Source organism: Planomonospora alba (assembly GCF_039534085.1).
In the GTDB taxonomy this organism is placed as follows: domain Bacteria; phylum Actinomycetota; class Actinomycetes; order Streptosporangiales; family Streptosporangiaceae; genus Planomonospora_B; species Planomonospora_B alba.
In genome coordinates, this window is record NZ_BAAAUT010000011.1 from 109,286 (window position 1) to 153,780 (window position 44,495).

At 73.9% G+C, this 44,495-nt stretch carries 47 protein-coding genes and 1 pseudogene (1 of these 48 cut by a window edge); 22 read left to right on the forward strand and 26 right to left on the reverse strand.

Annotated features, from left to right (window positions below):
• Window positions 1–441, reverse strand: partial view of a hypothetical protein gene (locus ABD823_RS08940; RefSeq protein WP_344857730.1) — the 5' portion only. 336 nt of this gene lie to the left of the window's left edge; 441 of the gene's 777 nt are visible here — the first part of the coding sequence; its start codon is at window positions 439–441; the stop codon falls past the left edge of the window.
• A gap of 75 nt (window positions 442–516) precedes the next feature.
• On the reverse strand, window positions 517–1,701 hold the full coding sequence (locus ABD823_RS08945) for an MFS transporter (RefSeq protein ID WP_344857732.1): 1,185 nt from the start codon (window positions 1,699–1,701) through the stop codon (window positions 517–519).
• 105 nt (window positions 1,702–1,806) lie between these two features.
• Between ABD823_RS08945 and ABD823_RS08950 the strand changes: the two genes are divergently transcribed.
• Window positions 1,807–2,397 (forward strand): TetR/AcrR family transcriptional regulator, encoded by a 591-nt coding sequence (locus tag ABD823_RS08950; RefSeq protein WP_344857734.1) that lies wholly within the window; start codon window positions 1,807–1,809, stop codon window positions 2,395–2,397.
• A 123-nt stretch (window positions 2,398–2,520) separates the two neighbouring features.
• Here the strand turns inward: ABD823_RS08950 and ABD823_RS08955 are convergent, their stop codons facing one another.
• Window positions 2,521–5,373, reverse strand: a complete 2,853-nt coding sequence (locus tag ABD823_RS08955) for an AfsR/SARP family transcriptional regulator (RefSeq protein ID WP_344857736.1) — start codon at window positions 5,371–5,373, stop codon at window positions 2,521–2,523.
• Between the two features lie 448 nt (window positions 5,374–5,821).
• Between ABD823_RS08955 and ABD823_RS08960 the strand changes: the two genes are divergently transcribed.
• Window positions 5,822–6,055 carry a hypothetical protein gene (locus ABD823_RS08960; protein WP_344857738.1) on the forward strand — a complete coding sequence of 78 codons (234 nt, stop codon included), beginning with the start codon at window positions 5,822–5,824 and terminating at the stop codon, window positions 6,053–6,055.
• Between the two features lie 194 nt (window positions 6,056–6,249).
• Here ABD823_RS08960 and ABD823_RS08965 read toward each other — a convergent pair whose 3' ends face one another.
• Window positions 6,250–6,381 (reverse strand): hypothetical protein, encoded by a 132-nt coding sequence (locus ABD823_RS08965; protein WP_344857740.1) that lies wholly within the window; start codon window positions 6,379–6,381, stop codon window positions 6,250–6,252.
• Between the two features lie 145 nt (window positions 6,382–6,526).
• Between ABD823_RS08965 and ABD823_RS08970 the strand changes: the two genes are divergently transcribed.
• Window positions 6,527–7,105: a helix-turn-helix domain-containing protein gene (locus ABD823_RS08970; protein ID WP_344857742.1), complete on the forward strand. Its 579-nt coding sequence runs from the start codon at window positions 6,527–6,529 to the stop codon at window positions 7,103–7,105.
• Window positions 7,106–7,119: 14 nt separating this feature from the next.
• Here ABD823_RS08970 and ABD823_RS08975 read toward each other — a convergent pair whose 3' ends face one another.
• Window positions 7,120–7,893: an alpha/beta fold hydrolase gene (locus ABD823_RS08975; protein ID WP_344857744.1), complete on the reverse strand. Its 774-nt coding sequence runs from the start codon at window positions 7,891–7,893 to the stop codon at window positions 7,120–7,122.
• Between the two features lie 71 nt (window positions 7,894–7,964).
• Between ABD823_RS08975 and ABD823_RS08980 the strand changes: the two genes are divergently transcribed.
• Window positions 7,965–8,483: a PadR family transcriptional regulator gene (locus tag ABD823_RS08980; protein ID WP_344857746.1), complete on the forward strand. Its 519-nt coding sequence runs from the start codon at window positions 7,965–7,967 to the stop codon at window positions 8,481–8,483.
• 58 nt (window positions 8,484–8,541) lie between these two features.
• Here the strand turns inward: ABD823_RS08980 and ABD823_RS08985 are convergent, their stop codons facing one another.
• Window positions 8,542–9,039, reverse strand: coding sequence for an FBP domain-containing protein (locus tag ABD823_RS08985; RefSeq protein ID WP_344857748.1), 498 nt, complete (start codon window positions 9,037–9,039; stop codon window positions 8,542–8,544).
• 75 nt (window positions 9,040–9,114) lie between these two features.
• On the opposite strand from ABD823_RS08985, the gene ABD823_RS08990 reads away from it, so the two are divergent.
• Window positions 9,115–9,684 (forward strand): TetR/AcrR family transcriptional regulator, encoded by a 570-nt coding sequence (locus ABD823_RS08990; RefSeq protein WP_344857750.1) that lies wholly within the window; start codon window positions 9,115–9,117, stop codon window positions 9,682–9,684.
• A 25-nt stretch (window positions 9,685–9,709) separates the two neighbouring features.
• On the opposite strand, the gene ABD823_RS08995 is transcribed toward ABD823_RS08990, so the two are convergent.
• Genes ABD823_RS08995 through ABD823_RS09010 form a run of 4 tightly spaced genes read right to left on the reverse strand, consistent with a single transcriptional unit; the run spans window position 9,710 to window position 13,232 of the window.
• Complete coding sequence (locus tag ABD823_RS08995) at window positions 9,710–10,978, reverse strand: cytochrome P450 (RefSeq protein ID WP_344857752.1); 1,269 nt, start codon at window positions 10,976–10,978, stop codon at window positions 9,710–9,712.
• Window position 10,979: 1 nt separating this feature from the next.
• The gene (locus ABD823_RS09000; RefSeq protein ID WP_344857754.1) at window positions 10,980–11,180 is read right to left on the reverse strand and encodes a ferredoxin; all 201 of its coding nucleotides are present in this window, start codon (window positions 11,178–11,180) and stop codon (window positions 10,980–10,982) included.
• Complete coding sequence (locus ABD823_RS09005; protein ID WP_344857756.1) at window positions 11,177–11,797, reverse strand: TetR/AcrR family transcriptional regulator; 621 nt, start codon at window positions 11,795–11,797, stop codon at window positions 11,177–11,179. The genes ABD823_RS09000 and ABD823_RS09005 overlap by 4 nt, the downstream gene beginning before the upstream one ends.
• Window positions 11,798–11,828: 31 nt before the next feature.
• Window positions 11,829–13,232: an MFS transporter gene (locus ABD823_RS09010; RefSeq protein WP_344857758.1), complete on the reverse strand. Its 1,404-nt coding sequence runs from the start codon at window positions 13,230–13,232 to the stop codon at window positions 11,829–11,831.
• Window positions 13,233–13,302: 70 nt separating this feature from the next.
• Between ABD823_RS09010 and ABD823_RS09015 the strand changes: the two genes are divergently transcribed.
• Window positions 13,303–13,689, forward strand: a complete 387-nt coding sequence (locus ABD823_RS09015) for a MerR family transcriptional regulator (RefSeq protein WP_344857760.1) — start codon at window positions 13,303–13,305, stop codon at window positions 13,687–13,689.
• Here ABD823_RS09015 and ABD823_RS09020 read toward each other — a convergent pair.
• Both ABD823_RS09020 and ABD823_RS09025 read right to left on the reverse strand, forming a co-directional pair.
• Complete coding sequence (locus ABD823_RS09020; RefSeq protein ID WP_344857762.1) at window positions 13,676–14,269, reverse strand: dihydrofolate reductase family protein; 594 nt, start codon at window positions 14,267–14,269, stop codon at window positions 13,676–13,678. The two genes, ABD823_RS09015 and ABD823_RS09020, sit on opposite strands and share 14 nt — an antisense overlap.
• A gap of 122 nt (window positions 14,270–14,391) precedes the next feature.
• Window positions 14,392–15,573, reverse strand: coding sequence for an FAD-dependent oxidoreductase (locus ABD823_RS09025; RefSeq protein WP_344857764.1), 1,182 nt, complete (start codon window positions 15,571–15,573; stop codon window positions 14,392–14,394).
• A 52-nt stretch (window positions 15,574–15,625) separates the two neighbouring features.
• Here ABD823_RS09025 and ABD823_RS09030 point away from each other — a divergent pair, with 52 nt between their 5' ends.
• The 7 genes from ABD823_RS09030 (at window position 15,626) to ABD823_RS09060 (ending at window position 21,452) form a co-directional block, all read left to right on the forward strand.
• Window positions 15,626–16,198, forward strand: coding sequence for a PadR family transcriptional regulator (locus ABD823_RS09030; RefSeq protein ID WP_344857766.1), 573 nt, complete (start codon window positions 15,626–15,628; stop codon window positions 16,196–16,198).
• Between the two features lie 106 nt (window positions 16,199–16,304).
• Window positions 16,305–16,883, forward strand: a complete 579-nt coding sequence (locus ABD823_RS09035) for a PadR family transcriptional regulator (protein WP_344857768.1) — start codon at window positions 16,305–16,307, stop codon at window positions 16,881–16,883.
• On the forward strand, window positions 16,880–17,656 hold the full coding sequence (locus tag ABD823_RS09040) for an SGNH/GDSL hydrolase family protein (RefSeq protein WP_344857770.1): 777 nt from the start codon (window positions 16,880–16,882) through the stop codon (window positions 17,654–17,656). The genes ABD823_RS09035 and ABD823_RS09040 overlap by 4 nt, the downstream gene beginning before the upstream one ends.
• 599 nt (window positions 17,657–18,255) lie before the next feature.
• Window positions 18,256–18,999 (forward strand): glycoside hydrolase family 16 protein, encoded by a 744-nt coding sequence (locus tag ABD823_RS09045; RefSeq protein WP_344857772.1) that lies wholly within the window; start codon window positions 18,256–18,258, stop codon window positions 18,997–18,999.
• A gap of 147 nt (window positions 19,000–19,146) precedes the next feature.
• Complete coding sequence (locus tag ABD823_RS09050) at window positions 19,147–20,007, forward strand: CPBP family intramembrane glutamic endopeptidase (RefSeq protein ID WP_344857774.1); 861 nt, start codon at window positions 19,147–19,149, stop codon at window positions 20,005–20,007.
• A gap of 81 nt (window positions 20,008–20,088) precedes the next feature.
• Window positions 20,089–20,661: a putative glycolipid-binding domain-containing protein gene (locus tag ABD823_RS09055; protein WP_344857776.1), complete on the forward strand. Its 573-nt coding sequence runs from the start codon at window positions 20,089–20,091 to the stop codon at window positions 20,659–20,661.
• Window positions 20,662–20,777: 116 nt separating this feature from the next.
• Window positions 20,778–21,452 (forward strand): NUDIX domain-containing protein, encoded by a 675-nt coding sequence (locus ABD823_RS09060; protein WP_344857778.1) that lies wholly within the window; start codon window positions 20,778–20,780, stop codon window positions 21,450–21,452.
• Here ABD823_RS09060 and ABD823_RS09065 read toward each other — a convergent pair.
• A complete protein-coding gene (locus tag ABD823_RS09065) occupies window positions 21,397–22,029 on the reverse strand; it encodes a GNAT family N-acetyltransferase (RefSeq protein ID WP_344857779.1) in 633 nt (210 codons plus the stop codon). The two genes, ABD823_RS09060 and ABD823_RS09065, sit on opposite strands and share 56 nt — an antisense overlap.
• 222 nt (window positions 22,030–22,251) lie before the next feature.
• Here ABD823_RS09065 and ABD823_RS09070 point away from each other — a divergent pair, with 222 nt between their 5' ends.
• A complete protein-coding gene (locus ABD823_RS09070) occupies window positions 22,252–22,743 on the forward strand; it encodes a GNAT family N-acetyltransferase (RefSeq protein ID WP_344857780.1) in 492 nt (163 codons plus the stop codon).
• A 61-nt stretch (window positions 22,744–22,804) separates the two neighbouring features.
• Here the strand turns inward: ABD823_RS09070 and ABD823_RS09075 are convergent, their stop codons facing one another.
• Both ABD823_RS09075 and ABD823_RS09080 read right to left on the reverse strand, forming a co-directional pair.
• Window positions 22,805–23,155: a DUF742 domain-containing protein gene (locus ABD823_RS09075; protein WP_344857782.1), complete on the reverse strand. Its 351-nt coding sequence runs from the start codon at window positions 23,153–23,155 to the stop codon at window positions 22,805–22,807.
• The gene (locus ABD823_RS09080; RefSeq protein ID WP_344857783.1) at window positions 23,152–25,335 is read right to left on the reverse strand and encodes a sensor histidine kinase; all 2,184 of its coding nucleotides are present in this window, start codon (window positions 25,333–25,335) and stop codon (window positions 23,152–23,154) included. Before ABD823_RS09080 ends, ABD823_RS09075 begins: the two co-directional genes overlap by 4 nt.
• A 176-nt stretch (window positions 25,336–25,511) precedes the next feature.
• Between ABD823_RS09080 and ABD823_RS09085 the strand changes: the two genes are divergently transcribed.
• Complete coding sequence (locus tag ABD823_RS09085) at window positions 25,512–25,856, forward strand: hypothetical protein (protein WP_344857784.1); 345 nt, start codon at window positions 25,512–25,514, stop codon at window positions 25,854–25,856.
• Here ABD823_RS09085 and ABD823_RS09090 read toward each other — a convergent pair.
• Window positions 25,766–26,125, reverse strand: coding sequence for a barstar family protein (locus ABD823_RS09090; protein WP_344857786.1), 360 nt, complete (start codon window positions 26,123–26,125; stop codon window positions 25,766–25,768). The two genes, ABD823_RS09085 and ABD823_RS09090, sit on opposite strands and share 91 nt — an antisense overlap.
• A gap of 130 nt (window positions 26,126–26,255) precedes the next feature.
• On the opposite strand from ABD823_RS09090, the gene ABD823_RS09095 reads away from it, so the two are divergent.
• The 4 genes from ABD823_RS09095 to ABD823_RS09110 all read left to right on the forward strand — a co-directional run bounded on the left by ABD823_RS09095 (window position 26,256) and on the right by ABD823_RS09110 (window position 30,255).
• Window positions 26,256–27,227 carry a DMT family transporter gene (locus ABD823_RS09095; protein ID WP_344857787.1) on the forward strand — a complete coding sequence of 324 codons (972 nt, stop codon included), beginning with the start codon at window positions 26,256–26,258 and terminating at the stop codon, window positions 27,225–27,227.
• Between the two features lie 9 nt (window positions 27,228–27,236).
• Window positions 27,237–27,860, forward strand: a complete 624-nt coding sequence (locus ABD823_RS09100) for a GntR family transcriptional regulator (RefSeq protein WP_344857789.1) — start codon at window positions 27,237–27,239, stop codon at window positions 27,858–27,860.
• A gap of 161 nt (window positions 27,861–28,021) precedes the next feature.
• A complete protein-coding gene (locus tag ABD823_RS09105; RefSeq protein ID WP_344857790.1) occupies window positions 28,022–28,372 on the forward strand; it encodes a hypothetical protein in 351 nt (116 codons plus the stop codon).
• A 431-nt stretch (window positions 28,373–28,803) separates the two neighbouring features.
• On the forward strand, window positions 28,804–30,255 hold the full coding sequence (locus ABD823_RS09110; RefSeq protein ID WP_344857791.1) for a sugar transferase: 1,452 nt from the start codon (window positions 28,804–28,806) through the stop codon (window positions 30,253–30,255).
• Between the two features lie 46 nt (window positions 30,256–30,301).
• Here ABD823_RS09110 and ABD823_RS09115 read toward each other — a convergent pair whose 3' ends face one another.
• From ABD823_RS09115 to ABD823_RS09135, 5 genes are read right to left on the reverse strand one after another with little or no spacing between them, the layout of a single operon-like run.
• On the reverse strand, window positions 30,302–31,528 hold the full coding sequence (locus tag ABD823_RS09115) for a glycosyl hydrolase (RefSeq protein WP_344857793.1): 1,227 nt from the start codon (window positions 31,526–31,528) through the stop codon (window positions 30,302–30,304).
• Window positions 31,529–31,541: 13 nt separating this feature from the next.
• Window positions 31,542–32,849, reverse strand: coding sequence for an RCC1-like domain-containing protein (locus ABD823_RS09120; RefSeq protein ID WP_344857794.1), 1,308 nt, complete (start codon window positions 32,847–32,849; stop codon window positions 31,542–31,544).
• On the reverse strand, window positions 32,846–34,159 hold the full coding sequence (locus ABD823_RS09125; RefSeq protein WP_344857796.1) for a ParB N-terminal domain-containing protein: 1,314 nt from the start codon (window positions 34,157–34,159) through the stop codon (window positions 32,846–32,848). Before ABD823_RS09125 ends, ABD823_RS09120 begins: the two co-directional genes overlap by 4 nt.
• Window positions 34,159–35,697 carry a lipopolysaccharide biosynthesis protein gene (locus ABD823_RS09130; protein WP_344857797.1) on the reverse strand — a complete coding sequence of 513 codons (1,539 nt, stop codon included), beginning with the start codon at window positions 35,695–35,697 and terminating at the stop codon, window positions 34,159–34,161. The genes ABD823_RS09125 and ABD823_RS09130 overlap by 1 nt, the downstream gene beginning before the upstream one ends.
• Window positions 35,694–37,475: a Wzz/FepE/Etk N-terminal domain-containing protein gene (locus ABD823_RS09135; protein ID WP_344857799.1), complete on the reverse strand. Its 1,782-nt coding sequence runs from the start codon at window positions 37,473–37,475 to the stop codon at window positions 35,694–35,696. The genes ABD823_RS09130 and ABD823_RS09135 overlap by 4 nt, the downstream gene beginning before the upstream one ends.
• Before the next feature lie 167 nt (window positions 37,476–37,642).
• Here ABD823_RS09135 and pssD point away from each other — a divergent pair, with 167 nt between their 5' ends.
• Together pssD and ABD823_RS09145 are read left to right on the forward strand one after the other, a co-directional pair.
• Complete coding sequence (pssD, locus tag ABD823_RS09140) at window positions 37,643–38,104, forward strand: PssD/Cps14F family polysaccharide biosynthesis glycosyltransferase (protein ID WP_344857828.1); 462 nt, start codon at window positions 37,643–37,645, stop codon at window positions 38,102–38,104.
• Window positions 38,101–38,655, forward strand: a complete 555-nt coding sequence (locus tag ABD823_RS09145; protein WP_344857800.1) for a glycosyltransferase — start codon at window positions 38,101–38,103, stop codon at window positions 38,653–38,655. The genes pssD and ABD823_RS09145 overlap by 4 nt, the downstream gene beginning before the upstream one ends.
• A gap of 14 nt (window positions 38,656–38,669) precedes the next feature.
• Here ABD823_RS09145 and ABD823_RS09150 read toward each other — a convergent pair whose 3' ends face one another.
• The 5 genes from ABD823_RS09150 to ABD823_RS09170 are packed head-to-tail and all read right to left on the reverse strand — an operon-like array spanning window position 38,670 to window position 43,909.
• Window positions 38,670–39,599, reverse strand: coding sequence for a glycosyltransferase family 2 protein (locus ABD823_RS09150; RefSeq protein ID WP_344857802.1), 930 nt, complete (start codon window positions 39,597–39,599; stop codon window positions 38,670–38,672).
• Window positions 39,596–40,450 (reverse strand): Wzz/FepE/Etk N-terminal domain-containing protein, encoded by an 855-nt coding sequence (locus tag ABD823_RS09155; protein WP_344857804.1) that lies wholly within the window; start codon window positions 40,448–40,450, stop codon window positions 39,596–39,598. The genes ABD823_RS09150 and ABD823_RS09155 overlap by 4 nt, the downstream gene beginning before the upstream one ends.
• The gene (locus ABD823_RS09160; protein ID WP_344857806.1) at window positions 40,447–41,310 is read right to left on the reverse strand and encodes a sulfotransferase domain-containing protein; all 864 of its coding nucleotides are present in this window, start codon (window positions 41,308–41,310) and stop codon (window positions 40,447–40,449) included. The genes ABD823_RS09155 and ABD823_RS09160 overlap by 4 nt, the downstream gene beginning before the upstream one ends.
• Before the next feature lie 11 nt (window positions 41,311–41,321).
• A complete protein-coding gene (locus ABD823_RS09165) occupies window positions 41,322–42,530 on the reverse strand; it encodes a phosphotransferase (protein ID WP_344857810.1) in 1,209 nt (402 codons plus the stop codon).
• On the reverse strand, window positions 42,527–43,909 hold the full coding sequence (locus ABD823_RS09170) for a hypothetical protein (RefSeq protein WP_344857812.1): 1,383 nt from the start codon (window positions 43,907–43,909) through the stop codon (window positions 42,527–42,529). The genes ABD823_RS09165 and ABD823_RS09170 overlap by 4 nt, the downstream gene beginning before the upstream one ends.
• 284 nt (window positions 43,910–44,193) lie before the next feature.
• Between ABD823_RS09170 and ABD823_RS09175 the strand changes: the two are divergent.
• Window positions 44,194–44,495 (forward strand): annotated as a pseudogene (locus ABD823_RS09175) (PKD domain-containing protein); the annotation flags it as partial.

The following is a 44,495-nucleotide window of genomic DNA, read 5'->3' on the forward strand; positions in this document are numbered from 1 at the left end:
CTCGGCGCTCCGGCGGTCGGGGAGCGGCCCGTCGTCGCCGTGCCAGAGGCGGGTGAATCCGAGGATCGTGCCGTCGGTGTCGAGGACGAGGCTGGCATGGGGCCCGCCGAGGCGGTAGCCGTCGGGCTGGTGGCGGATCACGGTGACCCGGCGGTCGTCGTGCCGCTCCTCGCGTACGCCGACGATCTCCCAGGCCGGGGGGATGTGCAGGCCGGTGCCGCTCAGCGCGTCGGCCGTGAGGCGCCGGGCGTCCTCCACGCCGGCCGTCGCGGGTCCGGGGGAGTGCGGCGTGGCGCCGGCCCCGGCCTTCGTGAGGCCGGCGTCGGTCCGGCCGGATGCGGGAGGGGTCTCGTCACCGACGGTCACCGCGGAGGCCGTTCCGGCGGTGGCGAGGACTGCGATGGCGATTCCGGACAGGGTGGCGGGGTTCAGGCGGGGCATGGGTTCGCTCCTCACACGGTGGTCTGGACGACGGGGAAGGCGGGTGGGCGTTGCGGAGAGGCGGGGTGCGGACGGTCAGCGGCGCCGCCCGCCGCTGTGCGCCGCGAAGACGATGACGCCCGCGCCCAGGTAGAGGCCGGCTACGACGCCGAGCGCACCCGCGAAGCCGTACGGCAGTGCGGTGGCGTAGGCGCCCAGCCCCGCGCCGAGGAAGAGGACGAATCCGTTGACGGCCATCCCCGTGCCCCGGGCGGGATGCGCGGTCTCACCCCAGATGGTGATCATCGTGGGGACCACGATGGCCACCCCGGCGACGAAGACGGAGCAGGCGATGGTGAGGCCGATGAGGGAGCCGTCCGACAGGGCCTCGGCGACCAGGCCCGCCGCTGCGAGGGCGAAGCCGGCGAGCGCCGTACGCGGCACGCCGAGGCGTGCGGCCAGCGGCCCGGCGAGCAACGAGCAGAACATCGCCGGCAGGGCGGCGGCGCGTACGAGCATGACTTCGGCGGGGGTGAAGCCGGCGAGGGCCAGATGGGGGCCCAGCAGGCTGTACATCCCGACGAAGCCGCCCAGTACGACCAGGTGCCCCAGGGAGAGGAGCAGGGAGCGGGGCCGGACGGCGAACCGGATCAGTCCGGCGTATCGGGCCGCAAGAGGCTGGCGGGGCCTGCTCACGTCGGGTTCCCGGATGATGGTGGAGGCCGCGCCGGTGAGCGCGGCCAGCAGGACGCCGCCGCTCAGGAAGGTCCAGCGCCATCCGCCCGCGGCGGTGACGGCGGCGGCGGCCAGTTGCCCGATGATCCCGGCGCTGAGGAAGGCGACCGAGATCGCTCCGATCGCGGTGGCGCGCGGTCGCGGGGGCAGGGCCTCACCGAGGAACGCCAGGGCCGTCGGTGCGAATGCGGCGGCCGCGGCGCCCTGTACGGCCCGCAGCCCGGCCAGGGCGCCCGTCGAAGGCGCGAAGCCCACCGCCAGCGTCGCGACCGTGAGCGCCGCGAGCCCGATGACCAGGACCCGGCGACGGCCGAAGTGATCCGACAGCGGTCCGTAGACCAGGAATCCCACCGCGTAGGACAACGAGTACCCCGAGGCCAGCGCGGCCGTCACTCCGGTGGGCCCGAGGTCGTCGGCCACCGGCTGCCGCAGGGGGATCGATACGTACATCTGCATGAGGACGAGCAGTGCGGTGGTGACGAGCAGGGGGACGACGGCCGCCCCGGTGGTGGACCGGACGGGCGCCGGCGTGCGTGAAGCGTTCACAAGCGCGGGCATGGACTCACTTTCCAACTCCAACGATGGCGTTGTAATTGACGCTAGTGCATCGCCCGGCAAACTTCAACGCTGGCGTTGGATATGCTGGCCGACATGGCCTGGAACACCGACGAGACCAGACGCAGACTCAAGGAGGCCGCAGTCGCCGAGTTCGCCGCCCGCGGCCTCGACGGCACCACGATGGAGCGCATCGCCCGCCGGGCGGGGATCAACAAGGAGCGGCTGTACACCTACTTCGGCGACAAGTCGCAGCTGTTCGCCACGGTGCTCGCGGACGAACTGAACAAGGTCGCCGCGGCCGTTCCGCTGGACGATCTGGACGGACCCGAGGCCGTCGCCGCCTACGCCGCCGCGGTGTACGACTACCATTCCGAGCACCCCGAGCTGACCCGGCTGCTGTTGTGGGAGGGCCTGCACGACCTTCCCGAGGTGCCCGACGAGGAGTCCCGCACCGACTACTACCGCACGAAGGTCGCCGCCTTCGCCCGGGCGCAGCGGGCCGGCCTGATCGGCGACGAGATCCCGGCGGCCGACCTCGCCTTCCTCGTCCTCGCCCTCGCGGGCTGGTGGTACGCGGTTCCGCAGATGGCCCGCATGATGCACGCCGACGATCGGGCGGCTCCGGACACGGCCAGGGCGGCCCTCATGCGAGCCGCCGCGAAACTGAGCGCCAAGCAGGCGTAGGCCCGAGCCCGTGCGGCGGGCCGGATCGCCGGCACCGGACCGGCACGAGGGCGCCGACACGGCCTGCGCGGCCACCGCTCGCTCTCCGGCCGGCCAGGTGATCCTGCCTGGCCGCCGGCGGGGTCATCCGCGGACCGCTGAGCCCTCCAGCCTCTGCCCCACCCGCTCGATCTCGGCCCGGCGATGCTGGGAGCCGTACAGGGCGAGCGCGTCCCGCCAGGCGGCCCTCGCCTCCGCGGTGTTTCCGAGGGCCTGGTGCGCGTCACCCAGGGCCACCAGCGTGTCAGCGGCCTGGAAGGCGTTGCCGGTGCCCTCGCGCAGTTCGAGGCAGCGCCCGTAGTACTCCAGCGCGCGCTCGTAGTCGCCCTGGCGGAAGGCGAGCATGCCGAGGCTGTCGAGCGTGGCGGCCTCGCTGCCGCGGTCGTGGTGGCGGCGGAAGAGCGCGAGGGCCTGCTCGCAGGCGGCGCGCGCCTCCTCGTGCTCGCCGAGCTGCAGGCGGATCCAGCCCACGGCGCTGAGGGCGTTGGCCTCCCAGATGGGGTCGCCCACCTCGCGCTGGAGCCGTAGCGCGGCCTGCGCGTGGCCGAGCCCGCGCCGCGGCCGTCCGTGGACGCTCCACATCCACCCCATCGTGTGGTGCACCTGGGCCAGCCTGGACCGGTCCCGCATCTTCTCGAACAGCTCCAGCGCCCGGTCGAGGTGGTGGACCGCCTCGTCGATCCGGGCGGCCGCCGCGTAGGCGTAGCCCGTGTGCCAGTGGACGACCGCGGTGGTGTGCGGGTCGTCCAGCCGGTCCGCGGCCGCCAGCGCGATCTTCCATGAGCCGAGCCGTTCTCTGGTGTAGGAGCGGCGCAGCAGGAAGGTGTTCATGCCCCAGGCGAGCTGCCAGCCCTCCACGTCCATGCCCAGGGCGGGGGTCAGGAGCTGCGCTGCCAGCAGGCACGGCAGCTCGGTCTCGAACCAGGCCAGTGCGGCGGCCGCGTCCTCGAAGACCGGGGCGCCCTCCTGCGGGGGCGCGCCCGCGACGGCGGGGCGGTGCGGGAAGAGCGCGCGGTCCGCGGCGCAGGCCATGGCCGTGTAGGCCGTGAGCAGACGCGCCAGGGCCTGCTTCCGCGTTTCCGCCGGCAGGTCGGTCCCGGCCCGTTCGGCGGCGTAGAGCCGGACGAGGTCGTGCATCCGGTAGCGGCCCGGGGAGGGCTGCCTGACCAGGTTGGCGGTCTCGAGCATGGAGATCAGGGCACGGGTCTCGGCGGCTGGGAGGCCGATCAGGACGGCCGCCGCGGGCAGGCCGATGTCAGGGCCGGGAGCCGTCCCCAGCAGGAGGAAGAGCCGGGCGGCCCGTGCGTCCAACGCCGCGTACGAGGAGGCGAACACGGCGCGCAGGCCGGCGCCCCGATCACCGGTCTCCAGCGCGTCGAGCCTGGTGGCCGGGTCGCGCAGCTCCTGCGCGAGAACGGCCAGGGGGAAGCCGGGGTGCGCGGTGGCGCGGGCGGCCAGCACTCCCAGCGCCAGGGGCAGGCCGCCGCTGTGCTCCAGCAGGACGGCGACGGAGGCGGGGTCCGCGGCCATCGTCTCCGGGCCGAAGTGGCGGGAGAGCATCCGGCGGGCCTCCTCGTCGGAGAAGGGGCCGACCTCCAGCAGCCGGGCGGAGTGGGTGGCGTTCAGGCTCACCAGCCGGTTGCGGCTGGTGACCAGCACGGCGCAGCCCGGCCTTCCGGGGATGAGCGGGGTCACCTGGGCGCTGTCCGCGGCGTTGTCCAGGACGACGAGCACCCGGCGGCCGGCCAGGACGGACCGGTACAGCGCGGCCTGCGCCTCCTGTTCCAGGGGGATCGCCGCAGGCGGCACGCCCAGGGCTTCCAGGAAACGGCGCAGCACGGTGCTCGGCGGCACCGGCTCCCCGGCGTCGTCGAAACCGCGGAGGTTCGCATACAGCTGTCCGTCCGGATAGCCGTCGCGGTGGGCGTGCGCCCAGTGGAGCGCCAGCCAGGTCTTGCCGATGCCGCCGGGCCCGCTGATCACGGCGACGCCGACGTTGTCCGAGCCGGAGGCCGCCAACCGGTCGAGTTCCCGCAGTTCGCGGCTTCTGGCCGTGAACGACGCGGGCGGAGCGGGAAGCTGGCCGGGCACGGGCAGGCACGCCCCGGCCGCCGGCGCGGGCGGCCCGTCCCGCCGCGGCGCCGACGCGCGGCTCGCGTCCGGCCGCCGCGGGGGCGCGTCGGATCGGAGGATCCGCTGCTGCAGGCGCCGGAGCTCGTCCGTGGGCTCCAGCCCCAGTTCCTCGACCATCCGGTCGCGGAACCGGCGGTACACCTCCAGCGCCTCGCTGCGCCGCCCGCTCCTGTACAGCGCCTGCATGAGCTGCCCGTGGAGGCGCTCCCTGAGCGGGGCCTCGCCGGCCGGTGCGCGCGCCTCCGTGACGACATCGGTGTCCCTGCCCAGTGCCAGCAGCACGGACAGCCGCTCCTCCAGCGCGTCGAGCCGCAGCCCGTCCAGCCACTCGGCCTGCGCCTCGGCGAACGAGCCGTTGATCCCGCCGAGCGGGGCGCCCCGCCACCAGCTCAGCGCCTCGTCGTAGTGCCCGAGCGCCGCCTCGGACCGGCCCGCGGCCGCGGCTTCACGGGCCAGTGCCACCTGGGACTGGAAGCAGGCGAGGTCGAGCCTGCCGGAGGCCAGCCGCAGCACGTAGCCCGGCCGCTGGGTGACGATGGCGTCGGCGCCCACCGCGGCGCAGGTACGGCGCAGCTCGGAGATCAGTGTCCTGACCCTGGAGGCCGAGCCGCCGGGCGACGGCCGTTCCCAGACCGCCTCCGCCAGCCGCTGCGTCGAGACCACCCGGTCGGCGTTCAGCAGCAGCGCCGCGAGGAGGGCCCCCTGCCTGCCGGAGAAGACGATCCGCTCGCCCCCCGCCTCCAGCTGGACGGGCCCGAGGAGACGGAAGATCATCGCCGGCGCGCCGCCGTCCCCACGTTCCATCAGCGGCCCCCCGACCACTCCCGTCCTCCGGTACCACCCGGGCGCATCGGCGGACGGTCACTCCGCCGGCCCCGTCCGGCGGCGGCACCGTGCCGGTCGTCGCCCGCCCGGTGCAGCCCGATGAGGACACCGTACGTGATGTGATCAACCGTTTGGCGGAGATCGATCCGGTCTGCCCGTCCTCGGGTGGAGATCGTCGGATCTCCACCGTCCGCCCGGGTCCGGCGGGCGTGTGGACGGTCATCCCGTCGTCCGGGAGGACCTGCGGAGGAGCGGCGGGTCCGCGGGCCGGGACCGGGGGCCGGTGCGGAAACCGGGCGGAAACCGGGCACCTGGTCCATAGGCTCGGACCGCGATCGCGTGGACGGAGTCGTCGGAGCGAGCGCGGCGACGCCTGCCGCCGCCCCTCGATTCCGGACGAGACCCCATACCTCGAAAGGACTGGCGTATGAAGACTGCAATGAGGCGTGCCTCCCTGGGGATGTCGGCCGTCGTCGCCGCCGCGGCCATGGCCGTCACCTTCGCTCCGGCGGCCTCTGCGGAGGTGATCGTCAGGTGGTTCCCGTACACCACCGCGGGCGCGAAGGCGTGCAACAGCGCCGCCAACGCCGCGGGCCCGGAGTACTACTGCACCACGATCAAGGTCGGCTCCACGAAGATGTACGCCCTCGCCCGGCCGTAGGGGGCGTCCTGGCGGTTCCGGCGGCCTTCCCGGACCGGGACCGGGATCCGGTCCGGGGGTGCCGGGGCGCCGGACGGCTCCGGCCGGGCCTGAGGCGCGGGCCGTGGACCGGGAGCCGGTCCCGGCCGGGAGTGTGTCCGCGTTCCCCGCCGGGATCCGCGCCGGCGCCGACGGTGTCGACGGTGCCGGAGCGCCTAGCAGACGCCCGGCAGCTTGCCGACCTTGGCGGTGAGTCTGCCGCTGATCCTGTAGCCGTGCTCGGGCGCCTCGTGAGGGTCCGACCGCCTGCGCGCGCTGAGCAGGAAGTCCTTCGGGATCTCGGTCACGGCCACCGGGGACAGGGCCGGCAGCGAGAGAGCGTCGTGCTGATCATGAGGGTTGGATGCCGGTGGGAGCGGCTCGGTTCCCGTTCCCCGGCGAGAGCGCCCGCGGCGGTCCCTCTCTGCAGGTTCGACAAGTAGCATTGCCGGTATGGCAAACGACGACGCGGCGGTTCTGACCTCGGTGGGCCCGCGGCTGCGCGCGCTGCGCAAGGAGCGCGGCAGCACCCTGAGCCAGCTCGCGAAGTCCACCGGCATATCGGTCAGCACCCTGTCCCGCCTCGAGTCCGGCGAGCGCAGACCGACCCTGGAGCTGCTGCTGCCGCTCGCCCGCGCCTACCAGGTGCCGCTCGACGAGCTCGTCGGCGCGCCGCCGGTCGGTGATCCGCGGGTACGGCTGAAGCCGATCAAGCGTGACTACGCGACGATCGTGCCGCTGACCCAGCACCCCGGCGGCCTGCAGGCGTTCAAGATGATCATCGGGGCCGACCGCTGCGATCCCGAGCCGCGCACGCACGAGGGCTACGAGTGGCTGTACGTGCTCAGCGGGAGGCTGCGGCTGGTGCTCGCCGACCACGACATCGTGCTCAAGGCCGGGGAGGCGGCGGAGTTCGACACCCGGCTGCCGCACTGGTTCGGCAGCACCGGCGAGGCGCCGGTGGAGGTCCTCAGCCTGTTCGGGACGCAGGGCGAACGCATGCACGTCCGGGCGAGACCGCGGGGCGCGTAGTCCCGTGGCGCCGCTCAGCGCGGCCCGTCGAGGAAGGCCGCGATGGCGCGGGCCGTCCGGTGGGGGTTGTCCAGCATGAGGTTGTGCCCGGCGTCGGGGATGGGCACGAGCCGTACGCCGCCGGCCGTCAGCGCCTCGCCGTCCCGGACGTCCCCGTCGCGTTCGGGATGGAGGAACGCGCGCGGGATCGCCAGGCGCAGCAGGTGCTCGCGCACGGTGGGGACGGTGCCCCGGGCGAGGTGGACCGCGCTGCGGTGCAGCGCGACCCGCCCGGCCAGCCGCATGGTGGACCACCAGTGCGGGCCGACCCGGTCGCGGACCTCGTGCCGGCCGTACTCCAGGAACTCGGCCTCGGTGTAGGCGCTCAGTCCGCTGCTGCCCGGTCGGTGGGGGTGGGGTTCGACGGGGTCGAGGTTGGCGTCCAGCAGGACGAGCGCGGCCACGAGCTCCGGATGGCGTACGGCGAGCACGACGGCCACCGCGCCGCCCATGCTGTGCGCGATCACTTCGGCCCTCCGCACGCCCGCCGCGGTGAGGGCGGTGGCCAGGACGTCCGCGTGGTCCTCCAGGGTGTAGCCGAAGTCCTCAGGGCGGTCGCTCAGCCCGAAGCCGAGCATGTCGATCATGAGTGAGCGGCGGCCGGCGAGGGCCGGGTGGGTGGCGATGCCGAGGTAGTAAGGGGCGGACATGGCGCCCAGGCCGTGGATGTAGACCCGGGCGGGGGAGGAGCCGGGCAGTTCGGTCCAGCGGATGCGGGAGCCGTCGGGAAGGACGATGGCGTCGTGCATGGCGTGACTGTACATCGAGCGCGAGGTACATCGCATCCGATATACGTCGATGGCGATATATGCTGGCGGGCATGCTGGAGCTGGCGATCCTGGGATTCCTCGCGGACAGGCCGCTGCACGGTTACGATCTGCGGCGCCGGGTCGCGGCGCTGATGGGCCACGTGCGGCCGGTCGCCGACGGGACGCTGTACCCGGCGATCAAGCGCATGGAGGCGGCGGGGCGGGTCGTCCGGCGGGAGGAGCCGGGGCTGGCCGCGGCGCCCCGGCGGGTGCTGCACCTCACCGAGGAGGGCAGGGGCGAGCTTCACCGGCGGCTACGCGAGCCCGACGAGCTGGACATCAGCGACGAGAACCGGTGGTTCGTGCTGCTGGCGTTCCTCCGGCACCTGGCGGAGCCGCGCGCCCAGGCCGAGGTGCTGCGCCGGCGGCTGGACTTCCTCCAGCGGCCCAGCAGCTTCTTCTACGAGGGCGACCGGCCGTTGGCCGCCGAGGAGTTCGACGACCCGTTCCGGCGCGGGCTGCTGACGATCGCGCGGGCGACGAGCGAGGCGGAACTGGCGTGGCTCCGCCGTACGCTCGACGCGCTCTGAGGCGCCGGACCCGCCGGCCGCCCGGGTCCGCGCCGCGCCCGCGGAATCCTCCGTGTGCTCATCCGAGCACCTTGTCCAGGAAGGAGTGCAGGTTGGCCCGGACGCGGGCGACCTTCTCCTCCAGGGTGAGGGTCTCGTCGACGACCCCCGCCCCCGGGGCCTCCTTCTTCCTGCGGGTGTAGAGGGAGCAGGCGAGGTCGGCGCAGAGGTACTGCCCGACCGAGTTGCCCTGGCGGCCGGCCTCGCCGGTCCGGCGCGCGGTCATCAGCGCCACGCCGCCGCTGGTGTGCGTGGTCAGGCACAGCGAGCACATGCTGCGCGAGGTGAAGCCGCGCGACCCGCCGGAGGTCACCCGGAGCGCGACCCCGACGAGAGGGCCGCCGCGTTCGGCGACCAGGTAGGCACGCTCGGGCGCACCGGGATCCCGCCAGCCGAGGAAGTCGAGGTCGTCCCAGGGCTGGTCGGCGAACCCCCTGGGCAGGTCGAGGCGGGTGGCCTCTCCCTTCGAGCAGTTGACGAAGGAGGTGCGGACGTCCCGTTCGGTGAGTGGTCTCATGGGCGGTGAGGCTAGTTTCCTTAAAGGTATTAAGCAAATGATTAAATGGTGTAACCGAGTGGGGAAGGGTGACGCATGGCACGTGCGGGGATGACCGCGGAGCGCCTGACGCGGGCGGCGGCGGACCTGGCCGACGAGATCGGCTTCGCGAACGTGACGGTCTCGGCGCTCGCGCGCCTGTTCGGCGTCAAGCCCGCCGCCCTGTACGCGCACGTCAAGGACCTGCGGGACCTGCGGGCCAGGGTGGCGTCGCTGGCGCTGACCGAGCTCGCCGACCGGGCCGCCTCGGCCCTGGCCGGACGGGCGGGCAAGGACGCGCTGGTGGCCTTCGCCAACGCCTACCGGGCCTACGCCAAGGAGCACCCCGGCCGGTACGCCGCCGCGCAACTGGAGCTCGACTCGGAGGCGATCGACGTCAGCGCGGGCGTCCGGCACGCGGAGATGACGCGGGCGATCCTGCGCGGGTACGACCTGGCGGAGCCGGACCAGACGGACGCGGTGCGGATGCTGCACAGCACGTTCCACGGGTACGTGAGCCTGGAGACGGCGGGCGGGTTCCGCCGCCACCCGCGCGAGGCGGACGCCTCCTGGTCCAGGACCCTGGACGCCCTCGACGCCGTCCTGCGGAACTGGCCGCCCGCCTGAGACCCGGCGCGGCGGGGCGCGGCCCTCAGGTGATGCGGATCGGGAGCGTGCGCGGCCCGCGGACCTGGCCCGTGGACCACGTGACCGCCGCGGGGTCGTCGAGGGTGAAGTCCGGGATCCGCTCCAGCCAGACCTCCAGGGCGACCCGCAGCTCCATGCGCGCCAGGTGGGAACCCAGGCAGCGGTGGATGCCGAGGCCGAACGCCGCGTGCCGGTTGACCTCGCGGTCGATGACGACCTCGCCGGCCCGGTCGAACTGCGCGGGGTCGCGGTTGGCCGCGGGGAACGAGAGCAGGACCCAGTCGTCGGCCTTCATGTCGACGCCGCGCCAGTGCATGTCCTCCTTCACCAGCCGCGCCATCGTGACCGGGGCGTAGGCGCGCAGGAACTCCTCCATGGCGGTCGTCAGCAGCGCCGGCTCGGCGACCAGGCGCTCGCGGTCGGCCGGGGTCTTGGCCAGGTGCCACAGCGACGCGCCGATCGCGCTCCAGGTGGTGTCGATGCCCGCGATGAGCAGCAGCGCCATCGTGCCGGCCACGTGGTCGGGCTGGAGCTTGCGCCCGTACAGCTCGGCGTCGATGAGGTAGGTCGTCAGGTCGTCGCGCGGGGCGTCGACGTGGGCGCGGATCTGCTCGAGCAGGTAGTCGAAGAGCTCCGACAGCCGGGCGACGCGCTCCTCGGGCGGCAGGTTGACGCCTTCGAGCGTGCTCTCGACGAAGGCGCGGAACCGCGGCCCGTCCTCGGGCGGGAAGCCGAGCATGTCGGCGATGACCCGCACCGGGATGTGCTGGGCGTAGTCGCGGGCGGCGTCGACGACCTCCCGTCCCTCCATCGCGTCGACGAGCGTGTGGCAGAACTCCCGCGTCGCCTGCTCGTATCTGGCGACCGCGGTCTTGGTGAACGCCGGCAGCAGCAGCTTGCGGGCGTCGTGGTGGAAGGGCGGGTCGGACGAGATCGGCGGGGCGTCGCCCACCGGCGCGATCTCGCGGGGCGGCCGGAAGTTCCGCACGACGATCGAGCGGGAGGAGAAGCGCTCGGTGTCGTAGGCGATGGCGGCGACGTCCTCGTAGCGCGTGGGCAGCCAGGCGCCGCCGAACCGCTCGGTGCGCGCGATCGGGCAGCGCCGCCGCAGGTCGTCCTGGATGGGGTAGGGGTCGGCGGCCCACTCGGGCTCGGTGTGGGAGAAGTCGGTCGCCCAGTCCGAGACCGGGCCGGTGACGATCTCGTTGAGCGTGCCGAGCGGCAGGTCGCGGTTCTCCCGGAAGTCCCGGGCGAAGCGGTCGTCGACGGTCATCTCAGACCTCCTGGAGGACGTCTATCGCCCGCTCGGGGCAGTTGGACACGGCCAGGCGGGCCGCGGGCTCCCGGTCCGCGGGCACGGCACCGTCGCCGATGACCTGCCCGTAGCCCTCGTCGTCGTCGGCGAACAGCTCGGGGGAGAGGTCGTAGCAGCGGCCGTGGCCCTGGCAGCGCTCGGGGTCGATCCGTATTCTCACTGGGGTGCTCCGCTCTGTGCGGTGGTGTCGTCGGCGGGGGCGAGGGCGGTCACGACGCGGGCGAGCAGGGCGCTCCACTCCTCGTCGCCGACCGCGTGCAGGTCGGGCGGGACGAGCGCGCTGCCGATCGCCAGCAGGAGGCAGAAGTGGGCGAGCGCGTTCGGTGAGAGCTCCGGGTCGAGCTCGCCGCCGGCCTGGGCGGTGCGCACCAGCCCGGCGATCAGGCCGGCGCGCTCGTCGACGTAGTCGTGCATCGGCCGGGCCACCTCCGCGTCGCGGCGGGCGGCGACCAGCGCCTCGACGACGAGGTGGCCGAGTACGTCGCGGCGGTGGGGGAGGCGGCGGCCGATGGCGAGGAGCACGTCGGCGGCGGGCCGGCCGGGATCGGCGGCGAGGAGGTCGGCGAGCAGCCGCGGGCCGTGCGCGCGCAGCGCGGCCACGAGCAGCTCGGCCTTCGAGCCGAAGTGCGTGTACAGCGCGCCGTTGCTCACCCCCGCGGCCGCGGCGATGTCGGCCACGCGGGTGCCGTCGTAGCCGTGCCGCGCGAAGGCGTGCGCGGCCGCGTGCAGCAGCCGCTCGCGTGTCTCGGCGGCCGTGACCCCCGCGATGCGACCCATGAAGGAAGTAAAAGAGTGTTCATTTGATTCGTCAATGCCCCGTTTCGGGCGGGCCGGTGGGGTCGTCGGGGGAGCCTGCCCGCCGCCGTGCCGCGGCGAGGAGGGCCCCGGCGGCCGCCGCGGCGGCGGTGACCAGGAAGGCGGCACGGAACTGGGCGTGGCCGGGCGCGGTGTCCAGGACCAGGGTGAGGACGGCGACGGTGAGCGCACCCGAGAGGTACTGGGAGGTGGTGAGCAGGGCGCCCGCCGTTCCCTGGTGCTCCGCCGGCACGTCCCGGGTACCGATGACGAACATCGCCGAGTAGATCACCCCGTGGCCGAAGCCGCTGAGGACGAGCCCCGGCAGCAGGTCGGCGGCGTAGGAGCCCCCGTGCAGGGTGAGCGCGAGCCAGGACAGGCCCGCCGCGGCGGCGGCGAACCCGGCGAGGAGCACGGTGGCCGGGCGGGCCCGCCGTACGGCGCGGCCCGCGGCCGCGTTGCCGGCGGTCACCATGAGGGCCAGCGGCAGGAAGGCCAGTCCCGCCTGGAGCGGGGAGTAGTCCTCGACCGTCTGCAGCAGGAGGGTGAGCAGGTAGAACTCCGAGCCCACGCTCGCCATGTAGAGCGCGGTCGCCCCCGCGCCGGTGCGCAGCGAGGCGATGCGCCGCAGGACGGGCTCGATCAGGACGCCGCGCGCGGCCCTCTCGTTGCGGACGAAGCACAGCAGCAGGACCGGGGCGAGGGCGAGGGGGACGAGGGCCGGCCCGGAGGTCCAGCCCCGGTCGGCGGCCAGGGTCAGCCCGAGGACCAGGGTGAGCACGGTGCCGGTGCCGAGGACCGAGGCGAGCACCGGGAGCCGGCCGGACGGGGCGCGGCCGCGGGCCGGGCGGGCGGTCCACAGGACGGCGCCCAGCGCGCACAGCAGGGTGAGGGGGACGTTGACGAAGAAGGTCAGTCGCCAGGACGCCGTGGTGAGCAGGCCGCCGAGGATCGCGCCGGCGGCGAGGCCCGAGGCCCCGACCGAGCCCCACACCGCCAGCGCCCTGGTGCGCGCGGGGCCCGCGGGGAAGGCCGTCCCGATGAGGGCGAGGACGGCGGGCTGGAGCAGGGCGGCCCCGAGCCCCTGCCCAGCGCGCGCGGCCAGCAGGAGCGTCCCGTCGCCGGCCGCGCCGCCGAGCGCGCCGGCGGCGCCGAAGCCGACGACCGCCAGGACGAACAGGCGGCGGGCGCCGAGCCGGTCCGCCAGGCGTCCACCGACGATGAGGAAGCCCGCGAAGAGGACCCCGTAGGCGCTGACGACCCACTGGGCGAGGGCGGGGTCGAGGGCCAGGTCGGCGGCGATGCCGGGCAGGGCGATGTAGATGACCGAGTAGTCGAGGGCGATGAGGAACTGGGCGACCGCGACCACGGCCAGGGTGCCGTGCCCGCGCCCGGCCGCCGGCGGTGCTGCTGTCATGACTCCGGTGGGCATGAGAGCATGCTTGTACATTCACATTAGTGAGAAGGGAAGCGCACGGGAGGACGCCGTGAGGATCGGGGAGCTGGCCGCGCGCACGGGCGTGCCCACGCGGCTGCTGCGCTACTACGAGGAGCGGGGACTGCTCGATCCCGGCCGGACGGCGAACGGCTACCGGGACTACGCCGAGTGCCTCGTCGACCGGGTCGTGCAGATCCGCGGCCTGATCGACGCCGGGGTGCCCACGCGGATCATCGGGCGGATCCTGCCCTGCCTCGACGACCCGCGCGCGATCCACGTCGCCGACGCCGACCCGGAGATCATCGCGGCCCTGGAGCGCCACCGCGATCAGCTCGACGCGCGCATCCGCTGCCTGACCAGGAACCGGGACGCGATCGGCGCCTACCTCGACGCGGTCCGCGGCCTCCCGTCCGCGGACCGCGTCACCGCCGGGTGAACCAGGTGACGGTGGCGCCGTTGCCGAAGGAGCGCGACCGGGTGGGGACGAAATGGGTGGGGTCGAACTCCCCGGCGACCATGGGCAGGCCCGCGCCCGCGACCACGGGGTAGCTCTTGACGATCAGCTCGTCGATCTCCGGGAGCAGGGATCCGGCGAGCCTGCCGCCGCCGCAGAGCCAGATGTCCATGCCGCCCTCCTTCTTCAGCCGCCGCACCAGTGCCAGGGGGTCGCCGGAGACCAGCTCCACCCCGGGCTCGTCGATCCCGGGGATCGTGGTCGAGACGACGTACTGCTTCAGGTGCCGGTAGGGACTGGTGACGGCGGTGTCGACCTGGTAGGTGCCGCGGCCCATCAGCACGGTGTCGAAGCGCCGGTTGGGCGCGTCGAGGCCGATCTGCGCGCGGAGGTGGGTGGGCACCGTGTCGGGATACTCCGCGGTGATCCAGGCCATCATGTCGTCCATCGGCTCGGCGGACCGGTCGGCCGGGCCGCAGTCGAAGTAGAAGTCGAACTCGCCGCCCGGCCCGGCGATGTAGCCGTCGAGGCTGACGCCGACGTAGTAGACCAGCTTCCGCATACTTCACTCCGCTCTAAGTACTTTGTCTGTAGTGATTGTGACCGTAGTACTACGAGCAGAGTGGTGTCAACAGGGAATCGGGATACGGGGCCCGAGGGGCCGGAGGCCGGGAGGGCCGGCGCTCAGCGGGACGCCGCGGACACCGGCTCGTCCCAGGCGATCCGGTGGTCGTACATCCAGGCCAGCGTGTTCCGGCGGGTCAGGTGCCGCATGACCGCCGGCAGCACGAGGTCGCGGACGAAGGCGCCGGCGGGGCCCGGGGCCTTGCCGGTTCCGTTCCGCCTGCCCTGGGCCACGACCCGCTCCACCCGGCCGCGCCGGAGCCGCTCGAAGGCGGCGAACGCCTCGCGGGTGTCCGGCAGGTCGCGCAGGCACATGGCCAGCACCACCGCGTCCTCGATCGCCATCGACGCGCCCTGGCCCGCCGAGGGGGAGGTCGCGTGCGCGGCGTCGCCCACGATCACCATGCGCTCGTTGGACCACGTCGGCACGGTCGGCAGGTCGTAGGTGTTCCAGGCGGGCAGGATGTGCTCGGTCGCGCCGATGATGTCGAGCATCGGGCCGGTGTCGCCGGTGAACAGCTCCGCCAACCTGGCCCGCCACCGCTCCGGGGTGATCGCGGCCAGTTCCTGCGGGCTCGGCTCGCCGGGGCTGGGCGGGTTGGCGAACCACCACACCTCCCCGCCCGGGTGGACCAGGTAGCCGAAGAAGCACCTGCGGCCGAAGACGAAGTGGTTGGTCCCCGCCTCGCCCGGCACGGTGACGCCCCGCGCGAAACCGCCCGTGTTCAGCAGCCCCACGTGCCGGGCGCGCGGCGCCCCGGGGTCGATGACCGTCCGGACGCGCGAGCGCAGCCCGTCGGCTCCGACGAGCAGGTCGCCCTCGGCGGTGCTCCCGTCGGCGAAGACCGCCCGCACGCCGTCCGGGGTGACCGAGGCGTCGGTGAGGCGCCTGCCGTAGTGGATCGGGATGCCGCGCCGTACGGCCTCGTCGCGCAGGGCCCGGTAGAGGTCGGCGCGCTTCAGCGTCCGGCTGGGCTGGTGGAGGACGGCAAGCGGCTTGCCGCGCGCGTTGGTGATCCGCATCCGCGGGGTGTCCACGCCCAGGTCCGCGACGAGGCCGTGCAGGCCGAGCGGGCGCAGTGCCTCCAGCCCGTTGACCGCGAGGGTGAGGAAGGCGCCCACCCCCTCGGCGCCGTGGTCGTAGGCCTCGAAGACCTCGCCGTCGACGCCGGCCCGCTGCAGGGCCATGGCCGTCACCGGGCCGGCGATGCCCCCGCCGATGATCAGAGCTCGCTTAGTCATGTAATGACTATACATAAAATGACTAAGAAGGGAACGGTCCTACGATGGCGCCATGTCCACGAGGCGGTCTCCCCTGGCCATGGCGCTGCTCTCCCTGGTCGCCGAGGAGCCCATGCACGCGTACCGCATGCAGCAGCTGATCAAGGAGCGGCACAAGGACGACGTCGTCAACGTCGCGCAGCGCAACAGCGTCTACCAGACGATCGACCGGCTGCTCCGCGCCGGCCTCATCGCGGTCCGGGAGACCTCGCGGGAGGAGAACCGCCCGGAGCGGACCGTCTACGAGCTCACCGCCGCCGGGCTGGAGACGCTGCGCGACTGGATGCGGACGATGCTCGCCACGCCGGCCCGGGAGTTCCCCGAGTTCCCCGCCGCGCTCGCCTTCCTGCCGGTGCTGCCGGCGCAGGAGGCCCGTTCCGCGCTGGAGGAGCGCCTGGCGGCCCTGGAGGCGGGGCTGGCCGCGCTGGACGGTGAGCTGGCCGAGGGCGCGGCCTTCCTGCCCCGCCTCTTCCTCGTGGAGAGCGAGTACCGGCGGGCCGTGCTCCGGGCGGAACTCGACTACGTCCGGGAACTGGTCGCCGACCTGCGGGACGGCCGGCTCGCCTGGGACCGCTTCCTGACGTGACGGACCCGCCCCGCGAGGCGGACGCCCCCCTGCGGGCTTGCCCGTCCCCGCGCCGGCTCTTATGGTCATGTCCATGACTAGTCAAATCCATGAGTACGGCTGACGCATGGCGCTCCGGCACGCGGTGCTGGCGGCGCTGCTGGACGGCGAGTACAGCGGCTACCAGCTGGCCAAGATCTTCGATGTGGGCGTCGCCGACTTCTGGTACGCCGCCCCGCAGCAGCTCTACGCCGAGCTGGCCAGGATGGAGGCCGCCGGCCTGGTGGCGGGTCGCCGGGTGGTGCAGCAGGGCCGTCCCGACAAGCGGGTGTTCACCGTGACCGAGGCCGGCCTCGCCGAGCTGGCCGCGTTCGCCGCCGCACCGGCCAAGCCGTTGCTGATCCGCGACGACCTGATCGTGAAGGTCCACGCCTGCGACCTGCTCGATCCCGGCCCTCTGATCGACCAGCTGCACGAGCGCGCCAGGGAGGCGGCGGCCAAGCTCGAACTGTTCGGCAGGATGCTGGCGCACCTGCGGGGCGGGCTGGAGGAGGAGGAGTTCCTGCGCCGGGGGGAGCGCGTCGGCCCGTACCTCACGTGCCTGGGCGGGCTCCGGCTGGAGCGGCAGATGCACGAGTGGTGCGTGCAGACGGCGCGGACACTGAGCGGGCGCGCCGCGCGGCGCGCGGAGAGGAGGCCGTCGTGACGGTCTATCACCGGTACGTCGCCCTCGGGGACAGCCAGACCGAGGGGCTCGGCGACGGCGACGACGTGCGGGGGCACCGCGGCTTCGCCGACCGGCTCGCCGAGCACCTGGCCCGCGCCGACCCCGGCCTGCTGTACGCCAACCTCGCGGTGCGCGGCAGGCGCGCCGTCCAGGTGCGCGACGAGCAGCTCCCGGCCGCCCTGGCGCTGCGGCCCGATCTGGCCACGGTGGTGGCGGGCATGAACGACCTCATCCGGCCTGGGTTCGACGCGGCCGAGGTGGCGGGCGCCCTGGAGGAGATGTTCGCCCGGTTGACCGCCGCCGGGGCGCGCGTGGTCACCGTGACCTACCCCGACATCGGCAGGATCGTCCCGCTCGCGCGGCGGCTGCTGCCCAGGGTGCTCGATCTCAACGAGCGCATCCGCCGGGCCGCCGCCCGCCACGACGTGGTCGTCGTCGACACCTTCCCGCTCGTGTCCGTCACCGACGCCCGGCTGTGGAGCGCGGACCGGCTGCACGCCAGCCCCGCCGGGCACGCCGTGATCGCCGCCGCGCTGGCGCACGCGCTGGACCTGCCCGGCAGCGACGGCACGTGGATGGACCCGCTCCCGCCGCTGCCCGCGCCTCCCGTCTGGCGCGCGGCGGCGACGGAACTGCGCTGGTTCACCGCGTTCGCCGGACCGTGGCTCGGCCGCCGCCTGCTCGGCCGCTCCTCCGGCGACGGCCGGACGGCCAAGCGCCCCGCTCTCGCACCGGTCGATATCCGGACGTAGACACTTTTAGCGTTTGGATTATTACTAAGAGTGACATAACTGCTCCTGCAACGTCACCACGACGGACGGGGGAGCCGTGGGCGGGGAGCGCAGACCGCGGGGACAGGGCGGGAGCACGGGATTGCGCCCATGCTGCCTGCCACGACGACGGCCGGCCCTGCCCGGCTGCCGCAGGCCCGGGACCACCCGGGGGGAGGACCTCCGGTGACGGCCCGCCGGCCGGGCGGGAGCGGGGGTGGACCGTGAGGCGGACCGGGCGGACCGGGTGGGCCGAAGGGCGGACCGGGCGGACCGGGCGGGCCGGGCGGACCGGGCGGGCCGGGCGGCTGACCGCGCTCGCGGGGCTGGCCGCGGCCGTGTCCCTCGGAGCGCCCGCCGGGGCGCCCCAGGGGGCGCTCGGCGCGGCGGCGCCCGCCGCCGGGACGGGGACGGCCGCGTCGCCGTTCCCCGACGGGTCCACGCCCGCGCCGCCCTTCCCGGATGCGGCCGGGGCGGTGCCGTCGTTCCCGGATGCGGCCGCGCCCGCGCCACCGTTCCCGGATGCGGCCGGGCTCATGGCGCCGGATCCGGGGGCGTCTCCCCCGGGGACGGGCGGGGCGGTGCCGCCGGCCCAGGAGGCGTCCTCCCCGGCGGCCGGGGAGGACGGGCGCACCGGGCGCCACGTGTTCCGGGACGAGTTCACCGGCCCCGCCGGGCGGGGGCCCTCCGCCGCGCGGTGGCGGCAGGAGAAGGGGTGCATGTGGGGGCACGGGGCCGAGGACCAGTGCTACACCGCGGCGAGGCGCAACGCGCGGCTCGACGGCGCCGGGCATCTCGTGATCACCGCCCGGGCGGAGAGGCACGTCGGAGCCGACGGGGTGTCGCGCGCGTACACCTCGGCGCGGCTCGTCTCCCGGCCCGCCTGGAAGGGCGGCACCCTGGAGGTCAGGGCGAAGATGTCCGGGTGGCAGGCCGGCGCGTGGCCCGCGATCTGGCTGCTCGGCAGGCCCGCGGCGAAGACGCCGCACTACGGCGAGATCGACCTGATGGAGAACGGCCTCAACGGGGCGAGCTGGGACCCGGAATACCACGTGCACACCGACGGGGGCGGCTCCGGCGCCGGGGGCGCCTACGGGGTCGACGCCACCCGGTGGCACGTCTACAAGGTCAGGTGGACCACGGGGCGGTCCGGCCGGGCGTGGTTCTACCTCGACGGCAGGCTCGTGCGGGTCCTGCCGTACCGGGTGCCGGCGGACTCGCCCGCCGAGGTGATCCTGAACATCGCCGTCGGCTCGCAGGCCGGCACCCCGGCGGCGAGGCTGAACAGCACCCTGACCGTGGACTACGTCCGGGTGAGCAGGTGACCGGTGCCCGGCCCGGCGGTCCGCCCGACGGGGAAACCCCGCTGGCGGCCATGGTCCGGTACGGATACCACCAGGCGCGGTACAAGCCATGGTGTGGAATGCCCGCGCCTCGTGCGGGCGCGCGGCCGCCGTTCCTAGCGTTGGCCCATGCGCTGCTCCGCTCGTCTCGAACCCGTCTGGCGGTCCGGTCTGGCCGTGGCCGGCCTGTTCGCGTCCGTCTTCACCGTCCTGTTCGTGTCGCTGATCCCCGGCATGTCGACGGGCGTCTTCTACCTCGTGGCGGGGGCGGGGGTGACGGCCTGCGCGATCGGCCTCACCTGGTGCGTGCAGCGCCTCGTGGAGGGCGACCCCTGGTCCGCGCTGGGGCTGACCTTCTCCCGCGCCTCGGCGGGCCGGATGCTGCGCGGGACGGCGGCGGGACTCGCCGTGGTCGTCGCGGCCGACGCCCTGTGCGTGCTGGCCGGCGCGGCCGAGTGGGATCCGGACGCCTCCCTGGCGAGCGTGCCGGCCTGGCTGACGGTCATCGTCCCCTCGGCCCTGCTGGTGCAGGCCGTACCCGAGGAGCTGTGGTTCCGCGGCTACCTGTTCCGGCACCTGCGCGCGTCGCTGCCGCTGGGGGCGGCGGTCGCGATCACCTCCGTCCTGTTCGGGATGCTGCACCTGGTCTCCTCCGGCGGGACCGGAGCGGCGGCGGAGAAGCCGCTCTACGTGCTGCAGGCGGTCGCGTTCGGGTTCATGCTCGCCGCCTGCCGGATCGCCACCGGCGACCTGTGGCTCGCCGTCGGCTTCCACGCGGGGTACTGCATGCTGAACGAGCGGCTGGTCACGGCCGGTGAGGGGCTCGTCCCCGTCGAGCTGCTCTGCCTGGCCGCCGTGCTGGCCGGTGCGGCGCTGCTCACCCTGCGCCGCTCGCTGCGCCGTGTCCACCGGGGCCCGGGCGCCCTGTCCGCCGCCCCGGTCGAGCGGGTGCCCGCCGAGGAGCGCACGCCGGCCGGCTCCGGGGTGTGACGGTACGGCGCGGCGCGCGTGGTTCGCGCGGATTCTCCGGGGCACGGTGGACCATGGAGGGTTCGCTGGAAGGAGAGCGCGATGCGCGGGCTCGTGTGGATGAAGGACGAGGGGGCCGAGTACGCCGAGGCGGACTTCTCGTCGGGGTTGACGGCGGTCGGCGTGGCGATCGGGACGGACCCGGTGCCCTACCGCCTGGAGTACTCCCTGCGCACCTCGGCCGACTACGTGACGGAACTGCTGAGCGTGCGGGCGCACGGCGCGGGCTGGGCGCGCGCCCTCGACCTGCGGCGCGGCACCGACGGCATCTGGTCCTGCGAGACCAAGTGCGAGGGCTCCCTGGACGGCCCGGAGCCCGGCGGTGACATGGCGGGCCTCAACGACGCGCTCGACTGCGACCTGGCGCTGTCGCCGATGACCAACACCATGCCGGTGCTCCGCCACGGGCTGCTGAAGAGCCAGGGGCGGATGGGCTTCGTCATGGCGCTGGTCCAGGTGCCCCACCTGCACGTGGTCCACCACCCGCAGAGCTACACGCATCTCGGCCCGGACTCCGTGCGCTACGAGAGCGAGGGCTTCAGCGCCGACCTGGTCTACGACGGCGACGGCGTCGTCACCGACTACCCGGGCTTGGCGAGGCTGGCGGTCCGCTGATCCGCGCCGGCACCGTCCCGCGGGCGCTGCTGTACAGTGCGGATCCGGGAGCACCGCGCCTTTCCGGACGTCCCGCCGGGAGCGGGCGGGGCGCGGGACCGCGGGGGGAGACGCGCGTGCCGAACGGGGTGCCGGGGATCGACGTGCCCGACCGGCGGGGCCGCACCGGGCTGGACCGGGCGGGGCGGGACCTGACCGGCAACCCCCGGGTGCGGGTGCGGGAGGTGGAGCTCCTGGCGTCCAGCTGGTACGTCCTGCGGAAGACGACCTTCGACTACCGGCGGGCGGACGGGACCTGGAGCGTGGAGGAGCGCGAGACCTACGACCGGGGCAACGGCGCCACCGTGCTGCTCTACGACGCCGAGCGCGGGACGGTCCTGCTGACCCGGCAGTTCCGCTACCCCGTCTACGTCAACGGGCACCCGGACGGGATGCTGCTGGAGACCGCGGCGGGCCTGCTCGACGACGACGATCCGGAGACCGCGATCCGGCGCGAGGCCGCCGAGGAGACCGGCTACGAGATCGGCGAGGTCCGGCACGTCTTCGACGTCTACATGAGCCCGGGGTCGGTCACCGAGCGGGTGCACTTCTTCGCCGCGCCGTACCGGGCGGACCTCAGGGCCGGCGAGGGCGGCGGGCTGGCGGGCGAGGGCGAGGACATCGAGGTGGTCGAGCTGCCCTTCGCCGAGGCGCTGGAGATGGTCGCCTCGGGTGGGATCGCCGACGCCAAGACCATCATGCTGCTGCAGTGGGCGGCGCTGTCCGGTCCGTTCGCCGGCCGAGATAGGTGAGCGGGCCCGGGTCGGCGACCGCGATCTCGTGGAAGCCGAGCCGGTCGTAGAACGCGCGGGCCGCGGTGTTGGCGGTGACCATGCCGAGGTGGACGGCGGGCACGCCCTTGCCGTGCAGCGCGTCGAGGAAGGCGTGCATGAGTGCGCGGCCGTGTCCCCTGCCCTGGTGGGAGGGGAGCAGGTCGATGTGGAGGTGGGCCGGGTAGCCGGCCAGCTCGGGCAGGATCATGCGCTCCGGGCGGTACATGAGGTCGATCATCGTCTCGCTGGGGGTGGTGGGCGGCCCGTCCAGGGCGGGGAAGCGCTCTCTCATCCGGGGCAGCCAGTTCTCCCGGTAGTTCCGGACGAAGGCGGCGGTGTCGGCGGTGCCGAGGACGTAGCCGACCGCGCGTTCCCCGTCGTCGAGCACGAAGGCCAGGTCCGGCTCCAGTTCGGCGTAGGGGGCGGCGAAGATGCTGGGCATCAGCTCCAGGTCGGGGTAGATGTGCCGGGAGTCCCCGCCCTCGTGGGCGGTGCGGACGCAGATGTCGTAGAGCGCGTCGCGGTCTTCGGGGCGGTACGGGCGGATGGTCGTCATGGGGACCATGATGCTCTCTCGGAGAGCGCTCTCACAATATTTCGAGACAGGTGGCGGCCGGTGGCGCGGTGGCCGGTCCTCTGAGCCGATCCTCTGTAACGAAAGGGCGGCATCGGCGCCGGGGAGGCCGCGCCCGGCCTTCCCGGCCGCGGTCCGCGGGTAGATTCGGCCGGGGGGGCCGGGGGCGCCGGGGCCGCCCCGCCGACGGAGGACGGTGACCGCATGATCGAGGTGAGGCTCCGGGGCTGGCGCCCCGACGACGTGCCCGCCGTGCTCGCCGCCTTCGCCGCGCCCGACATGGCGCAGCAGTCCGCCCGTCCGGTCGACACGCCCGAGGCGGCGCTGGAGTGGATGGCGTTCTGGGGGTTCCGGGACGACGCGCGGGCCTTCGCCGTCACGGCGGGCGGCGAGGTGGTCGGGAACGTCGCGGTGAGCAACATCGACGCGCACGACACGGGCTGGGTCTCCTACTGGACCTCCCCGCACGCCCGGGGCCGCGGCGTCGCGGCGGCGGCGACGCTCCTGCTGGCCGAGTGGGCGTTCCGGGAGCGCGGACTGTTCCGCCTCGAACTGGGGCACCGGCTGAACAACCCCGCCTCCTGCGCGGTGGCGGTCAAGGCGGGCTTCGCGGCCGAGGGGATCGAGCGGGCCAAGCTCAGGTACGGGCACGAGCGCTTCGACGTGGAGCGGCACGCCCGCCTGGCCACCGACTGAACCCCGCCGCCTGCGAAAGGGGCCGGCGGGCCGTCCCGTAAGATCCGCGGGCCGCCCGCGCTCAGAGGGCCCGCAGACCGGCGAGGACGTCCCGGAGCAGGCTCTCCTGGATCACCGGGTCGGGCGACGCCTGCACGGTCACCAGCCCCGCGTCGCGCAGGTCGCCCAGGAGCACCCCGACCACGCCGACGGCCAGTCCGGTCTCCGACGCCAGCTCGGCCACCGAGACCGGACGCCGGCAGGCGGCCAGGACCCGCCGGTGCTCCGGGGGCAGGTCCGCCGGGGCGGCCCTGATCGCCGTCACCGTGGCGATCAGGTCGAAGCGGGCCCCTGACGGGCGGGTCCGCCCCCGGGTGACCGTGTAGGGGCGCACGATCGGTCCGGCGTCCTGGTCGAGCCAGCGCTCTGTCATCTCCCCTCGCCCTCCTCCTCGGCGCGGAGCCACCCCGCGCGGAACGACGTCAGCACGCTGCTCGGCTCGGCGGGCCCGCCACCGCCCGCCTGCCGTACCCGCGGGGGCGGTTCTCCGGGCGGCGGGGCCTGGTCCGGTACGGCGCGCCGGACGCGTCGGGGCAGGCCGCCTTCCGTGGTCCCCGCGGCCGGGCCCGGGACGGTCCCGGTGCCGCCCCCCGCCGCGGGGCCGGCCCCGGGGACGGGATCGCGGGCCTCGGCGGCGGTCCACCCGGCCGGCGGCCCGGCCTGCGGCTCCGCCCCGGACACCTCGGCCACCAGCGCCTCCGGGACGAGCACGATCGCACTGGTGCCGCCGAACGGCGACGGGCGGAGGGAGACGCGGATGCCGTGCCGGGCGGCCAGCCGGCTCACGACGAACAGTCCCAGCCGGTCGCTGTCGGCCAGGTCGAACTCCGGGGGCTCGGCCAGCCGCGCGTTGAGCTCCGCCATCTCCTCCGGCTTCATGCCGAGGCCGCGGTCCTCCACCTCGATCGCGTAGCCCCGCGCGGCGGGCTCGCCGTGCACGCGGACCGGGGTGTTCGGCGGGGAGAAGATCGTGGCGTTCTCCACCAGCTCGGCGACCAGGTGGATGACGTCGGTGGCCACCGTGCCGACGAGCGCCGGGCCGTGCGGCACCTCGACCGTGACGCGGCGGTAGTCCTCCACCTCCTCGACGGCGGCGCGGACCACGTCGTAGATCGCCACGGGCCTGCGCCAGCCGCGGCCGGGCACCGAACCCGACAGGATGATCAGGCCCTCGGCGTGGCGGCGCATGCGGGTGGTCAGGTGGTCCAGGGCGAACAGGTCCTCGAGGGTCTCCGGGTCGGTGGCCCGGCGCTCCATCGCCTCCAGCATGGCGAGCTGCCGGTGCAGCAGCGACTGGCTGCGCCTGGCCAGGTTGACGAAGACCTTGCCCACGCCCTTGCGCATCTCGGCCTGGCCGACGGCCGCCTCGACGGCCGTGCGCTGGACGGAGGAGAACGCCTCGCCGACGCGCACGATCTCCGCGGTGGTGCCGTAGTTCAGCTCGGGGACCTCCGAGACCGCGCAGACGTCCTCGCCCTTGCGCAGCCGCGCGACCACGTCGGGCAGACGCCGGTCGGCGAGGTCGAGGGCGGCCCGCTGCAGGCCGACGAGCTCGGTGCCGATCCGGCGGCCGAAGCGGACCGAGACGAAGACGGACGCCGCGACCGCGACCAGGCCGAGACCGCCGGCGACGCCGATCTGCACCAGGGTGGCGGTGGCCATGGGGGCGGCGCGGTCGGCGATGCGCTGGCTGACGTCGCCGGCGACGCGGTCGAAGGCGTCGGCCAGCGTGACGGAGGCCGTCGCCCAGGAGGCGTCGGGCCGCGTGGAGGTGCGGAAGGCGCTCTCGATCCGCTCGAACTCGGCGTAGGCGTCGGTGCCCGCCAGTCGGGTGTAGGACGTCCGCAACCGGTCGTCGAGCTGCTGGGTGCCCACGGCGAACAGCAGCCTGCGGCCGGTGACCAGCTCGGCGAAGCGGGCGCGCTCCTGCGCGGTGATGGTCCCGGCGGCGACGGCCCCGGAGATCAGGGCGGTCTGCCGGCTCATCATCTCGCGGCTCCGCCCGACCACGGTGGTGGCCCGCACCTGGTCGATCAGGTCGATGTCGGCCGAGATCCGCAGCTTCTCGTAGACGTCGAAGGCCAGATCGATGATCCCGGTGTAGGCGTCGAGGGTCTGCAGCCGGCCGCTGGAGCGGCTGTCCACGCCGCTGCGGGCCTCGGTGAGCCGGTCCGTCGCGGCCAACAGCCGGACCACCCGCTCCCACAGCGGGGCCGGGATGTCGTCCCTGGCCTCAGTGGAGAGCCGTTCGAGCTCGGCGCGCGCGTTGTTGGTCTTGGTCCGCTGGGCGTCCAGGGCGGAGCGCGAGGCCGTGGCGTCGCCGAGGAGGGTCAGGGAGAGCAGCCGCTCGTGCTGGAGGGCGGTGGCGAGCGCGCGGGTGGGCACGGTCACGTGCTCGTGGACCCTGCTGACGATGAGGAGTTCCTGGCCGCTCCGCAAGGTGATCGCCGCCGCGAACCCCCAGATGGCCACCAGGGAGACGAGGGGTACCAGGAGGAGGACGAAGATCTTCGTCTTGATCGAATGTTTGCGGGCGGCCACAATACCTCGCATTACGGGTATGCGCGGTTAACAGTGCCGAAACTTTAGCAACGTGGAGCACTCCCGACCAGGGAGGCGAGTATCTTCCTGCCGGACGTCGGCGGAGGAGATGGTCACCTCCCCTTGAAGTGAGGCGGAACCCCGGGGCTTCCGGGCACGTCTTTTCTTGACGATTAGGGGAGGCCCCCATGAAGGAGATGGCGGAGCTGCTCGGGTCGCAGCTGGAACGCGCGGCCGGGCCGGCGCTGGCCAGGGGAGGCGAGCTGGAGCAGGCGGGAGCCGTGCAGCTGGTGAGGTTCGGCCCGCTGTGCGTGACCGCCGAGGTGGACGACGGCGCCGCGTGCGTGGAGTTCCGCAGGGACGCGGAGGACGCGCTGCGGTGGTTCTGCACCTGCGCCGAGGGCCGGCGGGGCGTGTTCTGCGCCCACTGCGCGGCGACCGCTCAGTCGGTCAGGAGGAAGACCGACAGGAAGGCCTTCTCCGGCGTGCCGTCGGCGACGGCCTCGGAGAGCACGGTCCGGATCGCGTCGTAGGCAGGCCGGTCGCAGTCGCGCAGCGCCGAGGTCTTCGACCACACGAGCGCGTGCTCGCCCGGCGCCAGCCAGGACAGGTCGGTCAGGTGGTCGTACAGCGCGTCGAGGTTGTTGCCGAAGGTGTCCGGGAACGACAGCGCCTCGGCGATCGCCGCCATGGCCTCGGCCGAGGTGGTGACGCCCGAGCCGTCCAGCCGGTGGGGCGTGGCCGCGGCGATCCTCTCCTGGAAGGCCGCCTCGGGCCCCTCCTCGAACGTTCCCCTGGACAACGAGGTCACCTCCGCAGCCCGAAATCTCACGCGGGGGTAGCTACCCGTTCGCCCGGGGTGGAAACGGCCGGGAGCCCGCTCCGGCGGAATCCGGTGGACTTTCATTGTCTGGTTGTCTGACAATGTTCCCATGAAGCTCGCCGTTCTCGGCGCCGCCGTGCTCTGGGGCACCGCGGGGACCGCCGGACTGCTCGTCACCGGAGTCGCCCCGGTCTCCGTCGCCGCCGCCCGCCTGGTGGTGGGCGGCCTGGTGCTGGCCGGCGCCGTGACCCTGACCGCCGGCGCCGCCGTACGGGCGCTGCCCCGGCGGGGACTGCTCCTGGCGGCGGCCCTGGGAGTGGCCGCCTACCAGCTCTGCTACTTCGCCGCGATCGACCGGACCGGCGTGGCCGTCGGCACCGTGGTCTCCATCGGCAGCGGCCCGGTCTTCACCGGTCTGCTCTCCTGGATCATCGACCGGGTGCCGCCCGGCGGGCGCTGGGCCGCGGCGACCGCGACGGCGGTCACGGGCTGCGCCGTGCTGAGCGGCGGAGGAGGGCAGGCGCGCGCGGACGGGATCCTGCTCGCGCTGCTCGGCGGGCTGATCTACGCCTGCTACGCGGTGGCCGCGGCCCGGGTGATCGGGGCGGGCGCGTCCTCCGACGCCGTCATGGCGGCGATGTTCGGCGGGGCGGCCGTGGTCATGCTCCCGGTCCTGCTCTGGTCCGGGGCCGGCTGGCTCACCGAGCCCCGCGGCCTGCTGGCCGCCCTCTACCTCGGCTGCGCCACCACCGCCCTGGCCTATTTCCTGTACGGCAGGGGCCTGCGCACCACCCCGGTGGCGACCGCCGCCACCCTGGCCCTGGCCGAGCCCGCGGTGGCCGCGCTGCTCGGCGTCGCCGTCCTGGGCGAGCGGCTGACCCCGCTGTCGGCCGCGGGGCTGCTGCTGCTCGGGGCGGCGCTGGTCGTCGTCGCCCTGCCCGAGCGGCGGCCCGCTCCCCGGTCCGGGGAGCGGACCGGGGTCCGGGCAGCGGAGCGGGAGTCACCCGAGGGCGGCGGGAGCGGCGGGGCGGCCGAGGCGGTGCCCCGGATCCGCGTCCCCGAGCCGGAGCCCCGGCAATAGGCTCCTGGTGTGACCGTCCCCCTCCGTCCCGTCTCCGCCGTCACCGCGCTCGCCGGCGAGCTGCGCCGCCGCGTGCTCTCCGGGGAGATCCCGCCGGGCACCGCCCTGCCCGAGCAGGAGCTGTCCGCCGCCTACGGGGTGGCCCGCCCGACCGTCCGCGAGGCGCTGGCGGTCCTCGTCCACGAAGGGCTGCTCCGCCGGGAGCGCAACCGCAGCGCCCAGGTGGTGGAGGTGACCGAGGCCGACCTGGACGACCTGATGTTCGTCCGCCGCCCGCTGGAGGACCTGGTGGCCGCCTCCCTGGCCGGGCGGCGGGTGGCGGAGGCGGACGGGGCGCTGGCGCGGATGGCCGCGCTGCCGCCGGACGCGCCCTGGTCCGACGTGGTGGCCGAGCACATGGCGCTGCACCAGGCCCTGGTGGTCGCGGTGGGCAGCCCGCGGCTGGAGCGGCTGTACGCGGCGCTGGCCGCGGAGACCCGGCTGGGCCTGGTACGGCTGCGCTCCTCCTACCCCGACAGGGACGTCCTGGTCGCCGAGCACCGCGCCCTGCTCGACGCGATCGTCGCCGTCCCCGAGGAGGCCGCCCGCCGGGCGGTCGCCGAGCATCTCGACCACGGCTGGGGCGCCCCCTGACCGCGCGGCGGCGGCCGTACGGCGCGGGCCGGGGCGGGAGGGGCCGGCTCGGGCCGCAGGGCCGGCGCGGCGTGCGGCCGGCGCACGGGCCGGGACGGCCGGCCGCCCGGCTGGCGCGGCTCTATTGCACGGGACGCCCCGGAGTCGTCACAATCGCGGCCATGCACGGCAACTCAGTGCCGGACACCTACGTGTACGTCACCGAAGAGGGCGTGACCCGCCACTACGCGGACGGCAGCGTCGACGCCCTCGCGTGGGAGGACGTCGTCGAGGTGCGGGTCGCAGGCGAGGCCGACGCGGACATCCTCTACATCCTCCTCGACCGCGACGGGCAGGGGTGCGTCGTGCCCCACTCCGCGACGGACGCGACCTTCCTGGCGCGCCTGCGCTATCTGCCGGACTTCGACCCGGAGCGGCTCAGCGCGGCGATGGACACCGCCCGGGACTCCTCCGTCGTCGTCTGGCGCAGTCCCGAGCCGCCGTCGGCGCTGCCCGACCTGGAGTACGACTGAGGGCGCCGAGCCACGGCCGGGAGCGCGTCCGCGACGGTGCGGCCGGGAGCGTGTCCGGGGTCGCCCGCCCCGGTGCGGGCGCGCGGCCGGCTGGAACGATCCCGGGCCGGGTGGTCAACGGCAACACCTGACAACGCCGCGCGCCGCCGTCCCCGCCGGGCCGTGCGCGTGTGAGCTGCGCCTCCCCGGCTCGGCCGGCTTCACCCCCGCACCCCGGTGCCGGTGCGCCCCCTGTGTACCCTGCCGTGCACACCGTCTACAGGAGATGTTCACAGAGGCATGTCCAGTTGTGGACAAGTGGGTGTAGTTCACCTTAAAACCTGATCTTTCTATCATGAAAGTCATGGGTGGCAAGGCTGAGTAAGGTGTGAACCGTTGCACCTACAGCGGCGTCTGTTGTGCATGGTGCGGATCAAGCGCGGCGAGGGTGTATGAGCGTTGTAGTCGGCGAGAAGATCGGTGCTTCGCGGCCAAGCGTGGGATCCGCCGAATGGGTGAGGTCCTACGTCCGCACCGCGATCCTCTGCGACGTCGCGTGCGCGTCCGTGTCGCTGACCGGAGTGGTCGTGGCACGGTGGTTCCTCGGTTACCTCACGGCCCAGGAGATCGCCCTGGCGGTCGTCCTCATCATGGCCTGGCCTCTGGTCATCTGGACCGCGAGCGGCTACGACGAGCGCTACCTCGGCGAGGGGTCGGAGGAATACCACAAGGTCATGCGGGCCGCCCTGGGCATCGCCTCGGCCGTGGCCATCATCGCCTACGCGACGCAGACCCCGATCGCCCGGGGCTACGTGGTGGTCGGCATCCCGCTGGCGGGCTTCGTGGACGTCCTCGTCCGGTACGGCCTGCGCCAGTGGCTGCACCGCCGCCGCTACGAGGGCGCGTGCATGCGCCGGGTCGTGGTGGTGGGGCACTGGGCCTCCGTCCTGGAGCTCCACACGCAGCTGAGCCGCAAACCGCACCACGGCATGAAGATCGTCGCCGCGTGCGTGCCCTCCCTGGACGGCGGCGACCACCCCCGGCAGTTCGACGGCTTCCCGGTGCTCGGCGACTTCTCGACCGTGCCCGAGACCGTCCGCGAGGTGCGCGCGGACACGGTCGCGGTGCTGTCCTGTCCCGAGTTCGACGGCGTCGCCCTGCGGCGGCTGGCCTGGCGGCTGGAGGAGGAGAACACCGACCTCTACGTCGCCTCGGCGCTCATGGAGGTCGCCGGCCCGCGCATCAACATCCGCCCCGTCGCCGGGCTCCCGCTGCTCCACGTCGCCCATCCCGACCTCGGCGGGATCCGCCAGCTGGTCAAGGGTGCCTTCGACCGGGTCGGCGCGCTGCTCGTCCTGCTGGTGCTGCTCCCCTTCCTGGTGGCCGTCGCGATCCTCATCAAGGCCTCCGACCGCGGTCCCGTCCTGTTCCGGCAGGCGCGGGTCGGCAAGGACGGCAGCGAGTTCACGGTGCTGAAGTTCCGGACCATGATCCCCGAGGCCGAGCGGGTCAAATCCGAGCTGGCGGAGCTCAACGAGGGCGACGGGGTGCTGTTCAAGATTAGGAACGATCCAAGGGTCACCCGCATCGGCGCCTGGCTGCGCCGCTACTCCGTCGACGAGCTGCCGCAGCTGGTGAACGTGCTGCGCGGGGACATGTCCCTGGTCGGGCCGCGCCCCCCGCTCCCCGAGGAGGTCGCCCAGTACGGCGACGACGTACGGCGGCGCCTGCTCGTCAAGCCCGGCATGACCGGCCTGTGGCAGGTGAGCGGCCGGTCGGACCTGACCTGGGAGGAGTCGGTCCGGCTGGACCTGCGCTACGTCGAGAACTGGTCGCTCGTGCTCGACCTGCAGATCCTCTGGAAGACCTGGTCCGCGGTCACCCGGGGCACCGGGGCCTACTGACCGCGCCCGCGGGCTCCGGCCGCCGCGCGGGACGGCGGCCGGAGCGTCACGTCCCGCGGCGGGAGACGGCGAGGAAGTCGGCCAGCCGGACGCAGTCGCCGATGTCGCAGGGGTGCCCCGCGTCGAAGGCCGGGTGGTTGCCCATCTCCCGCCAGGCCGCCAGGGAGTCGGACGCGGAGGCGTAGTCGAAGTCGCAGGCCCACTCCTCGTCGAGGTTCCGCGCGTCCCAGGCGAGCACCGCGCGGTACTGCTCGTAGCCGGGGCTCAGCAGCGTGCGGGCCGCGTCGGCGAGCCACTGGGCCCGCCGCCCCGGCTGCGCCGGATCCTCCACCGAGCCCCACTCCAGCAGCATGAGCCCCTTGCCGGGGTGGCGCAGGCCGAACCGGCGGTGGCCCTCGATGACCTCGGCGAGGCTCAGCCACCTCCCCTCGGGGTTGCTGCAGTTGTAGAAGTTGTAGGCGTCCGCGGCGATGTGGTCGACGTAGTCGTCGCCCGGGTAGAACAGCTCGGCCGCGGTGCCGTCGGTGCGATCGAAGGCCACCGGGGTGACCGCCCAGACGTAGCGGACGGTGCGCACGCCCTGCGCCCAGTGGATGTCGACGATCTTCCGCCAGGCATCGACGAAGTCGGCTCCCTCGCCCATGCCGCGCGAGCCCTTCGCCTCCGGCTCGTGGTTGAAGGTGAAGTAGACCACGGCGCCGAAGTCCCGCAGTTCCCGGGCCTGGCGCACGATGTCCGCGTACAGCTCGTCGCCCGGCTGCGCGTCGGCGATGTCCCGCCAGCGGATGTCGCCGCCGTCCTTGCGCCGCGACTTGACGGAGACGAAGACGGTGTGGCCGGTGTCGCGGGCCCAGAACTGGTGCTCGTTGAAGACCGGCTCGTCCCACCGCTTGAAGACCCGGACCGCCTCCAGGCGGCGCCCCAGCTCCTGCTCGCGGCCGAGGATCTCCTCCTGGTACTGCCCGACCGCGCCGAACATGAGTCTCCGCCGCTGGGGGCCCGAGCCCCCCGGGACGGGCCCGGTGACCGGCGGCGTGGGCTCCACGGCGGGCGGGACGGCCTCTTCCCCGGACGGTGCGGGTCCCGCCTCCGGCGGGACGGCCTCCGCCTCGGGCGGCGGAGGCTCGGCCGGAAGCTCGACCGGCGGCACGACGGCCTCCGCGCCGGGAGGTGTGGGCTGGACCGCCGGCGGGACCGGTTCGGCCCCGGCGGGGAGAGCGGAGAGCACGACCGCGGCCGCCGCGGCCAGTGTGACGAATCCGGTGCGCCTCATCTCCGCCCTCCCGTCAGTAGACCTGCTGCAGGACCAGGAGCAGGTGGCGCTCGCCGGCGGCGGCGGTGACGGCCCTGCCCGGCTGCTCCCCCTCGGCCAGCACGATCGGCCCCGAGCGGCTCCGGGCCACCCGGTCACCGGAGCCGAGCTGGCCCTTGCCGTTCGCTCCCCACGTGCGGACCGTGTCGTCGTCGAGGAGCGCCACGCCGTAGGCCTCGCCGGCGAAGACGCTGCGGACCGCGCGGAGCACCTCGCCGTTGGCGCCGACCACCTGGACCGGGGTGGTCCGGCGCTCCAGAGTGTTGTCACCGAGCTGGCCCGCGGTGTTGTTGCCCCACGACATGACGGTGCGGTCCCGCAGGATGGCGAAGTTGTGCTTCTCCGCGGAGGAGATCGCGACGACCCCCTGCAGCGGCGCCCGGCCGCCGGGGCCGGACACCAGCACCGGGGTCATGCGGGCCTCGTAGTCGCCGGTGCCGAGCTGGCCCATGTCGTTGTAGCCCCAGGCGGCGACGGAGCCGTCCTGCAGGAGTGCCAGCCCGTGCTGGCCGCCCATGGTGATGGCCGTGACGCCGGTCAGCCGCTCGGCGCCGTCCAGGCCGCGCACCGGGACGGGCAGGGAGCGGTCCTCGGTGGTGCCGTCCCCGACCATCCCGTACTTGTTCGCGCCCCAGGCCAGCAGCGAGCCGTCCTCCAGCAGCACCAGCTCGGTCCGGCCGTCCGCGGCGATCGCGGTGACACCGGTCAGCGGGCCGGACCCGTCCGGCGCGAGGACCGTGGTGGGCGTGAGCGGCGCGGTCTCACTGCCGATGCCGCGCTGCCCCGCGTCGCCCTTCCCCCAGGTGACGACCTTGCCGTCGGCCAGCAGCGCCATGGAGAAGTCGCTGTTGGCCGAGAGCGCCACGACGCCGCCCAGGGTGCCCTCCCCGCCGTCCGGGGCGCGCACGGGAACCGGCTCCGCGCGGTCGGTGGTGGTGCCGTCGCCGAGCTGGCCGAAGTCGTTGGCGCCCCAGGCGACCACGGAGCCGTCGTCGAGCAGCGCGAGGGAGTGCCGCCCGCCGCCGGCGACCGCGGTGACCCGGGTCAGCGAGGACTTCCCGCCGACCCCGAGGACCTGGCCGAACGCGGTCGCGATCTCCTCGGTGGGGTGGCCGAGCTGCCCGTCGGCGTTCCAGCCGGCGGCCCAGACGCCGCCCATCGCGGCGGGCGCCTCGGTCGTCCGGGCGGGCTCGGGCTGCGCGGCCTGGGACGTGCCGCAGGACGCGGTGAGCAGCAGGCAGAGCGCCGCGGCTCCGCCGAGCAGGGTACGGCGTGGCGTCATCGGTCCTCCCGGACGCAGGCGAACAGGTGGCGCCGGTAGTTGTCGGCGTACGGGGGCACGGCGTCGTCGTCCGGGCCCAGGTCGACGATCCGCGAGAACGTGGTGTTCCGCTTGAGGTAGTCGGCGATCATCGGCGGGTTCCAGCCGGCGAGGGAGGTCTTGAACCACGCCTCGTTCTCCTGGCCGGTGTCGAGGAACAGCACCCGGCCGGTGACCCGGTCGAGCAGCCTGAGCAGCTCCTCGGGCCCGACCGAGCCGCGGCCGAGCACGAAGTGGTGCAGGAGGCTGAAGCAGGAGACCACGTCCCAGGTGCGGTCGGTCCGGCTCAGGATCTCCACGCAGTCACCGGTCTCGATCGCCCCGGCGGGCAGGCCGTAGACCGCCTGCCCGAGCGGGACGGCCAGCGGGTCGCGCTCGATGCCGTGGGCGTCCATGCCGAGCCTGCCCATCTCGGAGACGAACCAGCCGTAGCAGCTGGCCACGTCGAGGTAGCCGAGGCCCTCGTGGCCGCCCAGGGCCTCGCCCAGGAAGGCCCGCATCTTGTCGCGCCGGTCGGTGCACTTGCGCACGGTCGGCCATCCGTCGGCCAGCTCGGGGGCGTCGATCGGCTGGTACAGCTCGCGGGTGCCGTCGAGCCAGCTCATCCGGAGCAGGTGGTCCTGGAGCGGCGTCGTGACCGCCAGGCGCTTGACGGCCACCTCGGCGGTCCGCTCGCCCCGGTGCACCGCGCTCGCCAGCCGGTGGTGCCCGTCCAGGACCTGGTAGTAGCCGGACCACTTGATCGGGGCGACGAGGACGGGGTCGCCGGGCCCGCTCTGGTAGGTCCTGGGGGCCTGCTGCGCGCCGCCGCGGTGCCGGTCGAGGAAGGCGCGCGCCGTCTCCACGACGCCCGCGTCGTCCGTCGCCCAGAAGTAGCGGCCGCCGGTGGCGATGGCGCGGCGGGCGAGCGTGCCGTACGGGCTGGCCAGGATCTCCTCGTCGGTCGGCTCGTGGTCGTCGGCCAGGCGGAGCAGCGCCACGTGGGGCCCCTCGGAGACCGGGGTGGAGCCCCAGAGCAGGTCGCCGGTCCTGGCGCTGAACTCGGCGGCGGTCCAGCCGTTCTGCGCGCCCAGCAGCAGCCGGTCGACGGGGACGGTGAGCGATCCGCGCTGGCGCAGGAAGGCCGAGGAGAGCTGGACCCGCACCTTCGGCGGGATCGGCAGGGCGCGCGCGGCCGAGACGAGCGTGCTCGACGGGGACGGCCCCGCCAGCCGGCGGAGTGCGGCGCGCGAGTGCCTCCGCACGGCACGTAGATGGGCCAGAGCCGACATCAGACCTCCTCGACCACCGGGGACGCGGCCCTGCGGGCGCGCCGCCGCAGCAGGGCGGACAGCGCGGTCAGGGAGACGCGTTCCCGGATCTTCCACAGCAGGATGACATAAACAGCAGCACACGCCGCCAGGCCGGCGTAGAGCAGGGGGAGCGGGGCGCCGGCGGCCCGCAGCGCGAGCAGCGGCGCCCCGAACGAGAGGGCGGTCGCGCCGACGGCCCAGGCGAGGCCGGGGCTGAGCGGGGTCATCCCGGTCGAGGCCCTCACCTGGGCGAAGGAGAGCACGTTGCGGACGACGATGGAGACCGCCCAGTTGACCGCGGCGCCGGTGACGCCGAAGTTCGGGATGAGCACCAGCCCCAGGGCGACGTCGATCACCAGGGCCGCGGCGGTGTTCAGCAGGCTCAGCCCGCTGCGGCCGCTCATCAGCAGCATCGTGTCGACCGGGCCGGCGGCCGTGGCGAACATCATCGCCAGGGACAGCACGAGCACGGGCACGAGCCCCGCCGCGTGGTACTCCTCGGCGAAGAGCGACAGGTACAGGGCGGCGGCGGTCGCGGTCGTCACGTAGACCGGCCAGGTCAGGAGAACGGTCCAAACGGTGGCCACCGTGAAGGTCTCGTGGGCGCCCGCCCGGTCGCCGAGGGCCAGCCGGCGGCTCACCACGGGCTGCATGACCTGCTGGACGGCCTGGGTGCCGAGCTGGCCGAAGACCACGAAGCGGCTGGCGACCGTGTAGACCGCCGCGTCCCGGGGGGAGGCCAGCGCGGCGACCATCACGATGTCGGCCCGCTGCAGCGCGGTCTGGCAGACCCGGGCCAGCGCCCGCAGCGCGGTGAAGCGCCAGTACTCGGCGGCCAGGGCCCGCAGCGGCGCGGCCGGCTCCGCCTGGGGCGGGCTGGCGCGGCGCATCCCGCCGTACCACCACGCCGCGCCCGCCAGCGCCGGCAGGTACGGCAGGGCCCACATGAGGGTGAGCAGCGTCGGGTCGTCGCCGAGGAACAGGGTCAGCGCGACCCCGCCGATCTGCGCCACCGGCCTGCCGATCCGCTCGACCAGCACGGTGGGCCGCATCCGGCCGTGGGCGCGGGTCGCCGCGAGCAGCACGTTGGCCGCCGCCGCGACGGGCAGGAAGAGCGCGAGGACCCGCAGCATGGACGCGGTCTGGCCGGTCTGGCCCCCGTCGACCGCTCCGGCCACGGCGGGCGCGGCGGCGAACAGGGCCGCCGCGCAGAGCAGGGAGACCGCCGCGACGGGGACGAGCGCCGCGTCGACGCAGCGGGCCGCGTCACGGGTACGGCCGAGCGCCAGGTGCCCGGGGACCCAGCGCAGCAGGCCCACGTCGCAGCCCAGCTCGCACAGCGCGCCCAGGATGATGAAGACCGAGGTGGCGGCGAAGAACGCGCCGCTGAGCTCGGCGGAGTGCAGGGTGGCGACCAGGAGGACGAGGCCGAACTGGGATATTCCGGTCACCGCGGCGCCGACGAGGTTGAGGGTGCCGCCCCTGGCCATGGAGGCCAGGTCGCCGGAACCACTCATTTGCCGCGGCCGGTCTTGGCGGGCGCGTCCGAGGTGATCTTCGGGAAGGCCATCGTCGGCGCCTCGTCGGCCGCGGCCCGCGGCCCGCCGTCGTCGGGCAGGTCGAGCACCACGATCTCGGGCTCCTCCGTGACGATCTCGGCCTCCTCGACGACGACCTCGGCCTCCTCGTCCCGGGACTCCGCCGCCGTGATCGCGGGCATCACCGAGGACTCGACGCTGATCCGGGCCGGAGCGGGGGAGGGGGCCCGCCGCGCCCCCTCGCGGCCGGCCTCGCGCAGCTCCCGGCGGCTCGGCGGGACCAGCACGACCGCGCCGATGACCTTCGCCTCGGCCTGCTCCGCCTGAGCGTAGGCGGCCCGGACCTCCCGCCGCCGGGTCACGCCCGCGGTGACCACCAGCAGGGTGGCGTACGAGACCATGCTCAGGGCCTGACCGTCCGGGTCGTCGAGCGGCGGGCCGCTGACGATGACGAGATCGGCGCTGTGCCGGAACACGTTGACCGTGTGGAACAGGCCGCGGCCGAGGAAGTGGCTGGAGGCGTTCTTCAGGTCCGCGCCCTGCGGCAGGACGTGGAGCTGGGGACCGGCCTCCAGCAGCAGCGCCTGCGGGTCGTCGTGGTCGAGCAGGACGTCGGTCAGTCCCCGCTGGCCCGACATCCCGAGCAGCTCGGAGGCGCCGGGCGCCGCGGTGTGGTCGGCGTCGACGAGGATCGTCTCGGTCCCGCCCGAACCCAGGGCGAGGGCGAGGTCGGCGCTCACCCGTGCGGAGTGGTCGCCGCCGGAGACGCCGGCGACGAGCAGCGAGGCCGGGGTCTCGGTGACCCTGGTCAGCACCGCCACCCGGAGCCTGCGGATCTCCTCGTCCTGCGTGCCCAGTTCGGGATCGAGCAGCGCGGGCGGGTCGTAGGCCCGGGCGGGGAGGTTCCTGACGGCCAGGACCGGCACGCCGTACCGCTCCACGGACTCGACGTCGCGCAGGCGGTCGTCGCTCCGCTCCCGGAGCATGCCCAGCCCCAGACCGGCCGCCAGGCCCGCCAGCAGGCCGGCCAGCCCGAGCTCGGGCGTGCCGAGCAGGCTCGACCCGGAGGAGGCGGGGTCGGAGGAGATGACCTGCCCCGGGTAGATCGGGGTGCTGGCGAGCTGGTTGGCCTGCTCCTCCAGGACGGCGAGCTGGTTGGTCAGCTGGGTGACCCGCTGCGTCAGGTAGGTGCGCCGGGCGGAGGTGGTCTTGTCGGAGGCGAGGTCGTTCGTGGCCTTGCGGAGGCTGGCGTCGACCTTGGCCGACTGCTCCTCGACCTGCTTGATCTCGCCGTCGATGATCGCTTCTGAGCGGTTCCTGCGGTAGGTCAGGTAGCTGTTCGCGAACGCGGTCGCGCCCTTGTCCGCGGTCTCCGGGCTGTCGGCGGTGAAGGTGATCAGGAGAGTCTGGGTGTTGGGGGGGACCTCGACCTTCACCTGGTCGGGGAGGGTGTCGCGGTCGGCGTCCTCGCCGAGCGCGGAGGCGACCCGGTCCATGACCGTGTCGGCGGTGACGAGCTGGGTCTCGCTCGCGAGGTTGATCAGGTCGTCGCCCCGGCCCTCGGTGGAGTAGGGGTTGCCGCTGAGCGGGATGATGAGCACGGTGGCGGAGGCCGTGTAGCTCTGCGGCACCAGCTGGGCGGCGCCCACCCCGAGCACGGCGCCGAGCAGCGCGCAGACGGTGATCAGGCCCTTGCGGTAGCGGAGCGTCTGCGCCAGGAGTTGAGAACGGAATGGAGTGACCTGCCCTCCCGCCACGCGGGTCCCCCTCACCGATCTGTGCCGTCTGGGTGAGCCCCGCGCGCCGGTCCGACCCCAGATGATGAACCTTCAAGCCATAAGCTCTGGTGAAGTTTACCGGAATATGGCCGATGTTCTACTCTTGCTTGAACGAACATCAATCTTATGGTGCAGATCGGGCCGAGGTGGCGAGAGCGAGAAGTGTCCTGCTCGTCGCGTCCAGCGGGGGCCACCTGGCCCAGTTGGACGCGCTCGAACCGTGGTGGCGGGAGTGGGCGCGGACCTGGGTGACCTTCCGTACGGACGACGCGTCCTCGCGGCTTCGGGGCGAGCGGATCGTCTGGGGGCACCACCCCACGACCAGGAACATTCCGAACCTGCTGCGCAACTTCGCCCTCGCCTGGCGGCTGCTCCGGCGGGAACGCCCGGATTTGATCGTTTCCACCGGCGCCGGACTGGCCTTCCCGTTTTTCGTTCTCGCAAAGATCTTCGGTATTCCGACGGTCTACATCGAAGTGTACGACCGGCTCGACAGCCCGACCCTGACCGGCCGCCTCTGCTCCCCTCTCACAACCCTCTTCCTCGTCCAGTGGGAGGAGCAGCGCCGGTTCTATCCCCGCGCCAGAGTGATCGGAGGCTTGCTGTGAGCGGTTCCGCGCGGCTCGTCTTCGTCTCGGTCGGGACCGACCACCACCCCTTCGCCCGGCTGGTCGAGTGGGCCGACGCCTGGGCGGCGAAGGAGCACGGCCCGGGCGTGCGGTGCGTCGTGCAGCACGGCCGCTCGCCCGCGCCCCGCGTCGCGGAGGGGCACGCCTACCTGGAGCACGGCGAGCTCACCGCGCTCATGGCCGAGGCCTCGGTCGTCGTCTGCCACGGCGGGCCGACGACCATCGCGGAGAGCCGGCGCCGGGGACTGCTGCCCATCGTGGTCCCGCGCTCGCCCCGCCTGGGCGAGCACGTGGACGACCACCAGGAGCGGTTCTGCGCCCGGCTGGCCGCCTCCGGCCTCATCGCGCCCGCCCGGGACGAGGCCCACCTGCACGAGCTGATCGACCGGGCGCTGGCCGACCCGGAGGCGTTCCGCGCCGAGGCCGGGACCGACTCGACCGCGGCCGCCGTCCGCCGATTCGGCGACCTGGTCGACGACCTGCTGGCGGCCAGGGCCGTGCGCCGCGGCTCCCGGCCCCGGTCCGCCTGACCCCGCAGCCCCCGTCAGATCCCGCGGCCCACCGAGTGGGCCGTGCGCAGCATGAAGTCCGGGCGGAGCAGGCCCGCGGCCATCAGCAGCACCAGATACGAGCGGGGCTGCCGCCAGTTGCTGCGGAACGTCCGCCAGGCCAGCCGTACGGCCCGGCGCCGCTCGCCCATCGCGGCGAGCGCGAACGCCTGCCGCCCGGTGAGCTTGGCCGACGCCCGCGGGTCCGCGCGCAGGATCTCGTGCTTGCCGGCGAGGTACTCCAGCCCGTCGACGACCATCCGCCAGTCGCGCTGGAAGAAGGACTGCGAACCCCACAGGACGCGGACCAGCGGCTCCTGCACGGCGACGATCGGACCGGCCGCCGCCGCGCGCAGCATCCAGTCGTAGTCCTCGCCGTAGCTGCCGGGGATCTCCTCGTCGACCAGCCCGATCCGGTCGAAGAACGCCTCCCGGCGGACCAGCACCGTGGACGGGTGCGCCTCCATCACCCGGCGGCGGGCGAGCTCCAGCACGGTGAGCGAGGACTCGTCCGCGACCCGGGCGGTGGACCTGCCGTCGAACAGCACGTAGATGCCGGAGACCGCGACGTCCGCGCCGCGGGACTCCAGCAGGGAGACCTGGGCGGAGAGCTTGCCGGGCAGCCACTCGTCGTCGTCGTCGCAGAACGCCAGCAGCGCGCCGCGGCTGCGCAGCGCGCCGCTGTTGCGCGCGCCCGCCAGTCCGGGGGAGCGGTCGTTGCCGGTGACCACGACCGAGCGGTGCGGATCAGAACGTTCCAGGGAGGTGTCCGGCGGGACCTGGTCGTAGACGACCACGCACTCGATGCCGCCCGCGTAGTCCTGCCCCAGGATCGAATCGATCGCCTTGGCCAGCAGGTGGGGACGGTTGCGGGTGGCGACGACCACGGAGACGGTCGGCGGCGCGGGGGCGGGGGTGTCGGTCATGCCGCGGTTCTCCTCGATATCGGCTGCGGTGGTCTGGCGTCACCGGGCAGGTGCCCGGAGGCCCGCTCCGGTCGGGCGCCCCTGCGCCGGTCCCGGCGGGCGCCGAGGCCGATGCCGGCCAGCATGCCGACCGCCGCGTAGGAGACGGGCGGCACCTCGGTGTTGTTGCGGTCGGGCCGGCGGGGCCGTACGGCCGCCCGGACGACCTCGCCGCCGGCCGTGTCCTGCTGCTGCAGGGCGGACACCTGCTTCTCCATCTTGTCGATCTGGCGGATGAGGGCCTGGCGCCGGCTGCGCGCCCTGGCGTCGCGGGTGATCCGGCCCTTGGTCAGCGCGGCCAGCCGGGACTCCAGCACGCCGATGCGGGACTGCAGCGCCTCCAGGTGCCGCTGCCGGGCACCGGCGATGATCTGCTCGCGCAGGGCCAGGTAGGCGTCCGTGGCCACGCCGACCCCGTTGAGCGCCCGTTCGGGGGTGGCGCCGCGGACCGAGACGGTCAGCACGCGGGTGTTCGCGGGCACGGTGACGACCAGCAGCTCCGCGGCCGCCTCGGGGCCGACGCCGAGGGCGGTGGCGACGCGCCCGACCACGGCGCTGGACCGCATGATCCGGGTCTCGGTGTCGACGGTCATCTCACGGGGGAGCCGCTGGTCGGGATCGCGTTCGAGTCCCGGGTGCACCGGGGTCGCGGGGGCGAACACCTGCGCCGTGGCGGTGTAGGTGTCGGGCGTCAGCAGGGACTGGGCCACGCCGGCCGCCAGGCCCAGCACGGTCGTGACCCCGATGACGAGGAGGTTGCGGCGTGCGAACCCGAAGTAGTCCGACAGGACCGGATCCGGACGGCCGCTCATCTCCGCCACGGCGGGGTGACCCCGAGCAGCTCGGCGAGGCGCTCGTCGTCGGGGGCGAAGCGGTCGGTCAGCTCGGCGCGGAGCGACTCCGGCATCGGCGAGCGCGGCCGGGCGTTGTGCCGCTCGAACACCTCGGGGAACCAGCGGGGCAGGCCGAGGAAGTCCAGGATGCGGACGTACTCGGTCTCGGGGTCGGCGAAGAAGTCCTCGGCGAACAGGACGTGGACGCGCTCGCGGCCGAAGAGCCGGAAGAGCCGGTCGATCTGGCCGGCGTACCGCCCCCGGTCCACGTAGGAGTGGTGCCGGTGGCTGTGGCTGACGTAGGCGGGGTCCGCCAGGATCCGCTCCACCTCGCCCGCCAGGCGGCCCTCCTCCAGTTCGAGCGCGCGCTCGAAGGGCTCGGTCTCGAAGCCCCGGGCCAGCTCGTGCTTGTGCGCGGAGTATGCGCGCTCCACCGGGTCCCGCAGCACGGCCAGGAGCTTGATCCCGGGCAGGTCGGCGGCGATCCGCTCGGCGGAGAGCGGGTGGTGCATGTAGTAGCCGGCGGACTCGCCGGTGAGGACGGGGCCGCCCGGCGCGCGGCGGTGCGCCAGCGAGCGGATCGGGAAGTGCCCGCGGTACCAGCCCATCCCCCGCGTGTAGTTCACGTCGAAGTAGTGCACGCCCTTGTGGAACAGCGGCGGCGCGATGCGCGGATGGGCGGTCAGCGCCCGCCACAGGGAGGTGGTGCCGCCCCGCTGCGTGCCCACGAGCAGGAACCCGGGCAGCATGCGCATCCCGTTGGTGAGACGCCCCACCTGGCGGGTCACCGCTCTCCCGGCCTCCTTGACGGCGGGGGGTGCGGACTGGCGTGAGAGCATGGCGTCCTTTCTTACATCCGGGAGCGGCTGCGGTCGAGGAGGTCGAGCAGGGCGTCGGCCTGGGGCCGGAGCGGCTCGCCGATGCTTCCCTGACCGGCGACGACGTAGCGGGCGCACAGCTCCAGGAGGTAGAGGGCGGTGGTGGCCCGCGCGGCCCGCCCCTCGACGCCGAACGGTTCCAGGGTACGGAGGACGCCGTCCGACCAGACCAGGTCGGCCGTCCACGAGGTGGTGGGGCGGACCTGCTGGAGCGTGTAGTGCAGGGCGTCGAAGCCCACCGGCACGGCCGGTGCGAAGCGCTCCCAGTCCCACAGGTGGACCAGGTCCCGCCGCCAGGCCATGTTCCACGGCGTCCAGTCGCCGTGCCAGGCCCCGAAGCGCAGCTCCAGGTCGCCGTGGCGCTCGGCGACGCGGTCGGCCAGGTCGGCCAGGCGCGCGGCCGTACGGGGGTCGGCCACCTGCTCCGGCACGCCCCGGAGGCGGTCGAGGAAGGAGGAGCCGGCGAGCGCGCCGGACGCGGCGGTGGCGGCGGAGAGCGCGGACATCGCGGCCACGGGCACCGCGCCGGACGGCCGCCACCGGCGCACCCCGGTGGGCAGCGCCGACATCACGAGCAGCTCCAGGCCGCGCCAGGTCTCGTGGCGGATCACCTCCGGCACGCGGATCCCCGGCAGGTGCAGCCCGGAGAGCCGGGTCAGCGCCGCGGCCTCGGCCCTGATCAGCTCGCGGGCCACATCGGTGTCGCCGACCTTCACGAACGCGAGGGACTCGCCGGACGGGGTGATCGCCTGCAGGACCGGCTTGCGGTTGGCGCGCGCGTTCCCGATGCTGACGCTGACCACCACGGGCCGCCCGAGGATCTCCGAGAGCCGCCTCTCCACGGACTCCTCCCCGGGCCGGGACGGGCGCACGCGCATCCGGTCGGGCAGGAACCGCTGGGGCAGCCCGGTCCGGACCGCCACGGAGAACAGGCCGCGCCCGAGCCGGGCCTTGACGCCCAGGTCGTGGCTGTAGCGGCGCAGGGCCGTACCGGCGGCGCGGGGCGCGCCGAGGGGCAGGAGCAGGCGCGCCCGCCGGGCGTCGGGGAGGTAGACGAACTCGCGGGCCCCACTGCCGGCCCCACCGCCGGCCCGCTCCGCGCGGCGGCCCCGCGGCGCGCTGCTGACCTCGGCCTCCGGCCAGAGCCGGGAGACCGCTTCGACCCAGGCGGACTCGGTCACCTCGCCGCCACCTCCGTTCGCTCGCGCCGCCACATCAGAGCAATGGCGATCATGGCGGTGTACAGCGGGACATCGAGAAGATCGTAGATGAGCAGGAAGACCGCGAAACCGAGCAGCACGCAGCACCCCGCGATGGCGACGCGGTCCGGGTCGCGCCAGTGCGCCGCGAAGCGGCGGACCAGGAAGCCGGTGAACAGTCCCGCCCCGACGAACCCGTGCGCGAAGATCACATACCAGAGGCTGCCCTGGGTGCCGAGGGGCGGGACGCCGCAGCCCTTGCAGTCGGGCCGCTCGCCGCCGCCCACCGAGGAGAAGCTGCCCTGCAGGTCGCGGGTGGAGCCGAAGCCGACGACCGGCGACCCGGTCAGGGTGCTGGCCACGGTCACCTCGTAGAGCTGGCCGCGCCGGTCGTTGCTGTGCGGGGTGTCCAGCCGCTGCTCGAAGAGCGACTTGAGCGGGGAACCGGCGAACACCAGCAGCAGGGCCACCGCGCCGCCCACGGCCAGCCGGAGCGCCCACTTGTTGCCCTTCCTGGCGAAGCGGAAGGTCAGGTACGCGGCGCTCAGCCCGAGCACGCCCCACAGCCCCCGGTTGAGCGAGTAGATCACCGGCCAGAGGCACAGGACCAGCACGACGGGCAGCAGGAGGCGGCGCCAGCGTCCCCCGCGGGTGTGGGCCAGGAGGAAGAACGGCAGGAAGAGCGCGAGGTTGGCCCCCCAGGAGTTCGCGTAGGCGAACGGCGCGATGGGGCGGGACTCCTCGTAGCCGAGGAATGTGGTGTGGGTCGCCGCCTTCGGGTGGATCAGGCTGGCCACCAGGTCGTTGCGGGTCAGCGACCGGGGGAGCACCAGCTCCAGCAGGGAGGGGAACTCCAGGTGGGGCAGGACGACGCCGAGCAGGCCGCCGCCCACCGTCACGATGAACATGAAGCTCAGCAGCCGGACGACCCGCTCGGTCGGCAGCTCCTGCTCGGTGAGGTTCCCGACGTAGAGCAGGACGACCGTGATCGCGAGGTACCACGCGGCGCGGTAGGCGAAGACGGGGATCCGGCTCAGCTCGACGCCGGGCACGCCGTAGGGCGCGTCGGCGAAGAGCGTGAGCGCGCCGAGCAGCATCCACACCAGGAAGAGCAGCCACAGCGCGAAGCCGCGCGGGACCCGGACCTTCCCGCGCCGCCACAGCTCCACGGCCATCGGCACGCTCATGATCAGGAAGATGAACGCGCTGAAGCCGGTCACCCACCACAGGGGGAATCCCAGGAAGATCACGCTGAGCGGCCAGCCCGGCTGGAGTCTGCGGGACCCCGAGGCCTGCGGGAAGGGCGTCCGGGGGCCGGGGAGCGCCGGGGAACGGGGGAGGGACCCGGCCGTGCCTGACATAGGTGTCGAGATCCTCCCGGGCGCGGCTCCGAATCCGTTCATGCGGACGTGCCCATATTCAAGCCGATGCGGAGCTTCCCGGCCAGTTGACCATTCACCGCCGACCAGCGGAAGTGGTGTGATTCAAGCAACGTGCCGGTGCTGGTGACATGTCATAATCTGCCGACGGTCGGGGGTCGTGTGTTCTTTACCCTGGAGGGGCGATGAGGGGACGTAGACACGCCTCCGTATGGATCGCGTTGTCAGTGATGTTACTTCTCGGATGGAACGGTCCAGCGCTGGCCGTGCAGTACCCGCAAGACAGAGTGGTCACCGCGGACCCCGCGAACTTCACCCCGCACGTCCTGGACGGCCAGGTCAACGCCATCGTGCAGATCGGCGGCCGGATCTTCGTGGGCGGCAGCTTCACCCAGGTGCGCGAGTGGGACAACCAGACCGTGCAGACCCGCAACCGGTTGTTCGCCTTCAACGCCACGACCGGCCGCCTCGACGCGGCGTTCACGCCCAACGTGAACGGCGAGGTCGAGGCGTTGCTGCCCGCCCCCGACGGCCGGTCGATCTACGTCGGCGGCGCCTTCGGCCAGGT

Coding starts and splice junctions, on each gene's coding strand:
- ABD823_RS09170 (WP_344857812.1), bottom strand. CDS start 43,909: ATGTCAGGCACGGCCGGGTCCCTCCCCCGTTCCCCGGCGCTCCCCGGC.
- ABD823_RS09130 (WP_344857797.1), bottom strand. CDS start 35,697: ATGAGTGGTTCCGGCGACCTGGCCTCCATGGCCAGGGGCGGCACCCTC.
- ABD823_RS09150 (WP_344857802.1), bottom strand. CDS start 39,599: ATGACCGACACCCCCGCCCCCGCGCCGCCGACCGTCTCCGTGGTCGTC.
- ABD823_RS08960 (WP_344857738.1), top strand. CDS start 5,822: ATGAAGACTGCAATGAGGCGTGCCTCCCTGGGGATGTCGGCCGTCGTC.
- ABD823_RS08975 (WP_344857744.1), bottom strand. CDS start 7,893: ATGCACGACGCCATCGTCCTTCCCGACGGCTCCCGCATCCGCTGGACC.
- ABD823_RS09105 (WP_344857790.1), top strand. CDS start 28,022: ATGCACGGCAACTCAGTGCCGGACACCTACGTGTACGTCACCGAAGAG.
- ABD823_RS09050 (WP_344857774.1), top strand. CDS start 19,147: ATGCGCTGCTCCGCTCGTCTCGAACCCGTCTGGCGGTCCGGTCTGGCC.
- ABD823_RS08950 (WP_344857734.1), top strand. CDS start 1,807: ATGGCCTGGAACACCGACGAGACCAGACGCAGACTCAAGGAGGCCGCA.
- ABD823_RS08995 (WP_344857752.1), bottom strand. CDS start 10,978: ATGACCGTCGACGACCGCTTCGCCCGGGACTTCCGGGAGAACCGCGAC.
- ABD823_RS09080 (WP_344857783.1), bottom strand. CDS start 25,335: ATGCGAGGTATTGTGGCCGCCCGCAAACATTCGATCAAGACGAAGATC.
- ABD823_RS08985 (WP_344857748.1), bottom strand. CDS start 9,039: ATGAGACCACTCACCGAACGGGACGTCCGCACCTCCTTCGTCAACTGC.
- ABD823_RS09010 (WP_344857758.1), bottom strand. CDS start 13,232: ATGACAGCAGCACCGCCGGCGGCCGGGCGCGGGCACGGCACCCTGGCC.
- ABD823_RS09065 (WP_344857779.1), bottom strand. CDS start 22,029: ATGACGACCATCCGCCCGTACCGCCCCGAAGACCGCGACGCGCTCTAC.
- ABD823_RS08980 (WP_344857746.1), top strand. CDS start 7,965: ATGCTGGAGCTGGCGATCCTGGGATTCCTCGCGGACAGGCCGCTGCAC.
- ABD823_RS09155 (WP_344857804.1), bottom strand. CDS start 40,450: ATGAGCGGCCGTCCGGATCCGGTCCTGTCGGACTACTTCGGGTTCGCA.
- ABD823_RS09035 (WP_344857768.1), top strand. CDS start 16,305: ATGGCGCTCCGGCACGCGGTGCTGGCGGCGCTGCTGGACGGCGAGTAC.
- ABD823_RS09095 (WP_344857787.1), top strand. CDS start 26,256: ATGAAGCTCGCCGTTCTCGGCGCCGCCGTGCTCTGGGGCACCGCGGGG.
- ABD823_RS09025 (WP_344857764.1), bottom strand. CDS start 15,573: ATGACTAAGCGAGCTCTGATCATCGGCGGGGGCATCGCCGGCCCGGTG.
- ABD823_RS09075 (WP_344857782.1), bottom strand. CDS start 23,155: ATGACAGAGCGCTGGCTCGACCAGGACGCCGGACCGATCGTGCGCCCC.
- ABD823_RS09085 (WP_344857784.1), top strand. CDS start 25,512: ATGAAGGAGATGGCGGAGCTGCTCGGGTCGCAGCTGGAACGCGCGGCC.
- ABD823_RS08955 (WP_344857736.1), bottom strand. CDS start 5,373: ATGGAACGTGGGGACGGCGGCGCGCCGGCGATGATCTTCCGTCTCCTC.
- ABD823_RS09115 (WP_344857793.1), bottom strand. CDS start 31,528: ATGAGGCGCACCGGATTCGTCACACTGGCCGCGGCGGCCGCGGTCGTG.
- ABD823_RS09020 (WP_344857762.1), bottom strand. CDS start 14,269: ATGCGGAAGCTGGTCTACTACGTCGGCGTCAGCCTCGACGGCTACATC.
- ABD823_RS09125 (WP_344857796.1), bottom strand. CDS start 34,159: ATGTCGGCTCTGGCCCATCTACGTGCCGTGCGGAGGCACTCGCGCGCC.
- ABD823_RS09055 (WP_344857776.1), top strand. CDS start 20,089: ATGCGCGGGCTCGTGTGGATGAAGGACGAGGGGGCCGAGTACGCCGAG.
- ABD823_RS08970 (WP_344857742.1), top strand. CDS start 6,527: ATGGCAAACGACGACGCGGCGGTTCTGACCTCGGTGGGCCCGCGGCTG.
- ABD823_RS09110 (WP_344857791.1), top strand. CDS start 28,804: ATGAGCGTTGTAGTCGGCGAGAAGATCGGTGCTTCGCGGCCAAGCGTG.
- ABD823_RS08990 (WP_344857750.1), top strand. CDS start 9,115: ATGGCACGTGCGGGGATGACCGCGGAGCGCCTGACGCGGGCGGCGGCG.
- ABD823_RS09160 (WP_344857806.1), bottom strand. CDS start 41,310: ATGCTCTCACGCCAGTCCGCACCCCCCGCCGTCAAGGAGGCCGGGAGA.
- ABD823_RS09030 (WP_344857766.1), top strand. CDS start 15,626: ATGTCCACGAGGCGGTCTCCCCTGGCCATGGCGCTGCTCTCCCTGGTC.
- ABD823_RS09005 (WP_344857756.1), bottom strand. CDS start 11,797: ATGGGTCGCATCGCGGGGGTCACGGCCGCCGAGACACGCGAGCGGCTG.
- ABD823_RS09120 (WP_344857794.1), bottom strand. CDS start 32,849: ATGACGCCACGCCGTACCCTGCTCGGCGGAGCCGCGGCGCTCTGCCTG.
- ABD823_RS09070 (WP_344857780.1), top strand. CDS start 22,252: ATGATCGAGGTGAGGCTCCGGGGCTGGCGCCCCGACGACGTGCCCGCC.